At 48.5% G+C, this 57,671-nt stretch carries 53 protein-coding genes, 2 tRNA genes and 3 pseudogenes (1 of these 58 running past the window's edge); 48 read left to right on the top strand and 10 right to left on the bottom strand.

Annotation, left to right across the window (positions count from 1 at the left end; translation table 11 throughout):
* On the bottom strand, window positions 1-420 hold the 5' portion of the coding sequence (locus tag EDM52_RS12575; RefSeq protein ID WP_122909330.1) for a PucR family transcriptional regulator. Its footprint begins 1,230 nt before the window's first position; the window shows 420 of its 1,650 coding nt (coding positions 1-420); it begins with the start codon at window positions 418-420; the stop codon falls past the left edge of the window.
* Window positions 421-570: 150 nt separating this feature from the next.
* On the opposite strand from EDM52_RS12575, the gene EDM52_RS12570 reads away from it, so the two are divergent.
* The 4 genes and pseudogenes from EDM52_RS12570 to EDM52_RS12555 form a co-directional block, all read left to right on the top strand.
* Entirely contained in the window at window positions 571-2,079 is a 1,509-nt protein-coding gene (locus EDM52_RS12570; protein WP_122909329.1) for a CoA-acylating methylmalonate-semialdehyde dehydrogenase, read from the top strand.
* Between the two features lie 30 nt (window positions 2,080-2,109).
* A complete protein-coding gene (locus EDM52_RS12565) occupies window positions 2,110-3,474 on the top strand; it encodes an aspartate aminotransferase family protein (RefSeq protein ID WP_122909328.1) in 1,365 nt (454 codons plus the stop codon).
* Between the two features lie 181 nt (window positions 3,475-3,655).
* Window positions 3,656-4,240: an LOG family protein gene (locus EDM52_RS12560; protein ID WP_122909327.1), complete on the top strand. Its 585-nt coding sequence runs from the start codon at window positions 3,656-3,658 to the stop codon at window positions 4,238-4,240.
* 47 nt (window positions 4,241-4,287) lie between these two features.
* Window positions 4,288-4,872 (top strand): annotated as a pseudogene (locus EDM52_RS12555) (zinc-binding dehydrogenase); the annotation flags it as partial.
* A 65-nt stretch (window positions 4,873-4,937) separates the two neighbouring features.
* On the opposite strand, the gene EDM52_RS12550 reads toward EDM52_RS12555, so the two are convergent.
* Complete coding sequence (locus EDM52_RS12550; protein ID WP_122909326.1) at window positions 4,938-5,804, bottom strand: hypothetical protein; 867 nt, start codon at window positions 5,802-5,804, stop codon at window positions 4,938-4,940.
* Between the two features lie 220 nt (window positions 5,805-6,024).
* Here EDM52_RS12550 and EDM52_RS12545 point away from each other — a divergent pair, with 220 nt between their 5' ends.
* The gene (locus EDM52_RS12545) at window positions 6,025-7,338 is read left to right on the top strand and encodes a hypothetical protein (RefSeq protein WP_122909325.1); all 1,314 of its coding nucleotides are present in this window, start codon (window positions 6,025-6,027) and stop codon (window positions 7,336-7,338) included.
* A gap of 10 nt (window positions 7,339-7,348) precedes the next feature.
* Here EDM52_RS12545 and EDM52_RS12540 read toward each other — a convergent pair whose 3' ends face one another.
* Together EDM52_RS12540 and EDM52_RS12535 are read right to left on the bottom strand one after the other, a co-directional pair.
* The gene (locus EDM52_RS12540) at window positions 7,349-7,747 is read right to left on the bottom strand and encodes a hypothetical protein (protein WP_122909324.1); all 399 of its coding nucleotides are present in this window, start codon (window positions 7,745-7,747) and stop codon (window positions 7,349-7,351) included.
* A gap of 9 nt (window positions 7,748-7,756) precedes the next feature.
* Window positions 7,757-8,278: a hypothetical protein gene (locus EDM52_RS12535; RefSeq protein WP_245996847.1), complete on the bottom strand. Its 522-nt coding sequence runs from the start codon at window positions 8,276-8,278 to the stop codon at window positions 7,757-7,759.
* A gap of 181 nt (window positions 8,279-8,459) precedes the next feature.
* Here EDM52_RS12535 and EDM52_RS12530 point away from each other — a divergent pair, with 181 nt between their 5' ends.
* The 5 genes from EDM52_RS12530 (at window position 8,460) to EDM52_RS12510 (ending at window position 14,270) form a co-directional block, all read left to right on the top strand.
* Entirely contained in the window at window positions 8,460-9,812 is a 1,353-nt protein-coding gene (locus EDM52_RS12530) for an NAD(P)-dependent oxidoreductase (RefSeq protein WP_122909323.1), read from the top strand.
* A gap of 75 nt (window positions 9,813-9,887) precedes the next feature.
* Complete coding sequence (gene preA / locus EDM52_RS12525) at window positions 9,888-11,180, top strand: NAD-dependent dihydropyrimidine dehydrogenase subunit PreA (protein ID WP_122909322.1); 1,293 nt, start codon at window positions 9,888-9,890, stop codon at window positions 11,178-11,180.
* Between the two features lie 75 nt (window positions 11,181-11,255).
* Complete coding sequence (gene hydA, locus EDM52_RS12520) at window positions 11,256-12,641, top strand: dihydropyrimidinase (protein ID WP_122909321.1); 1,386 nt, start codon at window positions 11,256-11,258, stop codon at window positions 12,639-12,641.
* A 34-nt stretch (window positions 12,642-12,675) separates the two neighbouring features.
* A complete protein-coding gene (locus EDM52_RS12515; RefSeq protein WP_122909320.1) occupies window positions 12,676-13,566 on the top strand; it encodes a nitrilase-related carbon-nitrogen hydrolase in 891 nt (296 codons plus the stop codon).
* Between the two features lie 173 nt (window positions 13,567-13,739).
* Entirely contained in the window at window positions 13,740-14,270 is a 531-nt protein-coding gene (locus tag EDM52_RS12510) for a hypothetical protein (protein ID WP_245996845.1), read from the top strand.
* Between the two features lie 123 nt (window positions 14,271-14,393).
* Here EDM52_RS12510 and EDM52_RS12505 read toward each other — a convergent pair whose 3' ends face one another.
* The gene (locus tag EDM52_RS12505) at window positions 14,394-15,824 is read right to left on the bottom strand and encodes an aminotransferase-like domain-containing protein (RefSeq protein WP_122909319.1); all 1,431 of its coding nucleotides are present in this window, start codon (window positions 15,822-15,824) and stop codon (window positions 14,394-14,396) included.
* A gap of 110 nt (window positions 15,825-15,934) precedes the next feature.
* Between EDM52_RS12505 and EDM52_RS12500 the strand changes: the two genes are divergently transcribed.
* From EDM52_RS12500 to EDM52_RS12470, 7 genes are all read left to right on the top strand, one after another.
* Window positions 15,935-16,861 (top strand): EamA family transporter, encoded by a 927-nt coding sequence (locus tag EDM52_RS12500; protein ID WP_122909318.1) that lies wholly within the window; start codon window positions 15,935-15,937, stop codon window positions 16,859-16,861.
* Between the two features lie 83 nt (window positions 16,862-16,944).
* Entirely contained in the window at window positions 16,945-17,523 is a 579-nt protein-coding gene (locus EDM52_RS12495) for a helix-turn-helix domain-containing protein (protein WP_183185048.1), read from the top strand.
* Window positions 17,524-17,802: 279 nt separating this feature from the next.
* Complete coding sequence (locus EDM52_RS12490; RefSeq protein ID WP_183185046.1) at window positions 17,803-18,837, top strand: tripartite tricarboxylate transporter permease; 1,035 nt, start codon at window positions 17,803-17,805, stop codon at window positions 18,835-18,837.
* Between the two features lie 5 nt (window positions 18,838-18,842).
* Window positions 18,843-19,739, top strand: a complete 897-nt coding sequence (locus EDM52_RS12485) for a hydroxymethylglutaryl-CoA lyase (protein WP_122909317.1) — start codon at window positions 18,843-18,845, stop codon at window positions 19,737-19,739.
* A 133-nt stretch (window positions 19,740-19,872) separates the two neighbouring features.
* On the top strand, window positions 19,873-20,571 hold the full coding sequence (locus EDM52_RS12480) for a tetratricopeptide repeat protein (protein ID WP_338068312.1): 699 nt from the start codon (window positions 19,873-19,875) through the stop codon (window positions 20,569-20,571).
* A 115-nt stretch (window positions 20,572-20,686) separates the two neighbouring features.
* A complete protein-coding gene (locus EDM52_RS25535) occupies window positions 20,687-20,809 on the top strand; it encodes a GNAT family N-acetyltransferase (protein WP_338068311.1) in 123 nt (40 codons plus the stop codon).
* 364 nt (window positions 20,810-21,173) lie between these two features.
* Window positions 21,174-22,886 carry a methyl-accepting chemotaxis protein gene (locus EDM52_RS12470; RefSeq protein ID WP_122909315.1) on the top strand — a complete coding sequence of 571 codons (1,713 nt, stop codon included), beginning with the start codon at window positions 21,174-21,176 and terminating at the stop codon, window positions 22,884-22,886.
* 79 nt (window positions 22,887-22,965) lie between these two features.
* Here EDM52_RS12470 and EDM52_RS12465 read toward each other — a convergent pair whose 3' ends face one another.
* Window positions 22,966-24,456 carry an NCS1 family nucleobase:cation symporter-1 gene (locus tag EDM52_RS12465; RefSeq protein ID WP_122909314.1) on the bottom strand — a complete coding sequence of 497 codons (1,491 nt, stop codon included), beginning with the start codon at window positions 24,454-24,456 and terminating at the stop codon, window positions 22,966-22,968.
* A 202-nt stretch (window positions 24,457-24,658) separates the two neighbouring features.
* Between EDM52_RS12465 and EDM52_RS12460 the strand changes: the two genes are divergently transcribed.
* The 16 genes from EDM52_RS12460 to EDM52_RS12390 all read left to right on the top strand — a co-directional run bounded on the left by EDM52_RS12460 (window position 24,659) and on the right by EDM52_RS12390 (window position 39,492).
* Window positions 24,659-26,281 (top strand): ATP-binding protein, encoded by a 1,623-nt coding sequence (locus EDM52_RS12460; protein ID WP_122909313.1) that lies wholly within the window; start codon window positions 24,659-24,661, stop codon window positions 26,279-26,281.
* Window positions 26,265-26,963 carry a response regulator gene (locus tag EDM52_RS12455; protein ID WP_183185064.1) on the top strand — a complete coding sequence of 233 codons (699 nt, stop codon included), beginning with the start codon at window positions 26,265-26,267 and terminating at the stop codon, window positions 26,961-26,963. Before EDM52_RS12460 ends, EDM52_RS12455 begins: the two co-directional genes overlap by 17 nt.
* A gap of 140 nt (window positions 26,964-27,103) precedes the next feature.
* Window positions 27,104-28,159 (top strand): tripartite tricarboxylate transporter substrate binding protein, encoded by a 1,056-nt coding sequence (locus tag EDM52_RS12450; RefSeq protein ID WP_122909311.1) that lies wholly within the window; start codon window positions 27,104-27,106, stop codon window positions 28,157-28,159.
* Window positions 28,160-28,216: 57 nt separating this feature from the next.
* Window positions 28,217-28,684 carry a tripartite tricarboxylate transporter TctB family protein gene (locus EDM52_RS12445; protein ID WP_122909310.1) on the top strand — a complete coding sequence of 156 codons (468 nt, stop codon included), beginning with the start codon at window positions 28,217-28,219 and terminating at the stop codon, window positions 28,682-28,684.
* A 12-nt stretch (window positions 28,685-28,696) separates the two neighbouring features.
* A complete protein-coding gene (locus tag EDM52_RS12440) occupies window positions 28,697-30,223 on the top strand; it encodes a tripartite tricarboxylate transporter permease (RefSeq protein ID WP_122909309.1) in 1,527 nt (508 codons plus the stop codon).
* 109 nt (window positions 30,224-30,332) lie between these two features.
* Window positions 30,333-30,926 carry a GNAT family N-acetyltransferase gene (locus EDM52_RS12435; RefSeq protein WP_122909308.1) on the top strand — a complete coding sequence of 198 codons (594 nt, stop codon included), beginning with the start codon at window positions 30,333-30,335 and terminating at the stop codon, window positions 30,924-30,926.
* 78 nt (window positions 30,927-31,004) lie between these two features.
* Window positions 31,005-31,430 (top strand): DUF3054 domain-containing protein, encoded by a 426-nt coding sequence (locus EDM52_RS12430; RefSeq protein WP_122909307.1) that lies wholly within the window; start codon window positions 31,005-31,007, stop codon window positions 31,428-31,430.
* Window positions 31,431-31,492: 62 nt separating this feature from the next.
* Window positions 31,493-31,624, top strand: a complete 132-nt coding sequence (locus EDM52_RS25445) for a hypothetical protein (RefSeq protein WP_276330114.1) — start codon at window positions 31,493-31,495, stop codon at window positions 31,622-31,624.
* A 124-nt stretch (window positions 31,625-31,748) separates the two neighbouring features.
* Entirely contained in the window at window positions 31,749-32,687 is a 939-nt protein-coding gene (locus EDM52_RS12425) for a phosphotransferase (protein ID WP_122909306.1), read from the top strand.
* A 148-nt stretch (window positions 32,688-32,835) separates the two neighbouring features.
* The gene (locus EDM52_RS12420; RefSeq protein ID WP_122909305.1) at window positions 32,836-33,195 is read left to right on the top strand and encodes a hypothetical protein; all 360 of its coding nucleotides are present in this window, start codon (window positions 32,836-32,838) and stop codon (window positions 33,193-33,195) included.
* Window positions 33,176-33,808: a thiamine phosphate synthase gene (locus EDM52_RS12415; RefSeq protein WP_122909304.1), complete on the top strand. Its 633-nt coding sequence runs from the start codon at window positions 33,176-33,178 to the stop codon at window positions 33,806-33,808. The genes EDM52_RS12420 and EDM52_RS12415 overlap by 20 nt, the downstream gene beginning before the upstream one ends.
* Window positions 33,805-34,467, top strand: a complete 663-nt coding sequence (thiE, locus tag EDM52_RS12410; protein ID WP_122909303.1) for a thiamine phosphate synthase — start codon at window positions 33,805-33,807, stop codon at window positions 34,465-34,467. The genes EDM52_RS12415 and thiE overlap by 4 nt, the downstream gene beginning before the upstream one ends.
* An 81-nt stretch (window positions 34,468-34,548) precedes the next feature.
* On the top strand, window positions 34,549-35,460 hold the full coding sequence (locus EDM52_RS12405) for a hypothetical protein (RefSeq protein WP_122909302.1): 912 nt from the start codon (window positions 34,549-34,551) through the stop codon (window positions 35,458-35,460).
* Between the two features lie 178 nt (window positions 35,461-35,638).
* A complete protein-coding gene (locus tag EDM52_RS12400) occupies window positions 35,639-35,929 on the top strand; it encodes an antibiotic biosynthesis monooxygenase family protein (RefSeq protein ID WP_122909301.1) in 291 nt (96 codons plus the stop codon).
* Between the two features lie 114 nt (window positions 35,930-36,043).
* On the top strand, window positions 36,044-37,804 hold the full coding sequence (locus EDM52_RS12395) for an aromatic amino acid hydroxylase (protein ID WP_122909300.1): 1,761 nt from the start codon (window positions 36,044-36,046) through the stop codon (window positions 37,802-37,804).
* Between the two features lie 161 nt (window positions 37,805-37,965).
* Window positions 37,966-39,492 carry a two-component system sensor histidine kinase NtrB gene (locus tag EDM52_RS12390; protein ID WP_183185044.1) on the top strand — a complete coding sequence of 509 codons (1,527 nt, stop codon included), beginning with the start codon at window positions 37,966-37,968 and terminating at the stop codon, window positions 39,490-39,492.
* 36 nt (window positions 39,493-39,528) lie between these two features.
* On the opposite strand, the gene EDM52_RS12385 is transcribed toward EDM52_RS12390, so the two are convergent.
* Window positions 39,529-40,212: a response regulator gene (locus EDM52_RS12385; protein WP_122909298.1), complete on the bottom strand. Its 684-nt coding sequence runs from the start codon at window positions 40,210-40,212 to the stop codon at window positions 39,529-39,531.
* Window positions 40,209-41,423, bottom strand: coding sequence for a sensor histidine kinase (locus EDM52_RS12380; RefSeq protein WP_122909397.1), 1,215 nt, complete (start codon window positions 41,421-41,423; stop codon window positions 40,209-40,211). Before EDM52_RS12380 ends, EDM52_RS12385 begins: the two co-directional genes overlap by 4 nt.
* Window positions 41,424-41,742: 319 nt before the next feature.
* Between EDM52_RS12380 and EDM52_RS12375 the strand changes: the two genes are divergently transcribed.
* The 3 genes from EDM52_RS12375 to EDM52_RS12365 all read left to right on the top strand — a co-directional run bounded on the left by EDM52_RS12375 (window position 41,743) and on the right by EDM52_RS12365 (window position 47,089).
* Window positions 41,743-44,862: an efflux RND transporter permease subunit gene (locus tag EDM52_RS12375; RefSeq protein WP_122909297.1), complete on the top strand. Its 3,120-nt coding sequence runs from the start codon at window positions 41,743-41,745 to the stop codon at window positions 44,860-44,862.
* A gap of 26 nt (window positions 44,863-44,888) precedes the next feature.
* The gene (locus tag EDM52_RS12370) at window positions 44,889-46,121 is read left to right on the top strand and encodes an efflux RND transporter periplasmic adaptor subunit (RefSeq protein WP_122909296.1); all 1,233 of its coding nucleotides are present in this window, start codon (window positions 44,889-44,891) and stop codon (window positions 46,119-46,121) included.
* A gap of 95 nt (window positions 46,122-46,216) precedes the next feature.
* Window positions 46,217-47,089, top strand: a complete 873-nt coding sequence (locus EDM52_RS12365; RefSeq protein WP_122909295.1) for a YitT family protein — start codon at window positions 46,217-46,219, stop codon at window positions 47,087-47,089.
* A 144-nt stretch (window positions 47,090-47,233) separates the two neighbouring features.
* On the opposite strand, the gene EDM52_RS12360 is transcribed toward EDM52_RS12365, so the two are convergent.
* Both EDM52_RS12360 and megL read right to left on the bottom strand, forming a co-directional pair.
* Complete coding sequence (locus EDM52_RS12360; protein ID WP_122909294.1) at window positions 47,234-48,826, bottom strand: sigma 54-interacting transcriptional regulator; 1,593 nt, start codon at window positions 48,824-48,826, stop codon at window positions 47,234-47,236.
* Between the two features lie 82 nt (window positions 48,827-48,908).
* Window positions 48,909-50,105 carry a methionine gamma-lyase gene (megL, locus tag EDM52_RS12355; RefSeq protein WP_122909293.1) on the bottom strand — a complete coding sequence of 399 codons (1,197 nt, stop codon included), beginning with the start codon at window positions 50,103-50,105 and terminating at the stop codon, window positions 48,909-48,911.
* A gap of 279 nt (window positions 50,106-50,384) precedes the next feature.
* On the opposite strand from megL, the gene EDM52_RS12350 reads away from it, so the two are divergent.
* The 12 genes and pseudogenes from EDM52_RS12350 (at window position 50,385) to EDM52_RS12295 (ending at window position 57,466) form a co-directional block, all read left to right on the top strand.
* Complete coding sequence (locus EDM52_RS12350; protein WP_122909292.1) at window positions 50,385-51,860, top strand: protein adenylyltransferase SelO; 1,476 nt, start codon at window positions 50,385-50,387, stop codon at window positions 51,858-51,860.
* A 181-nt stretch (window positions 51,861-52,041) separates the two neighbouring features.
* A pseudogene (locus EDM52_RS12345) lies at window positions 52,042-52,660 on the top strand (NAD(P)-dependent alcohol dehydrogenase).
* Between the two features lie 184 nt (window positions 52,661-52,844).
* On the top strand, window positions 52,845-53,555 hold the full coding sequence (locus EDM52_RS12340) for a cytochrome c biogenesis CcdA family protein (RefSeq protein WP_122909291.1): 711 nt from the start codon (window positions 52,845-52,847) through the stop codon (window positions 53,553-53,555).
* 21 nt (window positions 53,556-53,576) lie between these two features.
* Window positions 53,577-54,104, top strand: a complete 528-nt coding sequence (locus EDM52_RS12335) for a TlpA family protein disulfide reductase (protein WP_122909290.1) — start codon at window positions 53,577-53,579, stop codon at window positions 54,102-54,104.
* Window positions 54,105-54,292: 188 nt separating this feature from the next.
* Complete coding sequence (gene tnpB / locus EDM52_RS25675; RefSeq protein ID WP_122909289.1) at window positions 54,293-54,607, top strand: IS66 family insertion sequence element accessory protein TnpB; 315 nt, start codon at window positions 54,293-54,295, stop codon at window positions 54,605-54,607.
* Between the two features lie 96 nt (window positions 54,608-54,703).
* Window positions 54,704-55,384 (top strand): annotated as a pseudogene (locus EDM52_RS12325) (IS66 family transposase); the annotation flags it as partial.
* Window positions 55,385-55,600: 216 nt separating this feature from the next.
* Entirely contained in the window at window positions 55,601-55,789 is a 189-nt protein-coding gene (locus tag EDM52_RS12320; protein ID WP_122909288.1) for a hypothetical protein, read from the top strand.
* Window positions 55,790-55,962: 173 nt separating this feature from the next.
* Window positions 55,963-56,130 (top strand): YycC family protein, encoded by a 168-nt coding sequence (locus EDM52_RS12315; RefSeq protein WP_122909287.1) that lies wholly within the window; start codon window positions 55,963-55,965, stop codon window positions 56,128-56,130.
* Between the two features lie 85 nt (window positions 56,131-56,215).
* Window positions 56,216-56,782 (top strand): thioredoxin family protein, encoded by a 567-nt coding sequence (locus EDM52_RS12310; protein WP_122909286.1) that lies wholly within the window; start codon window positions 56,216-56,218, stop codon window positions 56,780-56,782.
* 62 nt (window positions 56,783-56,844) lie between these two features.
* Window positions 56,845-57,153, top strand: coding sequence for a hypothetical protein (locus tag EDM52_RS12305; RefSeq protein ID WP_122909285.1), 309 nt, complete (start codon window positions 56,845-56,847; stop codon window positions 57,151-57,153).
* A gap of 93 nt (window positions 57,154-57,246) precedes the next feature.
* A tRNA-Thr gene (locus EDM52_RS12300) sits at window positions 57,247-57,322 on the top strand.
* 62 nt (window positions 57,323-57,384) lie between these two features.
* Window positions 57,385-57,466, top strand: a tRNA-Leu gene (locus tag EDM52_RS12295).
* Window positions 57,467-57,671: the final 205 nt, after the last annotated feature.

Here is a 57,671-nt window from a genome sequence, read left to right as displayed (position 1 = left end):
ATCCCGCAGGGCTTGAAGCTGTCGATTAATCAAATGCTCATGTAGATCGAGCGTGATATCGACAAATCGCACAGGCTCATGAAACACAATCAATGGGAAGTGATGATGGTCAGCCATTTCCAGCATATCACTCGGGATATGAGGGATGTAGGTGCCAAGCTCCACACACAGTCCGACCGCTTTGCGGCTGATCAGCTCTGACAGGTAAGCCAGCCTCTTTTCCTTTGCTTCCCCGAAGCCCATTCCCGTCGAGAGGATCAGCTCGCCGCCATTGAGAAACTTGCCTGTTTCGGCAGATTCGAGAATATGTACCCAACGGATCGAACGAGATAAGCCCTTGCTTCCTGCCACCACCTCGGCGCTTTGAAAAGATGGACGCCGAATCGCTTCTCCTACAGATAGACGCCAGTCACTGCTCATGCAAATCCTCCTAAAAAGGCAATCATGTTATGGATAGACATTTTGTAAGATGAATGTACTGGAAGCACTAACATTTTGTCTAGTGATTAAGGTTGAAAGATTCCGATAAAATGGAAATATCAAACAAAATGAATGCAAGGAGTTGACGTGATGAGTAAAACAACAGTCACCCAGCCGCTCAAAAACTACATCGGGGGACAGTGGGTCGAATCCGAGACGACACGTTATGAGGATGTTCCCAATCCTGCAACAGGGGAGCTGCTTTCTCAGGTACCGATTTCCACCAGGGCCGATGTGGACAAGGCTGTTCAGGCAGCCAAGAATGCTTTTGCGAGCTGGAGTGAAACACCTGTCGTGGACAGGGCTCGCATCATGTTTCGCTTCCATCACTTGTTGACCAAGCATGAGGATGAATTGGCACGCATGATCACGCTGGAAAATGGCAAAAACCTGCCCGAAGCTCATGCTGAGCTCTTGCGTGGCATCGAGATGGTCGAGTTCGCCTGCGGCATGCCAACCTTGCTGATGGGGGAATCCCTGCCGAACATCGCGAGAAGCATCGATAGTCACGTCCTCCGTTTTCCACTCGGTGTCGTAGCAGGAATCACTCCCTTTAACTTTCCCGTGATGGTGCCGATGTGGATGTATCCAATCGCGATCACAGCAGGAAATACATTTGTTTTAAAGCCGTCCGAGCGTACGCCTATATCCAGTGTACGTATCGCGGAGCTGTTGAAGGAAGCCGGTTTGCCGGACGGGGTCTTCAATGTGGTCAACGGAGCGCATGACGTCGTCAACGGATTGCTGGAACACCCGGACGTGAAGGGGATATCCTTCGTTGGCTCACAACCTGTCGCAGAATACGTGTACAAGACCGGAGCGGCTCACGGGAAGCGCGTGCAGGCCTTGGCCGGAGCGAAGAATCATCATCTGGTCATGCCGGATACAGACTTGCGGCGTGCAGCCAAAACCATTGCCAGCTCCGCATTTGGCTGTGCAGGTGAGCGCTGTATGGCTGCCAGTGCCGTCGTCGCGGTTGAGGATATCGCCGATGAATTGGTTCAACTGCTCATCGAGGAATCCAATGCCCTTGTGATGGGCAATGGCCTGGAAGAGGGGGTCGACCTGGGCCCTGTCATCCGGGATTCTCATCTGTCCAAGGTGCATGACTTTATCGAAAAAGGAATGGCGGCAGGAGCCGATCTGGTTCGCGATGGACGTGAGGATGCGAAGGAAAAAGAAGCGGGCTACTTCCTCGGCCCAACCATCTTTGACAAAGCAGATGCAGAAATGGTTATTGTAAGTGACGAGATCTTTGCGCCGGTATTGAGCATCATGCGCGTCAAAAACTTCGATGAAGGACTGGACACGATCAGTCGCTCCCGCTATGGAAATGGAGCTACAATCTACACCAATAACGGGAAGTGGGGGCGTGAATTCGTGCAGCGCGTGGAAGCGGGGATGGTCGGGGTCAATGTAGGCGTGCCAGCACCAATGGGCTTCTTTGCCTTTACCGGTTGGAAGCAATCCTTTTACGGTGATTTGCATGCGAACGGAAAAGATGGGGTCGAGTTTTTCACGAAGAAAAAGACCGTTACCTCTCGTTGGTTCGAGGATGGAGATACAAGCATTGGCTCACAAAAAGTATTTGTCAAGTAATCGGTCTCATATCAAAAGGGGGAATCCAAAATGGAACAAGAGCAGCTGACGAAATCGTACGATAAGGAAAGTTTGCTTGAGTCTGACAGGGCGCATATGTGGCATCACATATCGCCCTACAACCCCAATCCCATGATCGCTACGGAAGCGAGTGGCTCCTGGATCACCGACATCGACGGCAATCGCTACCTGGACGGCATGTCTGGCTTGTGGTGTGTCAATATTGGCTACGGGCGACAGGAGCTGGCCGATGCAGCGTATGAGCAGCTAAAACAACTGGCGTATTTTCCGCTGACCCAAAGCCATGTTCCTGCCATTCGCCTTGCTGAAAAGGTCAGTGAATGGCTGGGCGAGGAGTATCGCATTTTCTTCTCCAACAGCGGTTCTGAAGCAAATGAAGTTGCCTTTAAATTGGCCAGACAATATCACCATCAAAATGGCGAGCCAGGACGTTATAAATTCATTTCCCGTCATCGCGCTTATCACGGCAATTCGATGGGATCACTGGCCGCTACCGGGCAGGCTTTGCGCAAGGAAAAATACGAGCCCTTGGCACCTGGCTTTCTGCACGTACCGCCACCGTACTGTTATCGCTGTCCAGTCGGAAAAACCTACGGGGATTGCAGCCTGGAATGTGCGCAATTCTTTGATCAGGCGATCAACTGGGAAGGCGAAAAAACGGTTGCTGCTGTCATCATGGAACCGACGATCACAGGTGGAGGTGTGATCGTTCCACCGCCTGAATACATGCCAAAGGTACGTGAGATTTGCGACAAATACGGTGTTTTGTTGATTGTAGATGAGGTTATTTGCGGTTTTGGTCGTTCTGGACAAAAATTTGGTCATCAAAACTTTGGGATCAAACCAGATATTGTCACGATGGCGAAGGGCATCACCAGTGCTTACCTTCCGCTTTCGGCGACAGCTGTCCGCGCTGAGATCGCGGACTCCTTTAAGGAACAGGGTACCAATCAGCATTTCCGTCATGTCAACACGTTTGGGGGCAACCCGGCTGCCTGTGCCCTGGCTCTTAAAAATCTGGAGCTGATGGAAGAAGAGCAACTGGTTGAGCGATCCGAACAATTAGGGGCAGAGCTGCGAGCCAAGCTTGCTTTTTTGGCTGACCATCCCAATGTCGGCGATATCCGCAGCTTTGGCTTCATGATGGGAATCGAAATGGTGGAGAACAAACAGACCAAGGAAGCGGCTGCACCAGCAAAATTGACGCAAATCATAGCAGAATGCAAGAAACGGGGCCTAATCATCGGGCGAAATGGCGATACGGTTCCCGGCTTCAACAACGTGCTGACCTTGTCTCCTCCGTTCTCCACAACCAGTGATGATCTTGACTTTATTGCTCACGTAATGAAAGAAGCATTCGAGACTCTCGGATGACCGATGAGACACAGCGTCAATCGCGTTTGGATTGATGCTGTGTTTTGTTTTACACAACTGGGCTTCGCCACAGAGCATGGCGTTGCCAATTTTTCTAATTGGGTAGCTCCCTTCTGTAATTTCATAGCATAATCCTGTACACTAACAATGAAACCATGAACAGAGTAACAGGAGGGGCGAGATGAAATGTATTTGTGTATTTGCAGGCTCCAATCCAGGAGCAAAACCAGAATTCAGCCAAGCGGCAGAAGAGTTGGGGAAAGAATTGCTCGCCCGCAAACTTGACTTGGTGTATGGCGGCTCCAAAATGGGATTGATGGGGAGAGTAGCCAACGCGGTATTAAGCGGTGGAGGATGTGCGATTGGCGTGATGCCAACCGGACTGTTTCGAGGTGAAATCGTCCACACCAATTTGACGGAGTTGCACGAAGTGACTTCGATGCATGAAAGAAAGGCCAAAATGAATGAATTGGCAGATGGCTTTATCGCGCTACCCGGAGGCTACGGCACGTTTGAGGAAATTTTTGAAGTCGTAAGCTGGGGGCAAATCGGCATTCACGGTAAACCGATTGGCTTGCTGAATGTAGAAGGGTTCTACGATCCGGTCATGGAAATGGTACAACATGCGACAGAAGCGGGATTCATACCAAAGACAGCGACCCCACTCCTGTTGTGCGAAAGCGATCCTGCTGTTCTGTTAGATCGTTTGCGGGACTATACACCTCCTGAAAAGGTGAACAAGTGGTCCGAACTATCTGAGAAATAAACGAGTTTTCTGGCTTGTATATGTCAGGCTTTACAGGCAAAACCTACTACGTGATTGGTCATGAGCCAATGGGAATTGTAGAAGAGGTGGGAACGGAGGTAACCAAAGTCAAGAAAGGGGATCGGGTGGTTATTCCGTTCAACGTAGCTTGTGGTGAGTGATTCTATTGCCAGCATGAATGGGAGAGCCAATGCGATCCTTCCACGAATATTTGAGAGTTCCTTTTGCCAACTTTACTTCTTTTGTCATTCCCGAATCGTGTGAGCTGGAGGATGAATTTCTCCTCTTCCTGTCCGATGTATTGCCAACTGCCTATTGGAGTGTCATCAACGCAGGTGTGAAGCCAGGAGACTGTGGTCGTTTTAGGCTCGGGTCCCATCGGGTTGATGGTGCAAAAATTCGCCTGGCTGGGAGGAGCCAAACGCGTTATTGCCGTTGATTATCTCGGCTATCGTTTGGAGCATGCCAAGAAAACCAATCAAGTCGAGATCTTTGATTTTACGCAATACGAGGATATGGGTGAGCATTTGAAGGAGATCACGCAGGGAGGCGCAGATGTCGTCATTGATTGCGTGGGGATGGATGGCAAAAAATCTCCCTTGGAATATGTTGCCCAAAAAATGAAAATCCGAAAGCTATGAAAACAAGCAGTTTCTCTCGATAAGTTGGGAGAAACTGCTTTAATTGTTGCTGCTGACTATAAATCAGCTGGACTGAGCAGCAATGCAAAAGAGTTAAGATTTCCTTGCAGCTCCTTTTGCGAGGCAAGGGAAAAACCCTCGATGTGAAGCGCCATCGTCTCTAAAAAAGACGACAAACTTCCCGTATCGGCATCCGCAAAGCGATTGGGAAGATCCAGGTTCTTTAATTCAGTCAAAATGTCCTTTTGTTCCTGTCGGTATTGGTTGACCCATTCGGGATGATGGCGAAGCTTTTTGGCAAACTGAATCAGGAAGCTTCCTGAGTTTTCACCATTCCGAATCACCTCCTGCATGCCGGCATAGGCAGACGGGTCAAATCGCTTCATCAATTGGGAAGCATTCACGTAGTCATCGGGTGCTCCTTTTGGTCTGGTCTGAAGCTCTACATACGTTACAGTGCCAGTGGTCGGGTCTACTTTTCGAGTCGTAGAGACGGCAGCCAACAGCTTCATGGTATCCATGAACTTACTAGCTTCGTCTTCTGCCATATAATGCTCTGCAAGATACCTGGCTTTGGCCAAACCAGCTTCTCGCAATGCTACACGTTCTTCGTCCTGAATATCCCGATTCGTAGCAAAAAAGTTGGACTCCAAGATCTGGTAGGCAGCTTTGCTGACATTGCCTGCTTTGCCTGACAAAATCTCATCCAACGTCTCGTTGATTTCTACGTTGAAGAAAAAACGCGGTGTTTCGTGTATGATGGCTCCTTCAGGGAGCTCTCTTGCTGTGGCTGCGCTCAATTCGATCGTATCATGGTGGCGTACAAGCGGGAGATGGCCTGTGCTAATGGTGGGGATTATGTTCTTCTCCAATCCTGAGGGAAGAGTTGGGACGAGTTGCCCACGTTCCGTTTGAATACGCATGCGTAATTCTCCTTGAACAAAATATTAGATGAGATTACTTTTTCTTACTATCGGTTTTTTACCAATATTTGTTTAATGCTTTGTTATTTTCATTGAATACTTGCAAACCTTATTGACACCAACCGGTACATAATGGTAGCGTAAGGAAATATATTACCAAGTAAGTTGGTAGGAATAAAAGTCATATATCTTGTCTTCATAAAATGGGGGTACTGAACACATGAAACCACAAAAACGATTGCTTCAACTAAGTGCAGCGGCTGTGCTGGCAGCAGCCATCTCCTTTCCATATGCTGCAAACGCTCAAGGATCGACTCAAGCCGCACATCCGATAGCAGTCTTGTCAGTGAGTCCAGCGAATGTAGCAAAGGCTGATTATACCAGCTACGTCACGCAACAATATGGAGTCAAGCTGTCTGGAACGGTAACAAGAGACCAGTTTGCAACGGCTTTGTCGAAAGTCGTGGCAAGCACAGGGAGCCAAGCAGCAGCAATGCCCACAGGAGGCAGCAAGCTGGCAGCTTGGGAGGCAATCAGCGCAGCAGTGGTGGCAGCCGAGCAAAAAGAGCTGGCCGCTACATACAGTGAGGATAAAGTAACAGCATCCTGGGCCAAAGCTGGCTTGAGCTACCAAAAAGGGGGAAGCCTCTCGCTTGCGGCAGCTCAGGATCTGGCAGTAGCGATTGATCTGGGATTGGTCAAAACGGATGTCATCGCTTCCGTGAAAGCAACCGGAGACGTAACCGCCGAGTTGGCCTACCAATTGTTGGGGAAAGTAGCAGAATTCAAAGGACACTATCAAAACTACCTGGGTACGATCGCATCTGAAGATATCTATGGCAAAGTGGTACAAGCCTGGAACGAGCTGCAAATTATCAAGGCAGGAGAGCTGCAGCAGCTGGTGGACGAGATTCTGAAGCAAGATTTGATCACAGGCTACAATCTCAAGGATGCGGCTTTCGACCCGCGTTTTGATCCAAAGCGTACCATCACGTACGGTCACAGTGATATCGTACATGCCATTCAGCTGATCGGTCTCTTGAAGAGTGAAGGCATCGACGCAAAAGTGCAGCTGGAACCCAAAACATCTGCATTTATCTACCTGAAAGAGTGGGGCGAGCCTGTACAAACGGACGATTATCAAGTGGTTCAGATCGAGAATGGAAACTACATCGCATACTCCAAAGAATATGATTTGAGCTTTGAGTTTGCTTCACAGGAAGATAAGGAGCGCTTCCAGCCGCTCGTCCTGCAATATGCCAAAAAGAATGAAGAAGATGCGACAGGTCTGCTAAGAGGCTCCTGGTGGCAGCCTCTCTACTATTCATTGACTGAACTGGCTGATTATCCGGTCATCACCAACAACTTTGTTCAAGATGGACGTCACATCGTTCAGACGTTTTCCTTGAATGAAGATTCGACAGCTGTGGTGAATGCTTTCAAAAAAATCGGCAAATCGGTTGAAGTGGAAACCTACCAATTCTGGGTGGATCAGCCTTTCTACAACTACTTGAAGGGTGACGACTTTAAATAAAATAATCGCATCATTTCTGCTTGTGTTCGGACAAATAGGAGCGAAGCCCACGCATGAGCATTTCCTGAATCACTTCATCCTGCGTCTTGTGATTGACGAGAGAGCGGATAAGCTCCAGCTCTGCAATCAGCTCAGAATTGAGATAGAGATGGATTGTCTCCCCTGACTTTGGTGCAACGATCTCGACGTGGTCAGAATAGGTTCGTACGGTTCCTGTAATCATCATTTCCTCGCCGAGCAGGGTGGGAGACGGGATAAACAGACAAGGGGCTTCCAATATGATATGGGTCAGTTCTTCGCTAAAACGAATAGCGAGAGGCTGGCCCTTTTTTTTGTGAAAATCGCGAATTTGTCGCGAGATTTCTTGGTTTGCAAGATCGTTTTTCATGGTGATCTCAGCCAGTTCCATAAGTCCTCCTTACGGGAGCAGCAGTTTGTCTTCGGTGATCTGGCTCAAAACCTCTCCCGTTGCTTCAAGCTGAACTTGATAAAAAAAACAAAGATCAACACGGCTGACTGATGTAACTAAGGCATGCACCATACATGTACCTTGTTTGAGCTTGACCCGATCCAACACCTCATAGCGGGGAACAAGAAAGCCTTTTTCGTAGAGAAAGCACAGCGTTTCTTCCCGTGGATACAGAAATCGTTTGTTTCCCTGTTTATTGACGAGAAGGGGGAAGGCTTGTCGCTCATCGATGACCTCACCCAGCTCGCCACTGTCCGCCCAGCGCTTGATTGTCGCCATACTGCCTTTCCGACCCTGTCTGGCTTCCAGAAGGTCCAGAATCTCCCGAGAGGACAAGTATGTCAAGCGTTGCTTCAGCTGAGCGGCATGCTCCTCCCGCTCCTTTTCCAAATGAGCAATTTGGGTAGTGGCTTCCTGGATCTGAAGCTGCAATTGCGCAATTTCCCCATCATAGTCTCTCATGGTCCTCATGTTCACCTCCGCAGGGTTCCTTACACCATATTCAGGGCTGAAATCATTCATGCCACCACTCCGTTTTTGATATCGCACCTTCCACATCCCTTTTGAAATGAAAAAATCATAAAACGGTTTAATCCTACATTGATTAATAGCAAGCATGGTTTTCCAGAACTGGTAAGGAGGTAGTTGCGAGATGAGCGTCCCGCACCACATTCAGGCAAATTTTCGGGAAGTGGTACCTGCATTAAAAGCGAAGGAAGCAATCGATGAAGCGAATCGCTGTCTCTACTGCTACGATGCCCCCTGTATCAAGGCCTGTCCCACTTCGATCGACATTCCGAGCTTTATCAAAAAAATAGCCTCGGGCAACCTGCTCGGTTCAGCACGTACCATCATGGATGCCAATCCGGTCGGGGCCAGCTGCGCTCGCGTGTGCCCTACAGAGGAGCTGTGTGAGGGAGCCTGTGTACTCAACCACGCTTCTGGATCACGCGCCATCATGATCGGTCTTTTGCAGCGTCATGCGACCGACTGGGCAATCGAGAGCAAGGCATCCCTGTTTTCAAAAGGTGAGGATACGGGCAAGCGAGTGGCCATCGTTGGGGCAGGACCAGCAGGGTTATCTGCAGCACGTGAGCTGGCAAGGCTGGGGCATCAGGTTACGGTATTTGAAGCGAAAGAGAAGGCCGGTGGCTTGAATACGTACGGAATTGTCTCATTTCGCCTGCCGCAGTCCATATCCTTATGGGAAGCAGAACAGATTGAGTCATTGGGCGTGGAGTTTCGGACGAATACGCAGGTAGGCGTAGATATTGCTCCCGCCGAGCTGCTAGCGAATTATGACTCGGTGCTGCTGGCAACGGGCATGGGCTATGTGCCTTCCCTGCAAATCGAAGGGGAGGAGCTGGAGGGGGTACTGGACGCGATCGCACTGGTGGAGGAAACCAAAACCAAGCCGCTGACAGACACAATGATGGGAAAGAAAGTCGTCGTCATCGGGGCAGGAAATACCGCCATCGATGCCGCTACCTGTTCCAAGCGGCTGGGAGCCGAGCAGGTCCAGATTTTGTATAGACGCACGGAGCAAGAAATGACCTGCTACGAATTTGAATACGAATTTGCCAAGCAGGATGGGGTGGAATTCCGCTGGCTGGTCGCTCCCGTACGCATTTTGGGAGAGAATGGTCGCGTAACTGGACTGGAACTGATGCGGATGCAGCTGGGAGAACCGGACGAAAAAGGGCGCAAGCGTCCTGTTTCTATTCCAGATAGCCAGTTTGTCATCGAAGTGGATGCTGTTGTAAAGGCCATCGGTCAAACACGCTACCTGGAGCTGATCGAATCGTTTGGCATGGAGCACAAAAATGGAATCGTCACCATTGAAGACGGTACGTATCGCACCTCCAACCCCAAGGTATTCGCTGCAGGCGATGTGATTTTCGGTGGAGGAAAGACAGATGCGATGGTGGTGGATGCGGCCAACCACGGGAAACGGGCAGCAGCCGCGATTCACCAGGCACTGAATGATTACACCCTTCAGGTGTAAGAGAGACATGGATGACGAGATGGGAGCAGGAATGGAAGGAAGCGCGAATAGAGACAAAAATGGAGGAGACTGATTATGGCTGATCTCAGCATCAATCTGGCGGGTATTCAATCCCCCAACCCGTTTTGGCTGGCATCCGCGCCACCGACCAACTCCGGCTATCAAGTGCAGCGGGCATTTGAGGCGGGCTGGGGTGGCGCAGTCTGGAAAACCTTGGGCGAACCCATTATCAATGTGACGTCCCGCTTCGCCGGGCTGCATTACGGCGGCCAGCGTGTGGTCGGGTTTAACAATATTGAATTGATTACAGACAAACCGCTTGAAGTGAATCTACGAGAAATGGATGAGACGAAAAAGCGCTTCCCCAAGCATACGCTGATCGCATCCTTGATGGTGGAACACAAGCAGGAAGCCTGGCATGAGATCGTCAAAAAAGTGGAGGCAATCGGGGTGGATGGGCTTGAGCTGAACTTTGGCTGTCCACACGGCATGGCCGAACGCGGTATGGGCTCAGCTGTCGGTCAGCACCCGGATTTGATCCGTCAGCAAGTGGAATGGGTAAAAGAAGTGGCGCAGACGCCAGTCATCGTCAAGCTGACGCCGAATATCACCGACATTCGATTTACAGCACGTGCTGCAGCACAGGGTGGTGCCGATGCCATCAGCATGATCAATACGATCAACAGCCTGATGGGTGTCGATCTGGACAAATGGCTGCCGATTCCCCATGTGGATGGAAAAGGGGCGCATGGCGGATATTGCGGACCAGCCGTCAAGCCGATCGCTCTCAATATGGTGGCAGAGTGCGCGCGCGACCCGCTCGTCGGAATCCCCATTTCCGGTATAGGCGGGATCTCGAATTGGCGTGATACGGTTGAATTTTTGCTGATGGGGGCGACTGGCGTTCAGGTATGCACGGCTGCCATGCACCACGGCTTCCGGATCGTGGAGGACATGATTGATGGGTTGAACAATTATCTGGATCAGAGGGGCATAGCCTCTGTGGTGGATATCGTGGGGAAAGCCGTTCCCACCTATTCAGATTGGGGGCATCTCAACCTCAATTACAAAGTGGTTGCACGAATCAACGACGATACCTGCATTCATTGCAACAAGTGCCATATCGCCTGTGAAGATACGTCGCACCAGTGCATTGACAGGGTGCTGGATAGCGAAACAGGAAAAGAAATGCTGGTCGTACTGGAAGAGGATTGCGTCGGCTGTAATCTGTGCTCCATCGTCTGTCCGGTGGAGGGGACGATCGAGATGGTGGAAATTCCCAACGATCAGCCACCACTCAGCTGGAATGAGCGGCAGGCTGCACTTGCTGCCGGGGGGAACAACGCCAATACAGATGCATCTGTGTAAAGGGGAATCGTCATGAACATTCAACCTCTTGCATAGCTTGTACTAGCAAAGTGGTAGGAAAGGGAGGGTGCATGGATGAAAAAATGGATTCGCGGTGGGACGATCGTGACGGCTGCTGATACGTATCAGGCTGATGTGCTGATTGACGGAGAGCAAGTCGTCGCCATCGGCAAGGAGCTGCACGTGGAGGATGCAGAAGTGGTCGATGCGAGCGGCTGCTATTTGTTGCCGGGAGGAATCGATCCACACACCCATCTTGACATGCCTTTTGGCGGCACAGTCACGTCCGATGACTTCTTTACCGGAACCAAAGCGGCAGCATTTGGCGGAACGACCAGTGTCATTGACTTTTGCCTGACCAATAAAGGGGAATCACTCCATCAGGCGATTGCGACCTGGCATGAGAAAGCAAAAGGCAAAGCTGTCATCGACTACGGGTTTCACCTGATGATCTCGGATGCCAACGACGATGTTTTAAGAGAGCTGGAATCCGTCGTCACTGCTGAAGGGATCACATCCTTGAAGGTTTTCATGGCATATAAAAATGTCCTGATGGCTGACGACGAGACATTATTCAAGACCTTGATCCGCGCCAAGGAGCTCGGGGCAATGGTTCAAGTGCATGCGGAGAACGGGGATGTGCTGGATTATTTGATCAAGCAGGCGCTGGAACAAGGAAATACTGATCCGATCTACCACGCCTATACACGGCCGCCAGAAGCAGAAGGGGAAGCGACAGGACGCGCGATTGCCCTTACAGCACTGGCAGATGCACAGCTGTACGTCGTGCACGTATCGTGTGCGGATGCTGTCAGAAGAATTGCAGAGGCGCGTGAAAAAGGCTGGAATGTGTACGGCGAGACGTGCCCGCAATACCTGGTGCTGGATATCAGCGACCTGGATCGCCCGGATTTTGAGGGTGCGAAATACGTCTGGTCACCCCCGCTGCGCGAGAAATGGAATCAGGATGTCTTGTGGAGTGCATTGAAAAACGGCATCTTGCAAACGGTTGGCTCCGATCATTGTCCGTTTAACTTTGCCGGACAGAAAGAGCTCGGTCGAAAAGACTTTACCAAGATCCCAAATGGTGGCCCGATTATCGAGGATCGCATGACGCTGCTCTTCTCTGAAGGTGTCAGAAAAGGCAACATCAGCCTGAATCAATTCGTTGATATCACTTCCACCAAGGTTGCCAAGCTGTTCGGGATGTTTCCACAAAAAGGGACCATCGCAGTGGGTTCGGATGCAGACATCGTCCTGTTTGATCCGACCGTGAAACGCACGATTTCCGTTGAAACGCATCATATGAATGTCGATTACAATCCATTTGAGGGTATGGAAGTGTACGGAGAGGTTGTCTCGGTTCTGTCGCGTGGGAGCTTCGTTGTGCGCAACAAGGAATACGTCGGTCACGCTGGAGCGGGGAAATTTGTGAAAAGAAGTAAGTTTTCCAGACCGTAGCGCCGATATCGATCAGCTAGGGAGGGAATGGTCGGTGGTAAACAAGGTGAAAATTGGATTGATTCAGGCCAAAAATGATGTGCACGGCTATGAACCAGTTCAGGTTCATAAGGAGAAAGCCATTGAGAAGCACATTGCTTTGGTGAGAGAAGCGGCAGCCAAAGGAGCCCAGATCATCTGTCTGCAGGAAATCTTTTATGGACCGTATTTCTGCGCCGAGCAAAACACGAAATGGTACGAAGCAGCGGAAGAGGTGCCTGGGGGACCAACCGTACAGCAGTTTAGCGACTTGGCACGAGAGCTGGGTACGGTGATCATACTCCCCGTGTATGAACGGGTTGGCATCGGAACGTATTACAATACAGCGGCCGTGATTGATGCAGATGGAACCTATCTGGGCAAGTATCGCAAACAGCATATACCTCATGTGGGCGTAGGTAGTGAAGGATGCGGCTTCTGGGAAAAGTACTACTTCAAACCCGGCAATCTCGGCTACCCGGTATTTGAGACGGCATTTGCCAAAGTAGGTGTCTACATTTGCTACGATCGTCATTTTCCAGAAGGAGCACGTCTGCTCGGGTTGGCTGGTGCGGAGATCGTCTTCAACCCATCTGCTACCGTAGCGGGACTGTCCGAATATCTGTGGAAGCTGGAGCAGCCTGCTCATGCGGTCGCGAATGGCTATTACGTGGCTGCCATCAATCGCGTAGGCATGGAAGCGCCATGGAACATGGGAGAATTCTATGGTCAGTCTTATCTGGTTGACCCGCGCGGACAGTTTGTCGCGGTGGGCAGCCGGGATCAGGATGAAGTGATAGTGGCAGACATGGATAAGAACATGATTCATGAAGTACGAGATACATGGCAATTTTATCGCGATCGCAGACCGGAAACATACGACGACATGGTCAAACTGCTGCCGTAAGGGGGAGGGAGGTGCTTGCAGGCGCCTCCTTCTTTTCTACTATCAGAAAGTTTAACTGCGCTAAAGCGCTAAAAGAGTAGAGGAAGCTAGGAAAGAGCAACTAAGGCTCGACCAAAAGCTTGGCGAAGCCAAGTTTTCTAAGCATAAGCCAAGGGTACGTGAGGAGAATTGAAATGAGTAAGATGAAAGTGGTCTTTCGAGGCGTAGAGCATGGGGAAGCCATGCTGGTCATTGACGCGCAGCGATACAGCCGGGAAGAACGGCGGCATTTTATCAACGGTGCAAGTGCCAAAGCTGTTTTCGGATCGGGTGTCTATCTGGTGAGCAATCCGGAGGTAGCTGCCCACTATGCCATCTGTCATGCCGAAACGACATGGGACAAGGCTGCCGTCTTGCAGCAGAAGCTGCTCGTTTCCCGATTGTTTGTATTAGATCGGCAGTACGGTGAAAATGAGCTGCGTCGGGATGCATTGGCTGCCAGGCATACCAATCAGGAGTTAGTTGGCTTGCAGGAGAAAATGACCTACCAGGAATGGCTGGAGTGGACCGGTGGAGAAGTGCGTTCTTTTTTACTGGATAAAGGCTATCAGGGAATACAGTATGAGATATCTCCTGAACTGACGTACTATATTTGCTACCAATCCGATTCCTGTATTACGGATATTGCGTTGTATGCGATACTCGATTTGCAGAGCTTTGAATGAGAGCAAAGGGAAGCATGTTCATCTTGAAAGAACATCACTTCATCCATAAAAAAACCGGTCGCCCTTCATGCTTCCAAGTGGCAGACTGGTTTTTTGTTTTGACCGAAACGGATGGAAGATCTTCTATTTCTCTGCATGGGACATGGAATGAATGAGGCAGATGAGTCTTTTAAAGCCCTCCCGCAACTGTTGCTCGTTGAGATAGGAGTAGCTCACTCGTATCCAGGATTTGAGCTCCCTCTGCGGATCACAGATCGATCCAGGCACAAAGGTGATGGATTGTTCGATGGACTTGGTCAACAGTTCTTCCATCGGGATCGAGTCAGGTAACTGGGTCCACAGATTGAAGCCGCCTGTTGGGCTGGACCATTTCCAGCCGGTGAGAGACAATTCTTCCTCCAGAATATCCTTGCGCACAGCCAGTGCAATCCGTAGTTTTTCCAAATGCTGTTGCATCCGTTCTGAAAAAAAGTAGTGTAAAAAGATTTTTTGATTGAGCAGAGGTGCACCACTGTCGGATAAGGATTTGGCTCTGATGAAATAGTTCATGAACGATGGTCGGCAAGCCACGGTAGCGATGCCAAGGCCTGGAGCAATGTATTTGCTGAAGCTGCGCAAGTAAATGACATATCCGGCCGTATCATAGGAAAATAGCGGCAAGGGTGGCTGTTCGTTAAAATAAATATCCCGGTACGGGTCGTCCTCGATCAACAAGCAATGATATTTTTCCGCAAGCTCGACCAAACGCTTTCGCTGCTCAGCGGGAACGGTACAGCCCGTTGGATTGTGAAAGGTAGGATTGAGATAAAAGAGGCGAGGCTTGTATTGTTTCATCGCGGTTTCGACTTGATGCAAATCATAGCCGTGCGGATGGATGTCGACTGAAACGATGACAGCTCCCTGTCTTCTGAAAACATCAATAGCCGGGCTGTAGGTGGGTCTCTCCATCAAAATGACGTCTCTTGGTTTGATCAGGACTCTGGCGACCAAATCAATCGCCTCTTGGGAGCCGGATGTGATCAATAGTTCTTCCGCAGACACGTAGAAGTGATAGTGCTTGGCAAAATAACGGCAAAGAGCTTCTCGAAGCTCCTGATCTCCCTGTGTGGTAGAGTAGGTGCCCAGTACTTTCGGATAAAGGTCAAACACTTTCTTCACGTATTCGGAAAAATAGAGGTTTGGCAATAGATTAGGGTCGAGCAAGGCTTTGGAAAATTGAAAGGCTGCCTCAACCTGATGGATTTCGGAGAGATGGCTGTCGTGTACGTAGGCAGAAACAATCGGATCATGCAGTGTATTCATGGACAGCAAGCCGCTCGGTTGCACGTAATAGCCGGATTTGTCCTTTACGTACACATAACGATTTTCTTTTAGCAATTGGTATGCTTTAAAGACGGTTAACCGATGCACATTGAATTCTGTGGCCAGCGTTCGAACGGAAGGAAGCTTCTCGTGTGCTTGCCATTCTCCCCGGCGGATTCGCTCCAGAAGATAGTCATAGATTTGTTCGAAAAGCTTATCGGAATGGATGTTGGACAGGATTTTTCGTCTCATGCAAGCTCCCCCCCTTCTTCAAATATAGAACATCGATGCCATTATCTGTTCTGTTTGGACACAACTGTTCTATTTCCTTCTGATTATGATGGAAAAAAGGAGGAGTAAGCATGATTTTGTTCCAATATTTCCTGATGTGCATGATTTTCGGCACGACGTTTTTGGCTATCAAAGTGGGTATAGATGCGGGTGCATCCCCATTTTTCTCGGCAGGCATTCGATTTTTCCTCGCAGGGGTTATCCTGTTTATTATTATGGCGTGGAAGGGAAGGGCAACTGTATCCATTCTGCTACGCAAAGAAATGTTCCTGACTGGAATGGGGCTGACTTTTGGGGTGTTTGCCAGCCTGTATTGGGGAGAGCAGTATGTAAGCTCTGGGATCGCGGCTGTCCTGTCCGCGACGGCTCCACTGATCATTCTACTGCTTCAATCCGGTATTTCACGTCAAATGCTGTCTACTCTATCCTGGGCAGGCTGCTTCATCGGGCTTGCCGGTGTCATCTTGCTGCTTTTGCCCGGTGTTACGGTGACATTTAGCATGCTTTGGATTGCAGGCTGCACCGTGATTTTATTTGGTCAAATCTTTTTTGCGGCCGGGACCGTATACTCCCGTCGTGTGGCACAACAATTTCAGGAAGTATCGCCGATCACACTGAATGCCGCACAGATGATGTATGGAGGGGCGATGCTTCTTGTATTATCGTTGATCACCGAAGATGTCCACATGGCTTCGATGTTGGCTCCAAATGCCCTCCTGTCGCTTTTCTACTTGATCATCGTTGGCTCCATGATGGGGCATAGCATCTTCTATTGGCTGGTCGCGAAAACCAATCCAGTATTTCCAGCCACCTGGCTGTATGTCTCACCATTGATTGCACTGTGTCTGGGAGCCGTTCTCTATCATGAGCCGATTTCATTCCTATCGCTGCTAGGGGGAATCGCGATTGTCATCGGAATCGTGCTGATCAACCTGAATAGTCTACAGCAACTATGGAGCAAGAAACGGGCAACCACTCCAGCAGACAATAAGGTGTAGCTGCAGTGAATGGTAGCTGAAGAGGTGAATGGTATTCAACTCTGTTGATCATTTATTTATCAATCGCTATAATCAATGCAGGAATGAATGATAAGGGGTTGTTTGGCATCGAATTGTCGGAAATTGGTAAGCGAATTAGGAAAGCAAGATTAGGCAAAGGGTTTACACAACAAGAATTGGCGGATCGCTGCGGCTTTACCAAAAGTCTCTTGTCCAAAATTGAGAATGGACAAACGGCTTCAGCGGTAGCGACCTTGTCCAAAATTGCAGAGCATCTGGATACCCCGTTGGCCTGGTTCTTGGAAGAAAATCGGGATGAACATCTTGTGCTGTCGCCGTTGTCGAAGCGGACGATGAAGATGGGAAGCAAGGAAATGGGGTATTTGTATGAAATATTGGCAAATCGCTCCAGATTCAGCAAAATCGAGCCCGTGCTGGTCACAGTTCCACCGGATATGACGGTGACGGAGCCTTTTACGCATCCTGAAGAGGAGTTTATCTACATCGTGAGTGGGACCATCATTCTGTTTTACGATGGGGAAAGGCATGTCATGGGAGAAGGGGACACTGCGTATTTCTCAGGTATGAAGCCGCATATCTTTCTTCCGTTCAATGAACAGGAAGCAAAAGTGTTATCCATCTTTATTCAACCGTCCAGCTAAAGGCTAGTTTCTCTGTGCGCCTTATTAGCCAAAAAGCCAGTTCTAAAACGTGATGTTTTAGGCTGGCTTTTTGCGTTTTCTGCATGCGACCTGAATATTACGAATAATACCCCATTTACACAAAGCAATTCGTGTAGTAGTATAAGTTCATTCAACAAAGTTGAATCACATGAAACCAAGGTGACTGGGGTGATCCTTTCTTTGTAAGCGCTATTTTTGGGCGGATCGTAAGCAATAGAGACAAGGAAAGAAAAGACAGATAGAGTAGGAGAAATCACGATGACAACGACGAGAATATCAGGATTTTATCGCAAAACACCACAGGAACGCCTTGGTCAATTCGCAGACTTTTTCAAATCTGCTTCGGGATTGATCTTCACCCTCGCTGCTGTGTTGATTGCTTACTTCTCCAAGGGGAAATGGGTCAGCATTGCAATGATCATTCCGTTTGCCTTCTTTATTAAAAGCTTGGACCAGTTCAGCTTTCAGATCGTGGAAAAGCACTTGAGCATCAGCTTCTTCCTAGGAATCGCGATCGGCCCGATGTTCTATGATCTGCTGCTTTCCATGTCTTCCAGTGCAAGAGGCGGACTCATCCGCAGCTCGCCAAAAGAGTATCATCTTGCACCAGAGGTACGTGCGTGGAAGGGCTTTTTCCCGAATCCATTCCGGGTACTGACGGGCAGACAAACCGCGCATACATCGATCACTTCCTTTATCTCTTCGTTGACGTTTGCATTCAGTCCAGTCGGGATGACCTCCCTGATGGGGGAAATCGTCGGCTCGCGAAATAAAGGCGTGTATAAGAAATCGACTTCCAGTCTGGCAGCAATGAATGGTGTCACTGAGTCCACTTATATTGCGGAAGCGATCATTCCGTTGTTGGCTTTCGGTATTCCGCTCAGTCCTGTTGCTCTGGGACCTGCTGCACCGTTGTTTAATGCACCGCCTGTCTTTACCAGTGATCCGGTCAACAATCTGCACAACCTGCTGACACCTTGGGACTTCTTCTTGTACGGATTGATCGGTTTGGTTATTGCGACTGCGATCGCGTATCCTTTTGCCATGAATTACGCGCGAACAGCTACTGTGTTTGTCATGAAAAATATCAGCCAAGAAGCCATCGTCGGAATGTTCGTCGGTTTGGCTTGCCTGCTTGCTTTCCATGAAGCGCAGCTGGTGGGTGTCATGCTCGCTCTGACTGTCGCAACCTTAGGTGGCTTGCTCAACCGTGTATTGGGTGTAGGAGCAGGTGTGCAGTTCATGATTTTCTATGGATCGACGTATATGATGACAACATTACTGGGAGCGTAAGCCGAATGGATATCTCATCGAGAAAGATAACGGTCAAAGAAGTCGGTCCGCGTGACGGTTTGCAGAATGAATCGGTTTTTGTACCGACTGCTGACAAAATTGCCTGGATCAATCAACTCTCTCGTACCGGTGTCAGCTACATCGAGATTACTTCTTTTGTGCATCCCAAATGGATACCCGCATTGTCAGACGCCGTAGAAGTCGCGCAAGGCATCGAGCGGGCTCCGGGGGTAACCTATGGAGCGCTTGTTCCAAATGCCAGAGGGCTGGAGAGAGCCTTGCTGGCGAATATAGATGACGCCGCTGTGTTCATGTCCGCGAGTGAAACACATAACCAAAAAAACATAAACAAATCCATCGAAGATACCTTCCCCATCTTAAAGGAAACGGCACAAGCTGCGCTGGCTGCCCAAAAAACAGTTCGCGGGTACATCTCGACTGTTTTTGGATGCCCGTACGAGGGAAATGTAAAGATCGATGCTGTGATTCGCGTGGCTGAAAACCTGCTGGAGATGGGAATACAAGAAATCTCGCTAGGGGATACCATCGGCATTGCTCATCCGAGACAGGTCCAAGAAGTGCTGGAAGTCCTGCTCAAACGTTTTCCTGCCGAAAGGCTTGCCATGCATTTTCACAATACCTACGGGATGGCCTTGGCCAATACACTGGTCTCGGTCGAAATGGGGATTTCCACCTTTGACAGTGCTGTAGGTGGCTTGGGTGGCTGTCCATATGCTCCTGGAGCTTCGGGCAATATGGCTACCGAGGATTTGCTGTACATGCTTCATGGAATGGGTATGACGACGGGAATCGAATCGACGAAAATGCTGGAAGCTGCGCGTTTTCTGCAAGGGAAGATGGGTAAGAAGTTTTCCAGTCATCAGATGCAAATAGGTGAATGAAAGAGAATGAGTAATACGAGGAGGGTGGCATCTCTTTGTGTTGCTCATTCTTTTTATTGACTCCCTATGGTTTATCTCCATATTGAAATATTTGACAATTCTTCTGAATAACTCTTATAGTTAGAAAGAAAAAATGCCAAGGATTGAGGGAAAACCATTGGGGAAAATGATTATTTTTTCGATCTTCTGGTGGCTGACTGGAAGTCCTTTTGTTGCGCTGATCATCATATTATTGCTGTTGTACGTGCTAGATCTTCGCTTTGTTCGGCTGCTTCCTGACATCACCAAGCCCTATCGGAGATGGCGCCGATTATCATTGCTGAAGAACCAGATACGTCTTAATCCGCATGACACCTCTGCAAAATTGGAGGCTGCGCGCTTGCTTATGGAAAAACGGCAGTATGCAGATGCGTTATCCTATTTGGAGGGCATTACAACGGTCATGCAGGATTCTCCTGAATACGTGTGCGACAAAGGGATCTGTTACCTGAAGCTGGGCCGTATGGAAGAAGGTCAGCAGTTGATTGAGCAAGCATTGAAGGCGAATCCACGGGTCAAGTACGGAGAGCCTTATCTGAGACTGGCAGAGGCCTATTCGAAGCAGCAGCAGTTGGAAAAGGCACTCGCGAGTTTGGAAGAACTGGCTATGATGAACATGTCGTCATGCGAGGTCTACTTCAAACTAGGAGACATGTATACCGAGCTTCACCAGAAAGAAAAAGCCAAGCAAGCTTACCGGGAGGCAGTCGAAGTCTATCGTGGCCTGCCATCCTACAAACGTCGTCAGGAAAGACGATGGGCGTTGATGGCATGGATAAAATCAAAGCTGTAAGATGTCTCAAGCGATCCTGATAGAGGATCGTTTTTTGCTCAGTTGTACCCATGTAAGAGCCGAGGGAGGTGTGCCCAGATGGAAAGCGTGAAGATCAAAGCCGTTATTCGCAGTCGTGGATGGGAAGGCAGCAGGATGTATTGCACTTCGCAAGATTGAAGAAGGAATATGTGAAATGAAACGACTCTATGTTCGAGAAGCATTTCGGGGGTATCAAATCGGCAAAAGGCCTATATGAGACTCGATACACTGCCTACGATGACCAAAGCTCAGGATCTGTATCGCGCATTTGGATTCTATGAAATTGAGCCTTATGTATTTAATCCAATCCAGGGAACGAGATTTATGGAATTAAAGTTGTCATGACAGATGTTTGATGAAGTTCGAAGGAGCCTGCCATGGATAATCAATGGAGGATATCGGAGCATGATTGTAGGTTTCGTTTCATAATGAAAAGGGAAAAAACCATTATGAGCCTAGTAACACACCGCTATTTGAAGTTCTTCCCACCTTTTTTGTCGACTGTAGCGGATTTACTTGGTAAGATTAGACAATATTCAACTCTTAATGGTTATTTTCACAAGGAAAGAAGGGTAAGAACGATGAGCATCATTCGCAACTTAAGTACCCGTGGCAAAATGGTTGTCCTAATCATCTCATTTTCCGTTTTTATGACGATTGTAGGCGGGATGGGGTACATCTCGCTAAAGTCTTCCAGTGAACAATTGGAAGCGATGTATGAGGATCAATTGCTGCCTGTAAAATGGATTAACGACTGGCGTCAAGAGATGCGAGCGATTGACAGCCTCGTGTACAAAATGATCCTGAATCCCGTACCTGACTTTTTAGAGGGCTACAAATCTGAATTGGAAGCGCGGAACCTAAATGCCATGCAGCTGTTCGAGAATTTGCAGCTGTCAAACCTGGATGAGGAAGAGCAGAAAAAGGTTCAGATGCTTCAAAGTCTGGTCACGCAATATCGAAGTGATCTGGTAGACGTGGTCAGCATGGTTGAAGATGGGAAGGTAGACACGGCCTACACCTTTTATCGGGCAACCGACAAGACACTGAACTGGATCAATGATGAGCAGCTGTCTTGGGCTAACTACCTTTCAGACCAAGCTGATCAGATGCAAACCGAGTATGCAAAGCAAGCCGAGCAAACCATTCTGCTGCTGTTGATTATCGAAGCGGTAGCTTTGATCCTCGCCATCGCGCTGGGTGCTGGTATTGCCAGAATGATCAGCACCCCGCTGAGGGCTGTATCTCAGAAGATGGAGCTGTTGGCTCAAGGAGATCTTTCTGTCGAGCAAGTTACCCATATCGGGCGGGATGAAGTAGGAAAGCTGGGAGTGGCGTTCAACGGCTTGGTCATCAATTTGCGATCCCTGATCGAACAGGTGAAGGTTGCAGGAGAGCAGGTAGCTGCTTCCTCAGCCCAATTGTCAGCCAACGCTGAGCAATCCGCGCATGCGACAGAACGTTCGCTGGGCAGTGTTCAACAGATTGCCAGCTCCTCCGAGGTGCAAACCCAGCGCACACAAGAAAGCGTACGTGTCATGGAGGAAATGTCTATCGCTATTCAACGCATTGCGGATACAGCCAGTGCGGTTTCTGAGTCTTCCATCCAAGCAGCGGATGAAGCACAGCAAGGTAATGAGCATATTCAATCCGCCATCCAGCAGATGGAGTCGATCTCCACATCCGTCAATCAGGCTGCACAGCTGGTGCACGAGCTGGGTGTACGTTCAGAGGCGATTGGTCAAATCGTAGACGTAATCACGGGAATCGCTTCTCAGACCAATCTCTTGGCCTTGAATGCGGCGATCGAGGCAGCACGGGCAGGCGAGCACGGTCGAGGTTTTGCTGTTGTAGCAGACGAGGTGCGCAAGCTGGCTGAGCAATCGGACGAGTCGGCCCGAGAAATTGCTCGCCTGATCACGGAAATTCAACAAGAGACAACACATGTGGTAACCGTTATGAACGACGGTACTGTCGAGGCGCAGAAAGGTACTGCAATCGTACAGGAAGCAGGCGAGACCTTCCATCGAATCGTGGCCTCGTCACAAGTGGTAGCCGAGCAGATTCAGGAAGTATCGGCAGCGACGGAGCAAATGTCGGCAAGTGTGCAGCAAGTGGCATCCTCCATGGACGAAATGAACATTTTGGCTGCAGAAGCCGCCAACCATACGCAAAACGTCTCAGGCCATGCCAATGAACAGCTGGAATCCGTTCAAGAAATCGCACGTTCCAGTGCGGATCTCAATGAACTGGCTCAGGATTTGCAAGAGTCGATTCAGCAATTCAAATGGTGATTCCGGGTCCTTGATCCTTTCACCACAAAAAAGACTGGCACCTCTATAACGAGGCAGCCAGTCTTTTGCTTTGCATGACTCAAGAGGCGTGAGATTGCGTAGAGTGAGACGTGACTTGATCATACTGTTTGGCAGAAACGATGGACGCATTCCCTTTCATGACCCAGGTGTAGATCGCAAGCGAGATCAGCAAGCCAATCGTCCAGGCATTGTCCCAAACGATCGTAAGTCCAGGAATGTACTTGCAGATGAACGGAATGGCAATCCCGATCAGCATCGCCCAAAGTGCGTGCATGTTGTAGCCGCTTTTGTAGGAATAAATCCCGTTTGTCTTATAAAGCTCGGTCAAATGAATCCGTCTTTTGCGAACCAGCCAGTAGTCCGCTATGGCGATACCGTCGATGGGACCGAGGAGCGCTCCATAAGTGCCCAACCAGAGGAAGATGTAATTGCCAAAGTTGTCGAGGATGTACCAGGGCTGCATGAGCAAGGAGACAAATCCTGCGATCAGAGCTCCGGTTTTATAGCTGAGACGGCGAGGCGCGAGATTCTCTACGGCACGTGCTGGGGCTACGATGTTGGCAGCCACATTCGTCGTCAAGGTAGCCAGCACAATCCCGATGGTTCCCAAAAAGATGGCGAATGGAGAGAATTTTGCCAGTACAGCTGCCGGATCCCAGATTGCTTCACCGTATATGACTACCGTAGCAGAGGCAACGGCTACCCCGATAAAGGAGAAGAAGCCCATCGTTGTCGGCAAGGAAGAGGATTGACCGATGATTTGTGCTTTTTGGCTTTTAGCGTAGCGACAAAAGTCCGGAATGTTCAACGCCATTGTTGCCCAGAAGGCGATTGCGCCCGTGAGAGCTGGGAAAAACACTTTCAAGAATTCCCCTGTAGTAGTGAATTTGGATGGTGCCGAAAGCATGGGGCCCCAGCCGCCTGCTTTAGTCAATGCCCATACCAGCAAGGCCAAGCTCATGATAATCAGCACAGGAGCTGCCCACGCTTCCATCTTTCTGATTGCTTCAGGCCCCCGATAAGCCACCCACACGTTGAGTGCCCAGAATCCGAAAAAGGCGATCCACAAGTGACCAGGGACGCTGCCCCAGTTGGTCATGGACATCAACAGCGTATCGATGGCTGCCCCGCCAAACCAACAGTTGATCCCAAACCATCCTGCTCCGATCAAGCCTCGGGCGACAGCAGGAATGTGCGCGCCTTTGGAGCCGAACCAGAGACGGGCAAATACGGGATAGGGAATTCCAAACTTGGTACCTGCGTGCGAATTGAGAAGAATGGGGATAAGGACAATACAGTTTCCGAGAATGATGGTACAAATGGCCTGCCACCAGTTCATGCCTAGTGAAATCAAGCCAGCCGCCATTGCGTAAGTAGGCAGACAAATGGACATACCAATCCACAGACTTGCGAAGTTGTAGCCACTCCAACTGTGTTCTTCCAATGTGGTTGGACGAAGCCCTTCATTGTATAGCGGGCTGTCCTTGACCAAATTTTCGCCTTCCTTTGTCAGAGTGACGATCCCATTTGTGTCGTGCTGTGTTTTCACAAATATCCCTCCTTTACTTGGACTGACGCTTACATTCGGACAACCGCCCAGTTTGTCTCGAATATAAGTTGGTAAAGTATATTGGGGGAGTGCAGACCTAATTCCAACATTTTCAAAGCGAGACTTTCGATGTCAAAGACGGGATTGGTGATATCGCTTTCTTTCCCTCTGGTGGTAAAATGAAACCAGAGGTGAGACAATGATGACAAGGTCAAAGAGAGTTCGCCTCTCCTTTCAGACCAGAATGATTTTATTGATTACGTCTGTGATTATTGGCATTATCAGTGTAATTGGATTGATTTTTTCTTCTATTATTGCTTCTTCTATTGAGGAACAGGTAGGACGAAGAGCGTTAAGCGTCGCCAAAATAACGGCAAACGACCCAGAGCTTCGGGCGGCATTCTATGCGGAGAACCCCTCTGTGCTGATTCAGCCCATCGCAGAAAATGTTCGCATCCAGACCGATGCAGAGTTTGTCGTTGTGGGCAACAGGGAAGGGATTCGGTATGCCCATCCCATCGAGGATCGTATAGGCAAGGAAATGGTCGGAGGCGACAATGATTTGGGACTCTTGCATGGTCAATCGTACATATCCAAGGCAGTGGGCAGCATGGGACCTTCACTGCGTGGAAAAGTACCGATTAAAGGAAACGATGGAGAGGTTATCGGGATCGTTTCCGTGGGTTATCTGCTGGAAGACATCGAGAGTGCGATAGCCGATTATCAAGAAAAAGTGTTTTTGATCATGGGCATTGCTGTTCTGTGCGGCGTGGTTGGAGCGATTGCTTTAAGCCGTTATCTCAAGCGGGCGATCCTTGGTTTGGAACCGGAGGAGATCGCGGCCTTGTACGTCCAACGCAACGCCGTGCTGGAATCCGTGCGTGAAGGAATCGTTGCCATCGACAAAACCAACCAGATTACCATGATGAACAAAGCGGCGCTTCGTATTCTAGAGCTGCCAGAAGACGAAGTTCAGGGTAAGCAGATCTACGAGGTTTTGCCCGACAGCCGTATGCCAGAGATCCTTGAAACAGGGGAATACCAGCTTGACCGAGAGACACTGATCGGGGGCAAGGAAATCATCGTCAATCGCGTTCCGATCAAGCTGAGTGGTCAAGTTGTAGGTGTTGTAAGCAGCTTTCGCGCCAAGTCTGAAATCGACCAGCTGGCATCTGAGCTGTCCCAGGCACGACGATACGCGGATGTCTTGCGTGCGCAGACTCATGAATTTCATAATCTTCTGTATACGATCTCCGGTTTATTGCAGCTCGGTTCCATACAAGAAGCCGTCGAACTGATCACAAGCGAGACATCCTCTCAGCAGGAACTGATTCTTTTTCTCGCCAAACAAATTCCAGACCCGCTGATTGGAGCTTTGCTGCTAGGCATGCATAACCGTGCAAAGGAACTGAAAATTCAGTTTATGATCCATCACGACAGCCGCTTGCAAGAACTGCCAGCCACGATCAACCGACAGCAGTTGATTGTGTTGCTCGGAAATCTGCTGCAGAATGCGTTGGAGGCTGTCAATGGAGTCGGCAGTTCAAAAAAAGTCGTGGAGTGCTATCTCTCGGATGCAGGGGAGGAAATCTTGTTTGAAGTGGAGGACTCCGGTCCCGGGGTGCCAGAAGAACTGTGGGAGCGGGTCTTTGAATACGGTTTTTCTACAAAGGAAGGAGAACAGCGTGGAATTGGTCTGTCTAAGGTACGCGGTATCGTAGAAGAGTTAGGTGGCTATATTCTCGTGGGCAAAAGCGAATGGGGCGGAGCTTTGTTCACCGTATCCTTGCCTAAAGATTGGAGGGGTAATCATGAAGAAGGTTGAAGTGCTGATCGTGGAGGATGATCTGCGCATTATTGATATCAACAGACGTTTTGTCAGTAAGGTTGAGGGCTTTGAAGTCATTGCGACAGCGACGAATGGAGCCGAGGCGAAGGAAATGCTTGCGTATACAAAGCCTCATCTAGTCTTGCTGGACGTCTATTTGCCTGACATGCTGGGATCGGAACTGGTCTGGCATATTCGTCAGCACCATCGGGATGTGGATATCATCATGATTACAGCAGCGAAGGAAATCGAGATGGTACAGGAGGCATTGCGCGGAGGAGTCTTCGATTACATCGTTAAGCCCCTCGTGTTTGAACGTTTTCGCGAAAGGCTGGAAAGCTATAGGGAGCATCTCTTGCGTACACGCGAGCTAGGAGAGATTGATCAGGAGGCAATTGATCGAATCCTGATGCGCAATCTAGCTGTAGGCAAGCCAAGAGAAGCACTATTACCCAAGGGCATTGATCTCCTAACGCTTGAAAAAGTGTTGAATGCCATCAAGCAGACAAAGGACACGGGTGTTTCTGCCGAGGAGATCAGCAAAGAGATCGGGACGAGTCGGACGACGGCCAGGCGTTATCTGGAGTATCTCGTCGTCGAGAAAAAGGCGCGAGCGGATCTGATCTATGGAACAGTGGGGAGACCTGAGCGGAAATACCGTTATGTTGCCTCCCCATAACGTGAACATAATGAACAAAAAGTACTTAAAATTCATAATAGGCTTTATGCACGAAAACTATTCTCCCGCACCTCTCGCATGTTACTTTTGAAACAGATTTGAAGGCGCTTACATGTATAGAAGGAAGAGGGGGAATTACTTTGAAAAAGAGAAATCTGCTTCTAGCCGTGTCCGGCATCCTTACGCTGGCACTGGTCGCCTGTGGGGGTGGCGGGAATACAAACACGGGCAGTGGAACCACCGGAGGTTCTACGGGTACCACGGCCGAGCAGCCAGTATCCAAATATCCGGAGAAGCCCATCATCATGGTAGCACCGTCAGGAGCCGGCGGAGGTTGGGATAAAACCGCTCGGTCGCTCGGAAAAGTGTTGAATGAAAGCAAATTGGTGGAGCAAGCCATAACCGTTGAGAACAAGCCAGGCGGCGGCGGTGTCGTCTTCATGGCAGAGTATGTGAGCAAGGACAAAGGCAATGCGTATCGTCTCTTCGTCAATTCACCGCCCATTTTGATCAACCACAACAAAAAAGAAGGAAACAGTCCGTATGGGTATAAAGATGTCACTCCACTGGCGCAAATGACAAAAGATTTTGGTGCTGTAGTCGTTCGGGCGGATTCACCTTATCAGGATCTGAAGAGCTTGCTTGAAGCCATCAAAGCAGATCCGAGCAAAATCACGTTGGCGGGCGGATCCGCACCTGGATCGATGGACCATCTGATCAGTGTCTTGCCAGCCGCGAAATACGGAATCGATCCGAAAAAGGTCAAGTACGTCTCCTATGACGGCGGCGGAGAGGCTATTGCAGCACTCTTGGGCAATAATGCTGACATGATTGCTACGGATGCTTCCGGTGTCACCGAATACCTCAAGGCAGGAAAAATTCGGGTGCTGGGTGTAACGTCTGAGGAAAGACTCGGTGGAGAACTGAAAGACGTCCCTACGTTAAAAGAACAAGGAATCGATGCAACCTTTAATATTTGGCGCGGAGTGTTTGGCCCGCCAGATATGCCGGCAGATGCCAAGGCGTACTGGGAGGGCAAGCTGAAGGAGCTTTCCGAGAGCGATGCTTGGAAAAAAGAGCTGGAAGCGAATGGCTGGGCAAGTGAGTACAGAGGTTCAGAAGATTTCACGAAGTTCCTGAACGAGCAGGACAAATTGGTAACCGAGCTGCTCACATCGCTGGGGATGTCGAAATAAGGAGCGAAAGGAGAGGGGAACTCCCTCTCCTTTTTCAACCAAAGGAGGGTCCGTACGGTGAACCGGACATTTGACCGATACAGCAGCATTTGCTTTGCGTTGGTAGGCGCTTTGTTTGTGGTAGAAAGCCGCAATATTTCTACAAGCGCTTACGGGAGTGAAGTGGGGCCAAACATGTTTCCGCTGGGTTTGGGATTGATTCTGATCCTGCTCAGCTTGCGCCTGTTTTGGGAGTCCAGCAGAAAAACGGCAGGGGATAGCGCCTCCGGGAACGTGGCACAGCTTCAGTACAAACGATTTTTTATTATGTTGGCAGCTACATTTCTCTATGTGTTTTTACTGGAACCGATCGGCTATATCCTCACGACATTTCTCTTTTTATTCATCTCCTTCCAGGTTATGGGGAGCAAGAGCTACCTGAAGACGACCTTAGTCTCTTTGTGCTTTTCCGTAGGTGTCTATTACGTGTACGTCAACTTGCTAAAAGGAACCTTGCCAGGTTTTCCTGTCTGGTCAGGCATGTAAGGAGGAAATGAGATGAGTGCCATTCAATACTTGGCTGACGGTTTTTTGATTGCGTTACAATGGCATAATGTGATTTACGCATTTATCGGCGTGTTGATTGGTACAGCAGTAGGCGTTCTGCCCGGAATTGGTCCGATGAGCGGTGTCGCCTTGCTGATGCCCGTGACGGCTTCGTTGACCAGTGGCCTTGAGCCGGAGCACGCAGCGGCAAGTGCGTTGATCCTTTTGGCGGGTGTGTACTATGGCGCGATGTATGGAGGATCGACCACCTCGATTTTATTAAATACACCAGGGGAATCTTCTTCTGTCGTAACGACCTTGGACGGGTATCAGATGGCCAAGCAAGGACGGGCAGGCGCAGCGCTTTCCATCGCGGCGATTGGTTCCTTTATCGCGGGCTTGTTTGCACTGGTTGCGCTCGTATTTCTAGCTCAGCCCCTATCCGATCTCGCTTTGCAATTCGGACCAGCTGAATACTTTTCGCTTATGCTTCTCGGGCTCTGTGCGGTTAGCGGACTGGGCGGCAAGTCGATGACCAAAGCACTGATCATGACAGTAACCGGTCTTCTCCTGGCCACGATTGGAATCGACAACGTATCAGGAGTTGCACGCTTTACCTACGAGATTCCGAATTTGTACCAGGGCCTGGAGTTTCTGACGATCGCTGTCGGTTTGTTTGCCCTGGGTGAAGTGTTCAAAAGCATCATGGAAAATGACAACTCCTCAACACCGGTGATCAAGGTTGGGCGAATTTTGCCAACTGCCCAGGATCTGAAACAAAGTGCGGCACCGATTGCGCGCGGTTCGATCCTTGGTTTTTTTGTGGGTTTGCTGCCGGGCGCTGGTGCCACATTGGCATCTTTTTTCTCCTATATATTGGAAAAGAAATGGAGCAAAACCCCGGATCGGTTCGGTAAAGGTGCGATTGAAGGGGTAGCAGGACCCGAATCCTCCAACAACGCAGCTTCGGGTGGAGCCATGGTACCGCTGCTGACGCTCGGGATTCCGGGATCGGGTACAACGGCGATCTTGATGGGTGCACTCCTCATGTACAATGTTCAGCCGGGGCCATTGCTGTTTTCGGATCATCCACAGGTTGCGTGGGGTCTGATTGCCAGTATGTTTATCGGAAATGTCATGCTACTTGTCCTCAACATGCCCTTGGTTAAAGTGTTTGCAAAAATCATTGAGACACCGCCGCATTTTCTGATTCCGTTGATCATTGCCATCTCCGTGTTTGGTGTGTACGCGGTCCAAATCACCACCTTTGATCTCGTCTTGCTTGTCCTATGCGGGATACTTGGCTATTACCTGAGCAAAAATGACTTTCCACTGGCACCCCTCGTCCTTGGCCTGGTCCTTGGCCCGATGATTGAGAATAACATGCGCAGAGCTTTAACGACCTCCAACGGAGATTTCATGATCTTCTTGACGAAACCGCTATCGCTTATTTTTTTGGCATGCGCCCTGCTTTGGCTGATCATTCCACTGATTTTGAAATGGCGAGGAAAACAGGTGGTGATCAATGAGGAAGCATAATGAAATGATAGCTTGACAGATTCAGCTCTCCCCATTAACCTTTAAAAAATTTCGGGCTACTGTTCTGCCGAGAAGATCAGGCAGTACACCGAATTTAAGGAGAATGGGTATGCTGCAAATCACACCAGTCATTTTGGAAGGAAAACGGGTACGTCTGGAGCCATTGCGTCAAGGCCATGCAGAAGGGATATGGGAGGCTGGACGACATGTGTCCATCTGGACCTATATGTCCAAAAAAATGGAATCGTTCCAAGATGCCGTCGCCTTTATCAGTACGGCGATAGACAATGAGGCAAAAGGTACGGAGTTGCCTTTTGTGATCATCGACAAGAGAGACGAAAAAATCATTGGCAGCACGCGCCTCATGGCCATTTCAGTCAGGGACAAAGGGTTGGAGATCGGTCATACCTGGTTGACTCCATCCGTGTGGAAAACAGCGGTGAATACGGAATGCAAGTTTCTGCTTCTGAAGCATTGCTTCGAGGCATTGGGGTGTATTCGGGTTCAATTGAAGACAGATCTGCGCAATCACAACTCTCAGCGAGCGATTGCCCGTATCGGCGGGGTAAAAGAAGGAATTTTGCGCAGCCACATGATCGTACAAGACGGATATGTCCGTGATACGGTGATGTTTAGCATCCTGGATCGTGAATGGTCTGGGGTGGAGGAGAAATTGCAAATGTATCTGTTTGGTGAATCATGAGTGACTTGGATTGTAGGGAAACACGCTGCATGTGTACAATAGAGAAAATGAAAGCCTCCGCTAGAAAAGAGGGTGCACATGAGACTGCGAATTTCGCCGGCAGGCTATGTATTGCTGGTCGGGGATCTGGTCGCGTTTTGGCTGTTTATCTACTATGGGAAGCTGCTTCACCAACTGCCTGCTAATTTCCTCGGTATTTTGGAAACATTAATGCCGTTTTTGATCGGTTGGCTGATCGCTGCGTTTGTGTTTCGCAGCTATGGAAGGAAGACATACGGGAATGGCTGGAGACTGCTCCTCTCCACGGTGCTGACTTGGACTTTGGCTGCACCGATTGGTCTGATACTCCGCTCCATTTGGCTGGATGCTCCAATGACCTGGATTTTTTCCCAAGTCACCTATCTGATCACGCTGGCTTTTTTATTGGGCTGGAGAGTCCCTTACGCCATCATTTATTCCATGAGAGGACGCTTTCGTCGAATGGAGACGAGGCCGATCAAATGAGTAAAGAGAGGACAACTGGTTACGCTATCCTTTGATACTTAAAGCAAGGGAGGTGTACGCAGATGGGCAAGAATAACAACAGCAAGGACCTGGGGAAGAACCGTGGGAAAACATTAGACGAAAATGACAAGAATACAAACCTTCGCCAATCGCATCACAACGATCGCAACGAAGGGACCGGAAAGAACCAGTAATCACTCAGCGGGCAGGCTGTCGAGATAATCGGCAGCCGCTTTTTGTTTACTTTCCTTTACAGCCACATGTATGGAATGAGATCATCATCAGATGAACAAATATACAGGGGAGGAGTGTTTGTTGATGGATTCCATCATACATACAGTTAGAACCCATTATGCGATAGACATCCGAGAACTGGAGCAGCAAAAAGGCGGATGGGCCTCGCTTGCGTACAAAGTACATGACGGAAAGATTGATTACTTTTTAAAGGCATACGAAAAACACCGAGCATCCACACCAAAATTGACGGCAAATATGAATCACTATGTACCCGTTCTGCTGTGGCTAAAGGAAAACAGCTCATTAAATGAAAAAATTTCTGTACCGATTCTAACGAACAACCAGGCATATACATGCGAAGACGAAATGAATATTTACATGTTGTTCGATTTTATCGAGGGAGATACAATCGGAGATCAGACATTAACCTCACACCAGGTAAAGCAGTTTGCTCAGATTATTTCAGAACTTCATGCGTATGGAGAAGACATTCCTATTGATACGGATGCGATTAAAGAAGACTTTGACGTGCCGTTTTTAGAGCCGCTTTGGCATATTTTGAGCAGCGAGCATCATGCTCCGAGCGACGTGTGGCAGCTGCTACGTACAACAGTTGCGCCTATAAAAGAAAAGATAATAAGGGTTGAAAGACTAGCGCAACATTTACAGTCTGCTGACCTAAGAATGGCACTTTGTCATACAGATTTGCACTCTTGGAATTTGATGCAATCCCGACATGTCATACTGATTGATTGGGAAGGGATGAAATTAGCGCCTGTGGAAGCGGATATGATATTCCTTGTAGACAAACCATTTTTTAATGATTTTCTAGAAATGTATCGACAAAAGCATCCAAACTATTCGATACATCCGGAGGCCTTGCAATTTTATCAAGAAAAAAGAAAGCTAGAAGATATATGGGAGTTTATCGAGCAGCTCATGTATGATGAACAAGAGGAGAGGGAACGGGAAGTAACAATGAACTACTTAAAGGAAGAGTTGAAACTCATAAGAATGTGATCCTGCCGAGATAAGCTTCATAAAGGTTTTTCATCCTTCCGATCGCTGAGCTGACACCTACTTTGTCTATTGCGAAGTTGCAATACCCTCATCTCCCTTAAAAATGGTATAATAAGCTTTGTTTTTGAATGAATGTGGAGGGAAGTTTATGCCGGAACCCATGCAGGACATACAGCCGGTGACTTTGTCGTCACAGGCGTTTTTACTTTTATGCCGTTTGTTTGACGGGTGCTATGACGAACTAAAGCAGAATGAATCCATTCAGGAACTCATTGAGTCGATTGCGAATATCTTGCTGGCGGGTGTGGACACCCTGGAAAAACAAGAGCAAAAACCTCGATCCATCACGTTTCCTTTGACACTGCCACAAGCCTTTTTTCTGCGGAGATTGATTGTGGAGACGCTGGCCCATGCCCCTGAACAAGAGGAGCGGACCGTGAAGTGGCTGCAAGAATGTTTGGCAGCCCTGTCTGGGGAAGGTGGAAGTCATGCTGCACCGATCCCCTGAGCTGCATGTGATATCCAGCGGACGACAGTCTTTGGATGAACTGCTTCGCCTGGCAGAATCGGCTTTTGCAGGCGGGATGAACTTTTTTCATATCCGGGAAAAGCAACGAACTGCCCGGGAATGTATGGACCTCGTACTTGCATTAGTGCAGACGATCCCGGGAAGCTGTCTGATCGTCAATGATCGCGTAGATGTGGCCGCAGCAGCTCATTGCCGAGGTGCCCATCTCGCTTATCACAGCTTGTCCCCCCAAGAAGCGAGAATGGTTCTGTACGAAGACCAATGGGTGGGCAGGTCGGTGCATTCCTATGCAGAAGCGCAGGAAGCGCATACGCAAGGTGTCGACTACATGCTGTACGGACATGTCTATGCAAGTGGATCCAAGCCTGGCATTCAGCCACGCGGTACCGAGGAATTGCAGCGTATTACATCGACTATCCAGGTTCCTGTGATGGCGATTGGCGGTATCACGCCAGAAAATACAGCAGAAGTTCTAAGGGCGGGATGCGCAGGAATTGCCGTGATGTCCGGCATTACGGCAGCAGATGATGTGAAAAAGGCTACGCAAGCATATCGACAAGCATTGGATCGCTGGGAGGAGAACAAAGCATGAGAGATCGTGAGCTGCTTCGCCAGAAAATGGGCGTTTATTTTGTCGTAGGGACACAGGATTGCGGATATTCCGTAGAGCGAACCTGTGATATTGTTGCGGAAGCGTTGCGCGGGGGAGTGGGAACGCTGCAGCTCCGTGATAAAGGAAGCCAATTATCACAAGAGGAGCGCTATCAGCTCGGATTGGAACTGCAGAGCTTGTGCAAGCAACATGACACATTGTTTATCGTCAATGATGACGTGGAACTGGCTGTTCGCCTACAAGCAGATGGCGTTCATGTTGGACAGGATGACATGGCTTTGGAAAACGTGCGGTCTGCTGTTGGAGAGCGCATGTACGTGGGCATTTCGGCAGGGACTGTGGAAGAGGCTTTACGCGCCAGAGACGGAGGAGCAGATTGCATCGGTGTGGGTGCGATGTATGCCACTGCGTCCAAGGCAGATGCAGGAGAACCGATTGGTCCTGAAGGTTTGCGCCAAATCCGCCAGGCTGTAGGGCCACAGCTGCCCATTGTTGGAATCGGGGGAATCACACTCGAAAATGCCAGCCAGGTCATTCAAGCGGGTGCAGATGGTGTTGCCGTCATCAGTGCGATCAGCAGAGCTGAATCCCCAAGTGAAGCTGCCCTTTCGCTGGCGCGGATTGTACGGACTATCTAGCACGGTCAAGGCCGATCATACATATGGTACGGTAAAAGTGCGCGGGATCAATACATCGGGGTACAAAAGGTGGTGGAGACCATGAAAAATCGGATTTATCGGATTGGATATGAGTGGGTCAGCAAGCGAGAGCTGCTGGAACGTCTGTCTATAAACGATAGCTCCTTGATTGAGCATAAGCGATTACACCCAAAGGCAAACGATCTGGAAACAGAGGTGCCGCCGGAAGAGGAAAGACATACTGTTCTGATCCGCAGCCAGCGCCGTCCTAATGAATGGGTGACTTTCAACGGTTTGTACGAGGTACTGAATCGGGAACCGATACCGTGGATTGACTCTCCTCTGGAGTACCATCAGTTTGGGTCAGAACTGATTCCGGGGAACATTCGCCGGGAAAAGGCTCCTCAAGGCAGAATTCCAGCGCGAACCAAGCTTCAGATTGCAGCCATTCGGCAAGATACAGTCTTTGTTACTGTGCCCGGACATCCATCTAGACGGTATGAGATGGATTTGTCACATGCGCGGTTTGCCAAGGATCATCCGACTGATCTGGAAATGAAGCTTCAAGTTTATGCCTATCCGCCAAGACATGACATATACGTGGATTGGCTTCTGAAAGAAGGACGAAAATCCGGAATCATCACAAGACCCAACCAGGAAAGAGTAGAGCGTTCTGCTTTTCAAGTATGGGATGAACTCCGAGTCGAATATGGCATCAGTGTGAGCGCCGCACTCGTCGCGATCAAGCAAGCGTTGATTGTGCTGGATCGTGCAGGAGTGGAAACGGACTTTCCGTACCCTGTTCAAGAAAGATCGGACCTCAGCTTGTTTAGTGAAGCCGAGAGGGATGCTTTTTACTCCTATCATGCTGTACGCTCTGCAATGGCGGCCGTATCTGCCCTGCTTACGACCGATCCCAAAGAGCCTTTGCAGGATATTTTGCTGCTTGATATTATGCTGGAGCAACAAGCAAACCGCAGACGTGATACGTAACGTCGGCGGCTTTTTGTTTTTGGGGGGCTATAGGGTATACTAGACTGGTAAATACATAAAACGGTCACGACCGTTTTTTTGGCCGCAAGCGGTCACATCAAATTTATGAAAAACGTCTAGATGTTTCATTTCCTCGATGAGAGGGGACGTTTTTCACAGAAAAAAGGACGTGTAGCACATGTACGTATCTATGAACCGATTGACAGTACCTGCAGATTATCAATCTCATCTCGAACGGGCTTTCGCACAAGGTGGAGAACGCATGAAAGACGTTCCAGGCTTTCTCGAATTCCTGTTCCTTGCTCCTGCTAAGGGAGATGAATACATCGTGTTCACGAAATGGAACAGCGAACAGGATTTCCGCAACTGGACAGAGAGTGATGCATTCAAACGGGCACATACGGGTACTAATCCGAATAGCCCGGTCAAGTCTGATCTGCGAAATTACATCGTGAAAGCACAAGCATAATTTGTTTGAACAATAAACATTTTTTTACACAAATGATCCTTGTCCGTGATATGATAGTAAGAGAATGGAAAGCGCTTACATTTCATCCTTACTTTTGAAGGGGGCAATGGTTGCATGAACAGCTCGGAAGAACATTTTTCACTTGTGAATGTTCCTACTCATCTAAAAGAGTTTGTTGTCGAACAGGATTACGATCGTTATACGCCCGTTGATCATGCCGTCTGGCGCTATGTGATGAGGCAAAACAGCAATTTTTTGGGCAAGACTGCTCATGTTGCATACTTGTACGGATTGACGACATCAGGAATCAGTGTAGAGCATATTCCCGACATTAGCGAGATGAACAAATCTTTGTCCAAGATTGGTTGGGGTGCTGTGACGATCAACGGGTTTATTCCTGCTGTTGCTTTTTTTGATTTTCAGGCGCATCAATTGCTCCCAATCGCGTGCGACATTCGTCAATACGATCATATCGCTTACACACCGGCTCCAGACATCATTCATGAGGCAGCGGGTCATGCCCCCATCATCGAGGATGAAAAATACCGAATGTATCTTAAGGAATTCGGTGAAATTGGCTCTCGTGCCCTGTCTTCGCGCGAGGATTATGAACTGTATGAAGCCATTCGCTTACTCTCGATTGTCAAAGAAGATCCAGGCTCGACAGCAGAAGAGATCCAGGCAGCAGAAGAAGATCTGGACAGAAAAGCTGCCGCCGTGACGGAAATATCGGAAGCAAATGAACTCTCCCGACTTTACTGGTGGACGGTCGAATATGGACTGATCGGTGATCTGGATCGTCCGCTTATTTATGGTGCTGGCTTGCTCTCATCCGTAGGGGAAAGCATGAGCTGCCTGAAGGACGATGTCAAAAAAATTCCGTTCAGTCTCCAAGCATGCATTGAGACGGATTATGACATCACCAAGCCACAGCCCCAGCTTTTTGTGTGCAAGGACTTCGATCAGCTGATCGAGGCGGTAAGAGAATTTTCCAAGAGAATGGCATTGTCGTTAGGCGGAACCGAGAGTTTGATCAAAGCAAGCAAGATGCCGCAAACATCCACAAGTGTATACAGCTCGGGTCTACAGGTGAGCGGAATTCTTACCGGTCTGAAAATGGATGACAAAGGGGAAGCCGTCTACTTGCAAACAACGGGACCAACGGCTCTCGCTACGAAAGACAAAGAGCTCATTGGTCACGGCAAGGACTATCACGCTGAAGGGTTCGGCTCTCCGATAGGCTTGCTTGCAATTGATCCGACACCTCTTGAAGACTTCTCTGACGAACAATTGTCTGCTGCAGGCATAACAGTTGGCAATCCGGCAACCTTGTTGTTCCAGTCTGGTGTGGAAGTCAAGGGTGTTGTCAAGTATATTCTTCGTGAAGAGGACCGTGTCGTTTTGATAGGATTTGATCAGTGCACGGTTACGTATCAAGGTGAGACCTTATTCCAAGCAGCCTGGGGTACGTATGATATGGCGGTTGGGGAGAAAATAATATCTGTCTTTGCAGGTGCCGCAGATCGCGAAGCCTTTTCTACAGGAACACATAAGCCCTCCGAAGTGGTTGCCAAGCGCCAGGAATACACACTACAGGAATTAAGGCAGCAGGCTATTTACCAGGAAGTGAGGGACATCCGGGAACAAAACCCTGATGCCGACACAGCGAGCTCTCGAATCAAGCCAATCCTATCTGAAGTCCAGAAGGATTACCAGGATGATTGGCTGATCCGGCTGGAGCTTTTGGAGATTCTTACCACGAAACAGATACTTCCGGAAGAACGGGATCAATTGCTGGCAGAGCTCGAAGAACGGAAAGCGAAGGATGAGCAGGATGCACAGCTTATTGAGAATGGCCTCGCTTTAATCCCATAAGTAGGTATCGGTAAGGCGTGATTTTGTCCAGTAGGATCGATCACGCCACTTTACACTGACCTAATTTTCAAGCAATAATAAATATACAGATAATTGACGGATGTTTATTGGAATGTTTATCGCTATAGGAACGTTATTGCATGAAAAAGGAGACAGGGGCATTGAAAAAGCAAATCTGTTTGGATCTCATGAATCAGGCCTCTGAAATGGAGGCCAAGACAGTTATGTTGTTGTCCCATCTTCCCCCTTTCTCTACCTGGATTCAGGAGGGGCAAGAACGAATTCAGACCATGCTTCACGAACTTATCACAGGTTTGATTGAAACGCTGGAAACAGACGAGCAGAGTGCGATCGAAAATAAAATTCTGGCAAGCGCCCATGGCTGTGGATTGAAAGGTTCTCCCGTTCTGTATCTTATTGAGCCATTGCGTACTTGTCGGGAAGTCATCATCGAACGGATACAGTGCCAGTCGATGGCTTATGTGGCAAAAGGAGGGGAGTCCTCCCATTTTTACGAAATTCAGTTCTCCTTGTTCAAGCTGGTCGACGACCTCATCTATCATGCTGTTAAGACCTATCAAACAATCCAAGAGGAAAGCGGAACAGCAACCTATGAGACCTCTTGTCAAGCTCCTGACGTGGACGATTTTTCGGAAATGGTCGAAAAAGGATTGGTTCAATACGTCTTGCAATCGAGTGATACGGGTGTATTGATGATCGACCGGAATTTGATCATTCGAGAAGTCAATGAACATTATGCCAAAATGATCAACATCAAGAGGGAAGGGCTTATTGGTCGACACATGGATGAGGCGTTTGCTTCCGATGTCAGTGTTCGTTACCTCCAATGGGTGATTGAAAAGGGAGAAAACGGTTACTACATGTTTGACTATGAAGGCCGTTGGATGACTGTCAGCACGAGCCCGATCTATGACCAGGGTGAAGTGTGCGGAGCGATTGCTGTTTTGCGGAATATTACAGAGACGAAGCGATACGAAGAAGAGATGACCAAGCGGGAAGCATTGGCCGCAGTAGGCCAGCTGGCAGCAGGGATGGCTCATGAAATTCGCAATCCTCTCACTTCGATCAAAGGCTTCATCCAGCTCCTGAGAGAGCAGGCTGACCACGAGCATCGGGATTCGTTTTACTCCGTTATTCTGATGGAAGTGGAACGAATAGACGGTTTGTTGAACGATGTTTTGGTTTTGGCCCGTTATCGAGATGAAAATATTGTGCTGGAGCCGTTCCCGGTCATGGACGAGCTTTTAGGTGTGGTACGTCTGTTGGAGCCGGAAGCCAATCGCAGGGGAATAAATCTGGAATTGCAGCTAGAGACTGGAGAATGGTTCGTACACGGTCATCGAGCGCGTATCAAGCAAGCTTTTCTCAACATTTTAAAAAATGCTTTCGAAGCTATACATACGAAGGGAAAACTAGTTCAGGTAAAAGTGACTGCCACGGCAAAGGATATTGTCTTCTTGATTGAGGATGACGGACCCGGATTGACGGAAGACAACAGGAAAAACCTGTTTGTTCCATTTTATACGACGAAGCCAGAAGGGACCGGTCTCGGTTTATCGACGACCCAACGCATCATCGCGGATCATGGCGGCTCTATTTATGCGGACAATTCCCCGAGACTGGGTGGTGCCCGCTTTGAAGTAAGGTTGCCTTTTGTCGTGCAATGAATAAGAAAAAAGACGGCTTATACCGTCTTTTTTTGTTTATTTGACCAATCGATGTCGAAGCGCTTTCGCCACAGCCTGGGTGCGATCCTCCACCCCCATCTTATGCAAAATGCGGTGAACATGGGTTTTGACTGTTCCTTCTGATATGAACAGATTCTGTGCAATTTGATCATTGCGAAACCCATACGCGATTTGCTGTAGGACATCCAGCTCACGTTCTGTCAAATCGTCTAACAGGAGGGGCTTGTCGGTTGGCGGTTCAGGTTGGCTGAATTGCGTGTGCAGGACTTCTGCCAACGCCTTTGCAGCCGTGACCGTATGGAAAAGGGCCTCACCTTGATAAGCACGACGGATCAAGTCGAGCATTTCCTGCGAGTCAGCGTCTTTTAACATATAGCCAACCGCCCCAGCACGGATTCCTTCCACGACATAATTGTGATTATCAAAGGTTGTAAGTATCAATACCTTTATCTCAGGATGCTTCATCACGATTTCCTTTGTCGCTTGGATACCTGATTTCTTGGGCATCTGGACATCCATTAAGACGACATCAGGAGTGATCGAGGAGATGAGCTCGACAGCTTCTTCTCCATCAGATGCTTCGCCAATGACTTCCATGTCCGATTGCATCTGGATGACGTAACCCAAACTCTGCCGAATCATGGTTTGGTCATCCACCAAGGCGACACGTATCCTATGTTGGGTTTTTGAATCGCTCATCCATGATTCTCTCCTTTCTTAACAGGTTTATTTTCATATTTTTTGATCGGAATGCTCACATTCATTTGAAAACCATGGGTTTCACGGATAAAATAGGTAAGTGTGCCATTTAATGCTTCAATTCTTTCTTGCATTCCATTCAGTCCGAAACCCGGCTTGATTTGGCTTTTATTCGTTATCGAGCCGTTGTCCTGAATGCTCAGGTGGATAGCGCCATCTTGTTCTTCCACATAGACCTGCATGTTGGTGGCATTTGAGTGACGGAGTGTGTTGGTGATGGCTTCTTGCAGGATTCGGTACAGCGTGATGGTGATTTCTTGAGTCAATGGCATGTTGTCCAAATCATCTGAAACAATTTCCATCTTTAAGCCGGTATGCTTTTCAACCTGTGATACGAGCGCACGCAGCGGCATTAATCCTAGCCATGTGCTGTCACTGGCCAGTGTATGCACGGAGGATCGAATTTCCTCCAAGCTTTGCTTCGCTACTCCCAGCATGTTTTGAACGGCTTCTTGTGCATGTGGAGGGCCATCCTGCAGCATGTATTTCAATGCATGTAATTGAACGATCAAGGAAGTCAGGCTGTGGCCCAAGGCATCATGAATATCTCGGGCAATACGAGTACGTTCTTCAAGCACTGCTACCTGCATCGTGTCAATAGCTGCGTCCTGAAGCTGTTGGTGCGCTTCTTGCAGTTCTGCATGTGCTTTCTGTAATTCAGCAAAATGGCGCTGATTCGTTTCATAGGCTTCATTCTGGATCCTGTAGCCTCTCGATCCAACATAGCATCCGATATAGGTCAAGGCAAACGGAGATATATGCACCAAAGCTAAGTTTTGGTCGAATAAAAGCAGCAAGGTAGTACATATCCCGAACAGCGTAGCGTAAACGAGGGAGCGTTTACCGCCAATATTGTGACCGATAAAGACGGCCAATGGAATCATCAGACCGTATCCTTCGCCTCCAACCAGAATTCCTTTTAAAAGGGAAGCGATACCGATGAGGACTGCGCTAAACTCAATCCAATAGGGTTTCCAGTTGTTTTTTGGAATCCAAAACAAAAAAATGTAACTTACAAACAAGATGATCGTAATAGAGAATTGGAGCGGAGTTTCCCGGATGAAAGAATTGGGAAGCAAAGCCAATACGATCAAGACTGTAAACCAAATGACCAGTATTCGTTTTTGCAATGTGGATTTGATCCCATTCAGCAAAGAGAGTTCCTTCTTTCTCTGGCTGTAATTATACACTCAGTTTCATTCTAGCATGAGGTGTCGTCTATCTCTAGATAGATACCTTTCACAAATATACAGCCATGTGATAGATTTCACCACGTGTCTTCATCGTTAGAATGGAATAGGATCATGAGCTTTTTATGTACTGATGGGGGGATTTTGTGGTTACGGGTCTTGGCAAGGGATGTTTTGGCAGATGCTGCTGTCAGACATTTCCTCGAACAGGGCGCGGAACATTTTCATTACAAGCAACAAGGAGTATAAGCAACAAGCTGATTGGAAGAGGTGAGTGGTTGTGAATGTGTCTGAGTTATCGATTAAACGCCCCGTCCTGATGATCATGCTGACGGTGGCCATGATGATTTTTGGCTTCGTTTCACTACCCCGCTTGGCGATCGACTTGATGCCGGAGCTTAATTTTCCGGTTGCCGTCGTAGTAACATCTGTAGACGGTGCATCCCCGAGTGAGGTAGAAAAACTGGTAACCAAGCCGATTGAGAATGCGCTTGGTACCGTGTCCAATCTGGATAGTATTCAATCGGTGTCCATTGAAGGAGCATCCCAGGTCATTCTGATGTTCAACTGGGGAACCGATCTGGATATGGCAACACTGGACATGCGGGAAAAGGTGGACCAGGTGCGTGGAGCACTTCCTGATTCCGCACGCGCTCCACGTGTATTGCGGATTGATCCAAACAGCATGCCGATTATCACCTTTGCAGTAACAGGTGATGAAGATGTAAACCGACTGAAGGATTTGTCTGAGGATCTTATTCAATCCCGTTTAGAACGTATTGACGGCGTAGCATCCGCATCGATCAGCGGCGGACAAAGCAGAGTCGTCGATGTGGTTGTAGATCCTGCCAAATTATCAGCCTATGGACTCAGTCTGGATCAGATTTCCCAAGCCTTGAGTGTCGGAAACCTGTCCGGGTCAGCGGGTTCTGTACGTGAAGGCGATGAAAAAATGAGCATTCGCGTACAAGGTGAATTTTTGAATGTCGAACAAATTGCGATGACTCCTATCTCTGTGGGAAATGGCGGTTCTATCCGTCTCAGTGACATTGCGCAGGTCAGCGACACACGTGAACCTGTTTCCCAGATCAGCTATGTGAATGGCAAGCCTAGCTTGGGCATTTCCATCATCAAGGCATCTGGTGGTAACACGATCGAAGTAGCTGATCAAGTAAAAGCTGAGATGGAGAAGATCAAAGCAGATTTGCCAGAAAATATGGAAGTTGTCATGACCATGGATAATTCCACCTATATTAAAGATTCGATCTTCACAACAGCAGAGCATGCTTTGCTCGGAGGCGGAATCGGGATGATTCTCCTGTTCTTCTTCCTGGGCAGCTTGCAGTCGATGCTGGTTGCAGTCATCGTGCTTCCTGTCTCCATCGTGGCGACATTCCTCTTGATGTATATGACGGGGCAGACGATCAATTTGATTTCCTTGTCCGGTCTGACATTAGGTCTAGGATCACTCATTGACTTTGCCGTCGTAATGCTGGAAAATATTTTCCGGAAACGCGAAGAAGGCAAAGGAATGATGGCAGCAGCCTTAGAGGGTTCCAAAGAGGTAGGTACTGCGGTTATGGCCTCTGCCTTGGCGCAAATTTGTGTATTCTTGCCGATCGCGCTGACGGAAGGGATCGCTGCCGAATTATTCGGACCGCTAGCTTTGACAGTCGTGTATTCTCATATTGCGGCATTGGTATTCTCGCTTTTGCTGGTACCGATGCTAAGTTCACGAATTTTGAAGAAGATCCCGAATCATGGGGATCACGAAAACTATCGGGGCATCAACCCGGTCATCTGGTTCAATATTGGTTTCAAAAAGCTGGAAAGAGCGTATCACCGACTGCTGAAGTGGTCTCTTCGCAAACGTAAAACCGTTATGGCGGCTTCCGTCATCCTGATGATTTCCTCCCTTGCATTGACGCCTATGATTGGCGCCGAGTTTATCCCGGCAATGGATGAAGGTCAAGTCAATGTGTCGATCAAGATGCCAAATGGTACAGTCCTTGCTGAAACGGAGAAAGTCACCAAACAAGTAGAGGAGATCGTGAACACGATCCCTGAAAAGGATATTGTTTCTACATCAGTTGGTAGCAGCGGGTCGCCACTGGCAAGTACCTTGTCGTCCCATATGGGTAGCGTCACCTTGATTCTGGTGGATGTGACTGAAAGACAGCGTTCTTCCAATGATATCGCGATGGATTTGCGTGAGAAGCTGAAATCCATTCCAGGACCAGAGATTACCGTAAGTGCTAGTCAAGGGATGTCCACAGGCTCACCGATCCAGGTAAATCTCTCCGGTGATGACCTCGAAGTTCTTCGGGATATCAGTGCGATCATCAAAGGCGAGATCGAAACGGTACCAGGTACGGCGAACGTCGCAACTAGTCTGGAGTCGTCCTTGCAAGAGTTTGAAGTAAAAGTGGATGCTGAAAAGGCGAGCATATACGGCCTGACTACCGGTCAGATCCTGTCAAGTGTTCGCACTACCTTCCAAGGTCAAACGGTAACGAAATACCGTACCGGCGACGATGAAATTGACGTAAAACTGAAACTCCCTGAGGAGTACCAGGAAGATATCAACTACTTGAACAATTTGCGAATTTCAACACCGACTGGCGCTCAGGTTGCGCTGTCGTCTGTGGCGACCATCAGCAAAGTGGATATTCCAATGGCCATTAATCGTACCAACCTGACTCGTCAAGTAAACATTACGAGTGATCTGGCTGGACGCGATTTGAATTCAGTCAGCACTGAAATTCAAGCGAAATTGTCAAATTTGAATCTGCCAGACGGCTACAAGCTGGACTTTGGCGGACAAAGCGAGGACATGGCTGAGTCATTTGCTAGTCTCGGACTCGCGGTGTTGCTTTCCGTAGTACTCTTGTACATGGTAATGGCAGCCCAGTTTGAATCGTTGTACAGTCCATTCATCATCATGTTCTCGGTTCCACCGACGATCACGGGTGTTTTGATCGGATTGCTCGTAACAGGCACGGCGATCAGCGTATCCGTCTTTATCGGTTACATCCTGCTGATTGGTCTGGTTGTGAACAACGCGATTGTTTTGATTGACTACGTGAATCAGCTGAGAGCGAAAGGATGGGAGATGAACGAAGCCATCCTGCACGCTGGTCCGATCCGTTTGCGCCCGATTTTGATGACGACGCTCACTACGATTCTGGCGATTGGACCACTTGCGTTTGCTGGTGGATCAGGTACGGAGACGCAAGCACCAATGGCTATCGCGGTTATTTTTGGTCTTAGCTTCTCTACACTGATTACACTCGTTTTGGTACCTGTAGTCGCTTCGTGGTTCCATGACATCGGCAGAAAACGCAAGGAAAAACGTCTGAAAAAGAAACAAAAGAAAATCGTTCCGGCTATTGAATCGTAAGGCGTGCTCGGAGAAGGAGGGACATTATGAATAGAAGTATGAAACCCGTCATATTGGCACTATTAGCCATATCCCTGGTGGTGGGAGGGTGCTCCGCTCCGGAAGCGGCCGCACCTACCGAAGAAAAGGCAGAATCAGTCACCCCTGTACAAGTAGACGCAGTGTCGAATGGAACGGTTGATTCGGAGGCAGGTATTACCGCAAAGCTAGCTCCAAGCGAGGAAGTACAGGTGATGCCAAAATCGGGAGGGAAGCTCACTTCCCTTCCAGTCAAGCTCGGTCAGCAGGTGAGCAAAGGTCAAGTGTTGTTTAAACTGGATGAACAGGATTTGATCAACGGCGTACAACAGGCAGAAGCGGCATACGCTGTGGCTCAAGCCAGTTTGAAGCAAAGTGGCAGCAGCTCGGATCAAGGCTTGGTTCAAGCACAAAACGGATTGAAGCAAGCAGAGATATCATTGAATGATGCAAAAGTGAATCAGCAGCGGATGCAAAACTTGTTCACACAAGGTGCGATCTCCTCGCAGCAAATGGAGCAAGCGAATACCCAGCTGACCAATGCACAGCTTGCATACACCAACGCTCAAGAAAATCTGCAAATGGCTTCCCAAAAAACGGGCCTGCAGGTGTCTGAGGCATCTGTGAAGCAAGCGGCTGTAAACCTGCAAAATGCCAAGGAACAATTGGCCAATGCAACGGTTACATCTCCAATCGACGGCTTTGTCTCCAGTGTAAATGGAGCGGTCGGACAAATGGCAGGTCAGTCGCCTGTCGTAGTCGTTGTAAATACCAACCCGCTGATCGTGAAAGCTAATCTGTCTGAGACAGAAATCACAAAAATTGCGGTTGGAACACCTGTGAAAGTACATGTTCAATCTACGGATCAAACCTTGGACGCGAAGGTAACAGCCGTCAGCCCGGTCATGAACAGCCAGCTGAAGGCTTATCCGATCGAGATCTCTATTCCGAATCCTTCTAATGAGCTGAAGTCGGATATGGTGGTCAACGTCACCTTCCCGGCTGCTGGATCTGAAGGTGCTTCCGGTCTGGTTGTCTCCCGTCAAGCTGTCTTCGAGCGCAGCGGTCAACAGTACGTATTCAAACTGGAAGGAGACGTTGTGAAGCAGGTTGAAATCACGACGGGTAAATCCTCCAGTGACAAAATTGAAGTGCTGTCGGGTCTGAGTGCTGGAGATCAAGTGGTTGTCAAAGGTCAAACCCTCTTGAAAGATGGAAGCAAAATTAGTATTCAGAAGTAAGAAGGAACTGTAGAGGGAAAGAGACGGAGATGATCCGTCTCTTTTTTGGATAATGTAGGTATAAACAAAAAAGAAGTAGGAAACGAGGTAACCGAATGAATAACCGTACAAAGCAAAAGTCCTATCCACTGAAGGTCGCTTCACGTTTATTATTGATCATTATTGGGGCACTGATCGCGGCATACGGCCTCGAAGCTGTACTCATCCCAAACAATGTATCCGATGGAGGTGTGACTGGTCTCAGCATCGTTGGTTCACAATTGTTTGGATTGCCATTGGGACTCCTCATTGCTGTTTTTAACATTCCTTTTGTTTGGTTAGGGTACAAGCAAATCGGTAAAAGCTTTGCCATTTATTCCGTTGTCGGCATCGCTTCACTGGCAGTTGGCACTAGCCTGATGCACCATATTCCAACCATCGTTCAAGGCGATACATTGTTAGTTACCGTTGTCGGTGGGATCATTATCGGTTTTGGTATGGGTCTAGCCTTGCGTAATGGTGGCGCATTAGATGGTATTGATATGTTAGCCGTTCTACTTTCGCGTAAACTGCCTTTTGGAACGAGTGACCTCATCCTGTTCTTGAACATGTTTGTATTTATAGTTGTCTCCACTGTATTTGGACTTCAAGGGGCAATTCTTTCAGCGATTGCATACTACATCGCTTCTAAAGTCATTCACATTGTGGAGGAAGGTTTAAGCGGTTCTAAAACCTTTAAGATTATTACGAGACAGCCAGAAAAAATGGTAGAGACGATTCGTGATCGCCTGGGTCGAAGTGCAACCTATAAGGATGCTTACGGTGGATATTCACATGAGCAGTTTAAAGAAATTACTTGTGTCATCAACCGCATGGAAGAAAGTAAAATGAAAGAAATCATCCATGACATTGACGAGAATGCCTTTGTTACGATCTATGACGTAGCAGAAGTAAAGGGTGGTAATTTCAAAAAGCATGATATTCATTAAAAAAGGGAAACAAGCAGTCTGGGTAATGGAAGTGTTTGAGATGATCTCTACTCCTATCCATCAGATCTATATCAGGCAGTCAATCGATCATTGATAGTTGCAGAGAACCTCTCAAAGGAAAATAAAAGTACGGGTCGCATCCTTCTAATTACGAAGATGCAACCCGTATTTTTTCATTTTCTGCAGGACTGCCGTATGACTGACACCCAGATAAGCAGCTGCTTGCCGTATGGAAGCGTGCTTTTTCAGGGCGTTCGCGACCAAACCTTTTTCATAGGAATCCATTTGCTCACGCAGAAGTGTGGATGACTGTGAAGAAGAGTGTTCTTCGTGGACAGATACATCTTGCTGGATATCCAGATACAAATGCTCGGCTAAAATCTCGTTACCGGGACAAAGGTAAACAGCTCGCTCCAGTACATTTTGCAGCTCCCGCACATTTCCTGGCCAGTTGTGAGCTTGCAGGGCATGGATCGCAGAGCGGGAGAGGAGCATCGTGGGTTGGTTCGTAGTGCGACATACTTTTTGCATGAAAAACTGTGCGAGCATCGGGATGTCACTTTTTCGTTCGCGAAGCGGTGGTATCAGGATCGGAATGACGTGCAAGCGATAATATAAGTCTTCGCGAAACTGTCCCTTGCTCGTCATGTCAGCAAGATTACGATTGGTTGCCGCAATAATCCGTAGGTCGATCGGGATCGTCTTGCTGCCACCCACCCTACGTACGCGGCGTTCCTCCAATACACGCAGCAGCTTCACTTGTAAATGCAAGGGTAGATCTCCGATTTCATCGAGAAACAAAGTACCACCCTGCGCGATTTCAAACAGTCCGAGTTTTCCGCCCTTTAACGCCCCTGTAAAAGCACCTTGCTCATATCCAAAGAGCTCGCTTTCCAACAGTGTGTCCGGAATCGCCGCACAGTTGATAGGGACAAAAGGTCCAGCAGCCCGATTGCTTTCGAAGTGGATCGCCTTGGCAAACAGCTCTTTTCCTGTTCCGCTCTCCCCTTGTAAGAAGACGATAGCATCACTTTTTGCGATGCGTTTTGCCGTCTCGATGCACTGCCTCATAATGGCACTTTGCTGAATGATTTCGTCGAAAGTGAATATTTCACCTTTTTGCACGGTAGAAAGCAGTTCTTGCATTTGTTTATGGTCTCTGAGAACGATGACAACGCCTTGTTGTTCGCTTTTTTCAGGGGAAACGATCGGATGATAGCTGCAGACGAACGTCATCGGTATCTTTTGTGCGACCAATAGGCTTACTGGAACACTCGGCAGATCGATGGCCTCAAGCATACAACGTCTAATTTCGCTTACAGCCTCGCCCCACAGCTTTTCGATCGAGTGATACAACAGCTGTCCTGGCTCCATTTTCAGCATCGCTTGAGCGGCGCGGTTAATCGTTGTCACACGCAATTGATCGTCTAAGAGCAGGATGCCTTCCGAAACAGTGGTCAGGATCGTACGTATTCGATTTTCACGCTCTTCAGCAGGAAGGTATGGGATTACTGTAGCCTGTTCCACGCCTGATACCTGCGAGATCCTTTCCACGATGGTGGTGATCTGGCTTGCAGGCACGGGAGGGATTTTTACATAAATGTAATGCGGTCTCACTTCCATGCCGATGATGTCTAGCTGGTTAGCAGCAATGCAAGCAATGACCTCGTGTGTAATCCCAACGCGGTTTACGCCTTTGATCTCTAAAGTGATACCCCTCAATGCGATCCCATCCATTCTCAAAAGTTCCGCATTCTGTCATCTTGTTTCTATCATAGCAAAAGAAAGCCTAGTACGATATGTACTAGGCGCAAGAAGCTTAAGCAAATGAAAGGGCGATATCCAAATCATCGATAATATCTTCAACATCCTCAAGACCGACAGACAATCGAATAAGCCCGTCAGTAATACCCATTCTTACTCGTTCTTCAGCCGGAATGACGGAGTGCGTCATGGATGCAGGGTGCTGGATGAGGGAATCCACATCACCAAGGCTTACGGCTCGTTTGCATAATTGCACGTTGTTCATCATGCGAATGCCTGCATCCATGCCGCCCTTCAGTTCAAAAGAAAGAATGCCTCCAAAGCCGTCCATTTGCTTACTGGCCAGCTCGTATTGGGGAAACTGTGGCAACCCAGGGTAGTAAACTGCAGCTACTTTGGGGTGTTGATGCAGGAACGCGGCTACTTTCCCGCCGTTTTCGCAATGACGATCCATTCGTACACCGAGTGTTTTCAATCCGCGAATCAGCAGGTAAGCGTCAAAGGGAGCGAGGATCCCGCCGATGTCTTTTTGTGTGGTCATGCGAATCGTGTCCATGATAGACTTCGGACCTACAGCGATGCCAGCAATGACATCCCCGTGCCCACCGATATACTTGGTGGCACTGTGAATGACAATGTCACAGCCGTACTCGATAGGTCTCTGCAAATAAGGGGACATGAAGGTGTTATCGACCACCACATAAGCGTCTGCTTCTTTGGCAATTTTCGCAACCAGCTCTAAATCAACCAGCTTCATGGTTGGATTGATCGGGGTTTCGATATAGATGACTTTGGTCGATGGCAGAAGATGAGCACGGATCGACTCCTCATCTGTCATGTCACAAAGCGTGTAGTCAACATGAAAGCGGTCTTTCATCAAATTGAGCAAGCCATAGGTGCAGCCGTATAGTCCTTCGGTTCCGAGAATATGATCGCCTGTTCTGACGAGAGCCATGAGTACGGCTGAAACTGCTGCCATTCCAGAGGCAAAGGCAAGGCCGGCTTCTGCCTTTTCCAAAGCGGCAACTTTTTCTTCCAGGACATGGACAGTCGGGTTGCCAAGCCGTGAATACATATATCCAGATTCTTCGCCAGCAAAACGCTTTGCGCCTTCTTCGACGGAGGAAAAAACAAACGTCGAGGTCTGGTAGATGGGGGTAGCCAAAGAACCGGTTCGGGGATCGGTATCCGTACCCGCATGAATCGCAGTGGTAGAAAGGCCGTATTTTCTTCTTGTTTGGTTGACGTTCATACTCGAATCACCTCATGGTAATAGTGTTACAAGGCATTCATGCATGAAGCATGCCAAGTAAAGAAAGTCAAAAAATTCAAATAAAATTTAAAAATATCTGAAAACGTAGGAATAAAAACTTTCCAAATGGTAATAAAACGAACCGATGTTGATTTTGTGGTGGGAGAACGGAAATACACTTTGTCATGCAATGTCGTGCACAAAAAAAGGGAGTCGGTGAGGGGAAAGGGTATAATAAATGGACAGAAGAAAAATCTATCGCTTTAAAAAGGAGAAAAAATGAAAGAGGAAAAATCTTCGATAAAGCCAGGATGGAATTTTGACAATAGCTATGTGACTTTGCCGCAATCGTTTTTTTCGAAAATCAGTCCTCCTCCTGTAAACTCGCCAAGTCTGGGGATCTTGAATGAACCACTGGCGAAGGAACTTGGTCTAAACGTGCAAGCGCTCAAAAGCAAGGAAGGGGTGGCGGTTTTTGCAGGAAACCTGGTCCCTGAAGGTGCGATACCTGTCGCACAAGCGTATGCCGGGCATCAATTCGGTCATTTTACCATGCTAGGGGACGGTAGAGCGATCCTGCTTGGTGAACAAATAACACCTCAAGGTGAACGGTTCGATATTCAATTAAAAGGTTCGGGTAGAACTCCGTATTCCAGAAGAGGAGATGGTCGGGCAGCACTGGGGCCCATGCTCCGTGAATACATCATCAGTGAAGCGATGCATGCGCTTGGCATCCCGACAACCCGCAGCCTTGCAGTCGTAGAAACGGGTGAGTACATCCACCGTGAAACAGAGCTGCCTGGAGCCATCTTGACTCGCGTGGCAGCCAGTCACTTGCGGGTCGGCACCTTTCAATTCGCTAGACAATGGGGGACTGAAGACGAACTTAAGGCTCTTGCGGACTATACAGTGGAGCGACATTATCCTCTGGTTGCAAAGGATGAAAACCGCTATCTTTCTTTGCTTCAGGAAGTGATCAAGCGACAGGCAGCTTTGATTGCCAAGTGGCAGCTCGTCGGCTTTATCCACGGGGTAATGAACACCGACAACATGGCCATTAGCGGAGAAACCATCGATTATGGCCCATGTGCTTTCATGGATGCGTATGACCCGGCCACCGTATTCAGCTCCATCGATGTTCAGGGGCGTTATGCCTATGGCAATCAGCCGTATATTGCCGCTTGGAATCTGGCCAGATATGCGGAGACCCTTTTGCCACTGATTCATGAAAACGCGGATGTAGCGGTCAAAATGGCTGAAGATGAGATTAAAAAGTTTCCCGCGCTCTATCAGCATCAGTGGCTTCAAGGTATGAGAGCAAAACTCGGTATCTTCAGCGAAGAGACAGAGGACGAGGACCTGATCAACCGCCTCCTCAGCATCATGCAAGAGAATCGTGCAGATTTCACCAATACTTTCAGAGCTTTGACAAACGATAAGCCAGAGGATACCGGTCTGTTTTGCTCAACGGAATTTACCCAATGGCATGAGCAATGGCACGCGAGACTCGGCAGGCAGCAGGAATCAAAAGCTGCCTCACTCGAATTGATGCGAAAGAGTAATCCTTCCGTAATCCCTCGAAATCACCGTGTAGAAGAGGCTTTGGAAGCTGCAGTGGAACAAGGGGACTACAGTGTGATGGAGAAGCTGCTTGAAGTCTTGTCCCACCCTTATGTGTATGATCAAGTCATCGATGAGACCTATACACAGCCCATGCAATCAAACCGTCCTTACCAAACCTTTTGCGGTACCTGATAACGATACATGAATGGTCAACGATAAGATCTTCCTCATGATAGAAATGGGGAAGATTTTTTTGTGAATGAGGTACTTGCCCGACATGCGTACACTTTCCAACAGCCTGTACTTGGTTTCTGCATGTCAAACCTCTGTTCCAAATATACTCTTAAAAAATATCGGTTATTGGAGGAAGAATATGGAAGCGATTGTATGCACGAAATATGGATCGGCAGATGTTTTGGAGCTGCAGGACGTAGAAACGCCCGTCCACAAGGACAAGGAAAATTCGGGTTAAAGTCCATGCGACGACTGTCACATCCGGAGATTGCCGAGTGCGGGCCTTCAATAGTCCATTCATGTACAGGAAAGGGAACATTCAAAACGGACAAAAAGTACTAGTCTATGGCGCTTCTGGAGCGGTAGGATCTTCGGCAGTACAGCTTGCGAAGTGCTTTGGGGCAGAAGTCACCGGGGTATGCAGTACAACCAATCTAGAGCTGGTAAAGTCTTTGGGTGCTGATCATGTTATTGATTATACGAAGGAGGAATTTACAAACAGTGAAGAAAAGTACGAAATCAAATTGCATGAAAGCACTAACCTCAACAGGGAAGTTCGTAACCGTAGATGGTCAAGGGATAGCAAAAGAGCGTCTGGAGGATGTCATCACTCTCAAAGAGTTGATGGAGGTGGGGAAGCTGAAAGCGGTCATCGATCGATGCTATCCAATGGATCAAATTCGCGATACACGTATGTAGAAAAAGGGCACAAGAAGGGCAATGTCGTCATCACGATTGGACGTGAACCTACAAGGTAGGGGTTAAACTCGATATGGGAGTTTTCGAGCGCTCTTTACCTAAAGAAAGACCGCATAACAGTTAACATAACAAATATTATGTGATGATAATTGTCACGTATTTAAGACAAAGTGTCCAACCTGCTTTTGGCTTCTGGTAAGATTCGCTACAATAGGATTATCTGTATCAATTTTGGAGGTACTCATGGGTGGAGAACTTTCTGTCTTACTAGCCTTCGCGGCGGGCTTTCTCTCGTTTATTTCTCCTTGCTGTTTACCGCTCTATCCGTCCTTTTTGTCTTATATTACGGGCGTGACGGTAGATGAGGTGAAGAAGGGGAAAGCTGTTTTTCAAAAGCAAGCGTTGCTGCACACCTTGTTTTTTATCATTGGATTTTCCATTATCTTTATCGCACTTGGTTTGTCCACATCCTGGATTGGGAGCATGTTTGTCAATCAACAGGACTTGATTCGACAGCTTGGTGGAATATTACTGGTGATCATCGGACTCGTGATGCTTCAGGTTTTCAAGATGGACTGGATGATGCGCACATGGAAGATTGATTTAAAATCGCGCCCTTTGGGGTATACTGGTTCTATACTGGTAGGCATGACGTATGCTGCGGGCTGGACTCCATGTGTAGGTCCAATCCTCTCGGGGATTATTGTCATGGGTGTGTCTGAGCCTTCCTTGGCTTTGACGTACACACTGGCATACACCTTTGGCTTTGCCATCCCGTTCTTTGTCATGACCTTTTTCATCAGCAAAGTCAATGCGATCGTCAAGTACTCTGATCGCTTTATGAAGGCTGGTGGGGTCATCATGATTTTGTTTGGTGTTTTGCTGTATACGGATAAGTTGACGGACATTACACGCGTGTTGATTCAACTGTACGGGGGCTTTACGGGATTCTAACCGAGAAAGCTGAGGGATGAAATGAAAAAGCTGGTATTGGCAATGTTTCTGGCTGTGGGGATCGGCTATCTAATCGTCGACCAGCCACAGGGTGGAGCCCATGTCTTCGCGAACGAGCAAAAACCGGAAGTGGGCTACCAAGCTCCCCACTTTTCTTTGACTGGACTGAACAATCAGGTATACAGAGTGGAGGGAAAGCGGGACAAACCCGTCATCGTGAACTTCTGGGCATCTTGGTGTGGTCCATGCAAAATGGAAGCGCCAGACCTTCAAAAAATCTTTGAGAAATATGGAAAAGAAGTTGACCTTTACGGCGTGAACGTAACTTCCAATGATAATCCGGAAACGGCGATGGAGTTCGTACAGACGTACAAGCTGACTTTTCCAATCCCGATGGACGTGACGGGTGCGGTATCTGACCGTTACAAGGTCATGGCCTTTCCCACGACTTATTTGATCGACCAGCAGGGCGTGGTTCGCAAAAAAATCATTGGCATGATTGATGCGGCTACGCTGGAAAAAGAGCTGAAGGCAATGCTAGCAGAATAATACCAGGTATGGATGGAAGCCGCTGTCGTGTTCGAGACAGTGTAAGCGTCAAATCCCCCCACCTGTTTCTGGAAACCAGAGTCTGTCACAATGAATCCATCATCATTCAGAAAAGGATGGATTCTGTGGTCGCCGCGCTGAGCCCCGAATGCTAAATCTGACGGGAACTTCGCAGGTGTATCTCGCTTGTGGCACGACGGATTTGCGTAAATCGATTGACGGTTTGGCCCGCGATCGTCCAGGAACAGTTTTCGCTTGATCCGTTTTCCACCGCATTATTTGTGTTTTGTAACAGGAGGCGGGACAAGCTCAAGATCCTTCAGTGGGATCATGCGGGCTTTGGGCTTTATTATAGGCGTCTCGAACGTGGCACGTTTCAATGGCCCTCCACGGGCCATTCTCCCCTTTGTCTCACGCAACGGGAGTTGCGTTGGTTACTTGATGGTCTGTCCTTATCACAACAGCACGCCCATCCTGGCATCTCACCCAAAGTGGTCATTTGAGCAAAGTCATCTCTTTGAAGGAATTTCCCCTGGGTTTGTCGAATGAATCCCCTATGAAAACAAGAACGGAATCCCTCACCTTGGAACAACTCCAGCATGACTACGGAGACGCGTAGTGAACTTGCCATGGTACCCGCACAGGTGAAAGTCGTTCAGCATGTGCGGCAGGTATATGCCTGCCGTCACTGCGAACGACATGAGCTGCAAACTCCAATCATCACTGCTCCGATGCCAAAGCCCGTGTATCCGGGTAGTTTGGCCTCTCCTTCAGCGATGGCGTATACGATGTGCCAAAAATACGTGGATAGCATGCCACTCTACAGGCAAGAGCAACAGTTTGCCCGTATGGGCTATACGTTGTCGCGGCAAACGATGGCAAATTGGATGATCTATGGTGCAGAGAAATGGCTAACGCTGATTGTGGAGGGAATGAAGGATTATCTGCTCAAACAAGAGGTGCTGCATGCGGATGAGACGACGTTGCAAGTGTTGAAGGAGCCTGGGAAATCGGCAGAAACCACTTCGTATCTGTGGATCAAGCCATTTGTGATCGGGCGTAAAAACTGGCTGTTTGCGAATACTCCACGGGGAGCAACGGCGAGCGCTACTATTTACAGTGTCATCGAGACGGCAAAAGAAAATGGGCTACACCCGTTCCGGTATCTTCAGTACCTATTCGAAAAATTGCTACAGCTTTCAGATATTCATGAGCCGAAGGCACTGGAACCGTTTATGCCGTGGTCAACTTCGTTGCCGAATACCTGCCGTGTTCCTTAATCTCCATCTATCATATGCTGGCTCCCATCTACCTACTAGGTGGGGCCTATTTGACGTTCACGAGACAGTGGCTTTTTTCTCGTCTTCTTTGGTATGCGCCAGGTGGCTCTCGGCCCATTTCCCCCGAATGCCTGTTTTTTTGTACTTTTGCCTAAAGAACAGGGTTGTTCTCTTTCATAGACTGGATTGAATCCAGGGCTAATGGAGGAATGTCAGATGGCCAAAGGTAAGAAAATCAAAAAAGACAAGCGACAGCATTCCAATCAGGTAAACTTGAAAATGGTCACCTCAACTACTTGTCAGGTATGTAAGCAACAGTGCGCACAGGGATTGGCCTATCTTGAAAAGATGTCTGAACCGGGCGCCATCGGCTATGGAGTTCCGTGCATCCTGACAAAAAAGTAATGGCATGCTAGTTCGAGCTGGCTGTCAAAGAACCAAGAGATAATCCCTTTTCTGAGGAATGGGATTATTTTTTTGTTTGAGATGTGAACCTTCGTTCGCTGTACGCTGGTCTGCCTCCGATCCCTGTATTATACTTAAACGATAGCCTAGTGACCGAGAAAGGAGTTGATCGTGTGCGCCCATTACAAATATCCGCGGAGACCGCAGTCAAGCTGGCCGAAGCACTTGATGTTCCATTGGAGAGACTGATGCATATGCCGCAGCACATTTTACTGCAAAAAATGATGGAGCTGGCCAAGCAGGAGGAAAGCGCTGAGAGTCCTGTTGAACCAAAGGAATGACACGCTTGGAAGTGTAGAAGAATAGAGGATATTTCACTGTTACGTGGAAGGTGTAAGGAACGTTTTTTTACAGGAGGAGAAGCAGATGGCAGTCAATGTAGCACATAAATTCCGTAGTGGATTGAAACCACAAGCTTTCGTAGAAGGAATGACAAAAAATAAAGAGCAATTCCAAGAGTGGTCCAATGCTTTTGCATGGCCAAGTGAAGAAGATCAGGCCTTTTTTGCATCTTTAAGCCACCGCGATGATCTGCGCTGCCTGATTCTGGCTGCTGATTGGTGCGGAGATGTCATTCGCAACGTTCCGGTAGTGCTGAATGCGCTGGCCGATACGGAAATCCCGACTGAAATCCTCGTGATGGAAGATCACCTTGACCTGATGGATGAGTTTTTGACGATGGGTGGTCGTGCGATTCCTGTCGTCATCTTCGCAGATACAGGTGGCCATGTTTTGGGCAAATGGGGTCCCCGTCCAAAGCATGTCCAAGAAGTGATGATTGCTTTCAAACAACAAAATCCGGATCGCAATGCGCCTGATTATGAGGCTAATATCAAAGTAGCACGTGAGCAGATGCTCCAGCAGTACGGTGAAGGAACGGGTTACCAAGCCGTTATTGTCAAAGAGCTGAGAGAAATCCTTTCTTCCTTGTAAAGAGATGATCAGACGCAGGCGGGACGAGATTCCCGCCTGTGTGTTTGGAAGGGCTGAGATCGATGCATTATTACGGCAATGAAACCATTATGTCTTTAGAGCAGGTGCTTCGCTTGAAGGCATCGGAAGTAAGGATCTTGGAGTGGGTCAGAACCTATGAATTTCTGGAAAACACCTATGGGGTAGACGAGCCTGTCCCTTACTTTTTGGAGATCCGATGTGAAAGTGAAGGAGTACGTATCAGAAAGAATCGAATCATGGATTTCCCCGATTATCAATGTGAAGGTGAAGAAGTATTTCCGAATGTGGAGCAGGCTTTGGCAGCTTTTCATCAGTGGGCAGAAGAAATTTTAGCTCGAACAGAAAAATAATCCAAAAATCTATTGACTCGTATACTTGTTCATGTTAAATTAATAAACGTCGCTCCTGGTTCACAAAAACCATACACGGACGACGTAAAAGATGCCGGTGTAGCTCAATTGGTAGAGCACCTGACTTGTAATCAGGGGGTTGTGGGTTCAAGTCCTATCGCCGGCACCATCTTTTCAGGTGGATTGATTTTTTCAGAGAATCGAGTTACAATCATTGTACAGGTTTTACTTGCCGGTGTGGCGGAATGGCAGACGCGCGCGACTCAAAATCGTGAGGGAAACCGTGGGGGTTCAAGTCCCTTCACCGGCACCAACTACGAATTAGAATGCTCTTGGGATATAAAAATCCTAAGAGCTTTTCTTGTTTAGACAATCGTCAAGACAAACTCGATTCGCCAGATCAGAACAGGTGATTGAGAAGAGTGGGTACAAGTTGCCTAGCAGCTCCGTTTCCCTTTCATCCATCGGATTCATTTGAACATCCTTTTTATTGTTTTGTACATGAATCAATTTCATAA

This window comes from Brevibacillus invocatus (genome assembly GCF_003710915.1).
Classification (GTDB): Bacteria; Bacillota; Bacilli; order Brevibacillales; family Brevibacillaceae; genus Brevibacillus; species Brevibacillus invocatus.
Note: the sequence above shows the minus strand (reverse complement) of the source record. Positions and strands in the feature narration are given on the sequence as shown.

Bases quoted from the DNA above. Each gene is read 5' to 3' on its own strand.
- EDM52_RS12570 (WP_122909329.1), top strand. From the start codon at position 571: ATGAGTAAAACAACAGTCACCCAGCCGCTCAAAAACTACATCGGGGGA.
- EDM52_RS12565 (WP_122909328.1), top strand. From the start codon at position 2,110: ATGGAACAAGAGCAGCTGACGAAATCGTACGATAAGGAAAGTTTGCTT.
- EDM52_RS12560 (WP_122909327.1), top strand. From the start codon at position 3,656: ATGAAATGTATTTGTGTATTTGCAGGCTCCAATCCAGGAGCAAAACCA.
- EDM52_RS12550 (WP_122909326.1), bottom strand. From the start codon at position 5,804: ATGCGTATTCAAACGGAACGTGGGCAACTCGTCCCAACTCTTCCCTCA.
- EDM52_RS12545 (WP_122909325.1), top strand. From the start codon at position 6,025: ATGAAACCACAAAAACGATTGCTTCAACTAAGTGCAGCGGCTGTGCTG.
- EDM52_RS12540 (WP_122909324.1), bottom strand. From the start codon at position 7,747: ATGGAACTGGCTGAGATCACCATGAAAAACGATCTTGCAAACCAAGAA.
- EDM52_RS12535 (WP_245996847.1), bottom strand. From the start codon at position 8,278: ATGAGGACCATGAGAGACTATGATGGGGAAATTGCGCAATTGCAGCTT.
- EDM52_RS12530 (WP_122909323.1), top strand. From the start codon at position 8,460: ATGAGCGTCCCGCACCACATTCAGGCAAATTTTCGGGAAGTGGTACCT.
- preA (WP_122909322.1), top strand. From the start codon at position 9,888: ATGGCTGATCTCAGCATCAATCTGGCGGGTATTCAATCCCCCAACCCG.
- hydA (WP_122909321.1), top strand. From the start codon at position 11,256: ATGAAAAAATGGATTCGCGGTGGGACGATCGTGACGGCTGCTGATACG.
- EDM52_RS12510 (WP_245996845.1), top strand. From the start codon at position 13,740: ATGAGTAAGATGAAAGTGGTCTTTCGAGGCGTAGAGCATGGGGAAGCC.
- EDM52_RS12505 (WP_122909319.1), bottom strand. From the start codon at position 15,824: ATGAGACGAAAAATCCTGTCCAACATCCATTCCGATAAGCTTTTCGAA.
- EDM52_RS12500 (WP_122909318.1), top strand. From the start codon at position 15,935: ATGATTTTGTTCCAATATTTCCTGATGTGCATGATTTTCGGCACGACG.
- EDM52_RS12495 (WP_183185048.1), top strand. From the start codon at position 16,945: ATGAATGATAAGGGGTTGTTTGGCATCGAATTGTCGGAAATTGGTAAG.
- EDM52_RS12490 (WP_183185046.1), top strand. From the start codon at position 17,803: ATGACAACGACGAGAATATCAGGATTTTATCGCAAAACACCACAGGAA.
- EDM52_RS12485 (WP_122909317.1), top strand. From the start codon at position 18,843: ATGGATATCTCATCGAGAAAGATAACGGTCAAAGAAGTCGGTCCGCGT.
- EDM52_RS12480 (WP_338068312.1), top strand. From the start codon at position 19,873: ATGCCAAGGATTGAGGGAAAACCATTGGGGAAAATGATTATTTTTTCG.
- EDM52_RS12470 (WP_122909315.1), top strand. From the start codon at position 21,174: ATGAGCATCATTCGCAACTTAAGTACCCGTGGCAAAATGGTTGTCCTA.
- EDM52_RS12460 (WP_122909313.1), top strand. From the start codon at position 24,659: ATGACAAGGTCAAAGAGAGTTCGCCTCTCCTTTCAGACCAGAATGATT.
- EDM52_RS12440 (WP_122909309.1), top strand. From the start codon at position 28,697: ATGAGTGCCATTCAATACTTGGCTGACGGTTTTTTGATTGCGTTACAA.
- EDM52_RS12435 (WP_122909308.1), top strand. From the start codon at position 30,333: ATGCTGCAAATCACACCAGTCATTTTGGAAGGAAAACGGGTACGTCTG.
- EDM52_RS12430 (WP_122909307.1), top strand. From the start codon at position 31,005: ATGAGACTGCGAATTTCGCCGGCAGGCTATGTATTGCTGGTCGGGGAT.
- EDM52_RS25445 (WP_276330114.1), top strand. From the start codon at position 31,493: ATGGGCAAGAATAACAACAGCAAGGACCTGGGGAAGAACCGTGGGAAA.
- EDM52_RS12425 (WP_122909306.1), top strand. From the start codon at position 31,749: ATGGATTCCATCATACATACAGTTAGAACCCATTATGCGATAGACATC.
- EDM52_RS12420 (WP_122909305.1), top strand. From the start codon at position 32,836: ATGCCGGAACCCATGCAGGACATACAGCCGGTGACTTTGTCGTCACAG.
- EDM52_RS12415 (WP_122909304.1), top strand. From the start codon at position 33,176: ATGCTGCACCGATCCCCTGAGCTGCATGTGATATCCAGCGGACGACAG.
- thiE (WP_122909303.1), top strand. From the start codon at position 33,805: ATGAGAGATCGTGAGCTGCTTCGCCAGAAAATGGGCGTTTATTTTGTC.
- EDM52_RS12405 (WP_122909302.1), top strand. From the start codon at position 34,549: ATGAAAAATCGGATTTATCGGATTGGATATGAGTGGGTCAGCAAGCGA.
- EDM52_RS12400 (WP_122909301.1), top strand. From the start codon at position 35,639: ATGTACGTATCTATGAACCGATTGACAGTACCTGCAGATTATCAATCT.
- EDM52_RS12395 (WP_122909300.1), top strand. From the start codon at position 36,044: ATGAACAGCTCGGAAGAACATTTTTCACTTGTGAATGTTCCTACTCAT.
- EDM52_RS12385 (WP_122909298.1), bottom strand. From the start codon at position 40,212: ATGAGCGATTCAAAAACCCAACATAGGATACGTGTCGCCTTGGTGGAT.
- EDM52_RS12370 (WP_122909296.1), top strand. From the start codon at position 44,889: ATGAATAGAAGTATGAAACCCGTCATATTGGCACTATTAGCCATATCC.
- EDM52_RS12365 (WP_122909295.1), top strand. From the start codon at position 46,217: ATGAATAACCGTACAAAGCAAAAGTCCTATCCACTGAAGGTCGCTTCA.
- EDM52_RS12360 (WP_122909294.1), bottom strand. From the start codon at position 48,826: ATGGATGGGATCGCATTGAGGGGTATCACTTTAGAGATCAAAGGCGTA.
- megL (WP_122909293.1), bottom strand. From the start codon at position 50,105: ATGAACGTCAACCAAACAAGAAGAAAATACGGCCTTTCTACCACTGCG.
- EDM52_RS12350 (WP_122909292.1), top strand. From the start codon at position 50,385: ATGAAAGAGGAAAAATCTTCGATAAAGCCAGGATGGAATTTTGACAAT.
- EDM52_RS12340 (WP_122909291.1), top strand. From the start codon at position 52,845: ATGGGTGGAGAACTTTCTGTCTTACTAGCCTTCGCGGCGGGCTTTCTC.
- EDM52_RS12335 (WP_122909290.1), top strand. From the start codon at position 53,577: ATGAAAAAGCTGGTATTGGCAATGTTTCTGGCTGTGGGGATCGGCTAT.
- EDM52_RS12320 (WP_122909288.1), top strand. From the start codon at position 55,601: ATGGCCAAAGGTAAGAAAATCAAAAAAGACAAGCGACAGCATTCCAAT.
- EDM52_RS12310 (WP_122909286.1), top strand. From the start codon at position 56,216: ATGGCAGTCAATGTAGCACATAAATTCCGTAGTGGATTGAAACCACAA.
- EDM52_RS12305 (WP_122909285.1), top strand. From the start codon at position 56,845: ATGCATTATTACGGCAATGAAACCATTATGTCTTTAGAGCAGGTGCTT.